Raw genomic sequence first — 57,671 nt, 5'->3', positions numbered from 1 at the left:
CCCACCGAACGGCGATCCATGCCGCCCGAGCCGCGACCTAAAATCCGCTCGTGATCGGATAACGGCGATCGCGACCGAACGCCCGGGTCGAGATTCGCACGCCGGGCGGGGCTTGCCGGCGCTTGTATTCGTTGCGATCGACCAACCGGGTGATCCGACGCACGATCTCGGCGGGATAACCGCGCGCGACGATCGCATCCACACCCTCGTCTTCTTCGATATAGAGCCGCAGGATCGGATCCAAAACCTCGTAGGGAGGAAGGCTGTCCTGATCGGTTTGGTCCGGACGCAGCTCCGCGGAGGGCGGGCGCGTCAGCACACGCTCGGGAATCACCGGCGAACAACGGTTGCGATAGCGCGCAAGTCGATACACCAAGAGCTTCGGCACGTCCTTGATGGGCGCGAAACCGCCGGCCATGTCGCCGTAGAGGGTGGCGTAACCCACCGCCATCTCGCTCTTGTTTCCGGTGGTCAGCAGTATACGTCCGGTCTTGTTGCTGATCGCCATCAGGATGATACCGCGGCAGCGCGCTTGAATGTTCTCCTCGGTGACGTCCGCGGCCAGACCCTCGAAGGCCGGCTCCAGCATCGACAGGAACGACCGGAAGGCCGGCTCGATCGAGATCAGCTGGGCCTTCACGCCGAGTGACTCGGCCTCCTCGAAGGCGTCCGCATTGCTCATCTGCGAGGTATAGCGCGACGGCATCAAGACGCCTTCGACCGCGTCGGCACCCAGCGCATCCACCGCAAGGGCGAGCGTCAGCGCGGAGTCGACACCGCCCGAGAGACCGAGCACCGCACCGCTGAAACCATTCTTGCGGACATAATCACGCACACCCAACACCAAGGCGCCGTAGACACTCGCCTCCTCGTCCATCGCATCGTCGCCGAACGTCTGCGTGCCTGGCTCGGGAGACGAGCCGACCGGGCGCCCCTCGTCGTCGAGGTCGAACGTGAGCAAATCTTCCTCGAAGACCGCCGCGCGATGCAGGATCCGACCCGCACCATCCGCGACAAACGAGGCACCGTCGAAGACCAGCTCATCCTGCCCGCCGACGAGATTTGCATAGACGACCGGGATGCCGTGCTCGCTCGCCCGACGCGCGACCAGTGTCTCGCGCTCCGCACGCTTGCCGACATGAAAGGGCGAGGCATTGATGTTGACCAGAATCCGGGCCCCGGCCTCGACCGCCTGCCGTGTCGGATCTTCCTGCCAGATGTCCTCGCAAACGCTCAAACCGATCTTCAAGCCCAGGTGATCGAGCACCAAGGGGGTCGCGCCGGCCTGGAAATAGCGCTTCTCGTCGAAGACGCTGTAGTTGGGTAAATGCTGCTTGGCGTACTCGCCGATCAACTCGCCGTCGCATATCACACCGGCCACATTGAACAGACCGCCGACGGCTCGAAGCGGATAGCCCAGCACCAGGGTGATCCCTCGACACTCGGCGCGGAGCCGCTCCAAGGCCGACTCGACGCGCTGCAGCAGCTCGGGGCGCAGCAATAGATCCTCCGGCGGATAGCCGGTGAGGGTCAGCTCGGGAAAGACCAACAGATCCACCCCGTCCGCGCGCGCGGAGGCCGCCTCGGCGATCACCCGATCGGCGTTGCCCACGACATCCCCGACGACGAGATTCAACTGCGCGATCCGGATACGACATCCCACGGCGGGATCCTCTTGATGTGATGAGAAGCTTGGTGTGGCCGCCAGCGGCAGGCCCCTGGCTATCAGCTATCAGCTATCAGAACTGCCCGCCTCGGCGGAAGGTGTGTCAGGGAGCGATCCGGTTCGGCTGACGGCTGACGGCCGCTAGTTGGCGGCTGGCCGCTGGCCGCCATCCTCACCCGCCGAGAAGCTCCGCCAGTCGACTTCCCATCTCCGCAGGCGAGCGCACCGTGACCGCACCTGCCTGCTCTAGGGCCGCGTACTTGCCTTCGGCCGTCCCGCGTCCGCCGGTGACGATCGCACCGGCATGCCCCATGCGTTTGCCCGCTGGCGCCGTCACCCCGGCGATGTAGGCGACCAGCGGCTTGGAGATCCGCTCGCGAATGACTTCCGCGGCCTCCTCCTCGCCACTGCCGCCGATCTCGCCGACCATGATGATCGCCTCGGTCTGCGGGTCCTGCTCGAACAGATCCAGACAAGCGACAAAGTCCAGACCCTGGATCGGATCCCCGCCGATCCCGATGCAGGTGCTCTGACCCAGACCCGCTTGGGTCGTCTGCCAGACCGCCTCGTAGGTTAGGGTGCCCGAGCGCGACACGATGCCGACCCGGCCCGGTGCGTGGATGTTCCCCGGCATAATGCCGATCTTGCAGGCCCCCGGCGTGATGATGCCGGGACAGTTGGGGCCGATCAGGACCGCCGGGCTGCCCGCGAGCGCGGCCTTCACCCGTACCATGTCCAGAACCGGGATCCCCTCGGTGATGCAGACGATGACCCGAATCCCGGCGTCCGCCGCCTCCAGGATCGCATCCGCGGCATAGGCCGCGGGCACATAGATCATGGTCGCATCCGCGCCCGTGTCGCGAACCGCTTGATGCACGGTATCGAAGACCGGACGATCGAGATGGCGCTGCCCGCCCTTGCCGGGCGTCACGCCGCCGACGAGGTTGGTACCGTAGGCGATCGCCTGCTCGCTGTGAAAGGTGCCCTGCTTGCCCGTGAAGCCCTGACAGATAACTCGTGTGCTGCTATCGACCAAAACGCTCATGTCAGACCCCTCCGGCGGCTGCCGGTCGACCGGCAGCCGCGTCCACGACCCGCCGGGCCGCCTCGCCCAGACCCGCCATCGTCTCGACCGCCAGCCCGCTGCGCGCGAGCATCTCCAGGCCCTGCGCGGCATTGGTCCCTTCCAGTCGCACCACCACGGGGACGCCGACCTTAACCTCTCGTACCGCCTCGATAATCCCCTCCGCGATCAGGTCGCACCGCACGATCCCGCCGAAGATATTGACCAACACGGCGCGGACGTTGGTATCGGAGAGGATCAGCTTGAACGCCTCGGCGACGCGCGCCGCGGTGGCGCCGCCCCCGACATCGAGAAAGTTTGCCGGCGCGCCGCCGTGCAGCTGCACCAGGTCCATGGTCGCCATGGCGAGCCCGGCCCCGTTCACCATGCATCCGATGTTGCCGCTGAGACTGATGTAGCTCAGCTCATGTCGCTTCGCGGCCAGCTCGCGCGGGTCCTCTTGACCCGGGTCGCGCAGCGCCTCCAGATCCGGGTGTCGATAAAGCGCGTTGTCGTCCAGGTTGATCTTGGCGTCCAATGCGATCAGCTCGCCGCGCTCGTCGACCACCAGCGGATTCACCTCCACCAGACTCGCGTCCTTCTCGACGAAGAGTCGATACAGTCCGTCCATGAGCAGCCCGAGCGACTTGATCTGAGCGGCCTCCAAGCCCAGCCCGAAACCCACGCGGCGAACTTGATAGGGTTGCAGCCCGACCGCCGGATGCACCCTCACCCGCAGCAAACGTTCGGGCGTCTCGGCCGCGACCCGCTCGATATCCATCCCGCCGGCCTCCGAGGCGACAAAGAGGACACGCTCGGTCTCTCGCTCCAAGAGCAGCCCGAGATACAGCTCGCGTGCGATCGCCATCGGCCGCTCGATCAGGAGCCTGTCGACCGGCAAGCCGTCCGACGCGCTCTGGCCGGTCACCAGACGCGTGCCGAGCAGACGTCGTGCGGCACTCTCGACGGCGGTCGGACTCTCGGCCATGACCACGCCCCCGGCCTTGCCGCGCCCGCCCGCATGGACCTGCGCCTTCACGACCCAGCGCTCGCCGCCGAGCGCACCGCAGGCCGCCACGGCCTCCTCGACCGTGCTCGCCGTGACGCCGTCCGGGATGCGGATCCGGTGCTCGTTGAACAGCCGTTTCGCCTGGTATTCGTGTAGATTCATGGTGTGCTCGCCGTCGCGGTGTGCCGAATCTCGAAGCGCCGCGACCACATGGCCGCGCCCCCGCCATTCTGGTCTAATCCGCGGCAGATTGGCAAAGGCGCATTCATCCTCCGCACGCAATCCGCCGCCCGAGGGCGTGTCCGAGCACGAGACCGGCTATATGACGATTCATCCCGACCGCGGGGCGGGCCACCCGAGCCCGGCAAGGCGCCCCATAAGCAAGCAACAACCCGGGCAGCCCGGCCATCCCCATCCGACCTGGCTTGCGCTGCGCTGGCTGTTTCTGTTTCGGCTCGTGGTGCTGATCGGACTCATCCTGCTGTTCTCGCCCTCCGCACTGGACCCGCTTATCACGCCCGCCAACGCCGCGCTGGCATGGAACGTACTCATTCTCTACGCCGTCCTGGTGCTGCTGAGCGGCCTGACCCTCTACGCGCGTAGGCCCGGGCGCGGGAGCCAGGTCCACCTCGCCATCTATATCGACATCATCGCCTTCACCCTCTTGATGTATGCCGCGGGCGGCGCCGCCAGCGGTATCGGTATCCTGATCGGCGTGTCCGTCGCGGCCGGAGCACTTCTGATGGAAGGGCGCCTGGCGCTTCTGTTCGCGTCCTTCGCCGCCCTCGCCGTGCTCACCGAGCAAATCTACTCGGACCTTTACGGTAGCATGGCGTCCGCCAGCTATACCCAGGCCGGCCTCCTCGGCGGCATCTTCTTCGCCGTGGCACTGCTGGCGCATGTGCTGTATCGCAGGGTGCGCGAGGCCGAAGCCATGGCGGCGCGACGCACGGTCGATATCGCCAATCTGACCAAGCTCAACGCCTTCATTATCGCCAACCTCGAGACGGGCATCCTCGCGGTCGACGGCGAGCGTCATCTGCGCCTGAAGAACAAGGCCGCCCTGGAGCTCCTCGACATCGATGCGATCAAGCCGGGCAGCTCGCTGGCGGACTTCTCCCCGGAGGTCGTCGAGTGGCTCGAAACCCAGGTCCAAAACCCAGCGCCCGAGGGCACCCTCATGCACGTCGGCGGCCGCGAGCTGCGTGCGACCCTCAAGCTGCTCGGCGATTATCGGGCCTCCGGCGCCTTAATCTATCTACGCGACAACCAGGAGTTCACCCGCGAGGCACAACAGATCAAGCTCGCCGCACTCGGCACCCTCACCGCCAGCATCGCCCACAACATCCGCAACCCTCTGAGCGCCATCACCCACGCGAGCCAGCTCTTCGCCGACGGCAAGGACCTGCCGGACGACGACCGCCACCTGCTCGACATCATCCGGCGCAACAGTGCGCGCATCGACGATACAGTGCGCAGCGTGCTCCAGCTCTCGCGCCGCGATCGGATGGATCCGGTGTCGCTCGATGCGGCACTCTGGATCGAGGAGTTTGCCGAGGAGTTTCGCGAGACCCACCGACTCGCGCCGGAACGTCTCAAGCTCGAGATCACCTTTTCGCCCGACCCGGTCGAGGTGGATCCGCGTCATCTGCATCAGATCCTCTCCAACCTTTGCGAGAACGCGCTGATTCACGGCGGATACGGGAACGAGCCGCCGCGGATCAAGATCCGCCTCGTTCCGACCGCCGAGACCGCCGGTCCACCCCTGATCGAGATCGCCGACGAGGGGCACGGAATCGACGTCAAAACCGCACGCGAGATCTTCAATCCCTTCTTCACCACGAAAACGAGCGGTACGGGACTCGGTCTCTATATCGCACGCGAATTGGCACAGACCAACGGCATCCATCTCACCTACGAGCCCGCCGAGCCGCACGGCAGCCGATTCAGACTCCATTTCGCCGGCTGAGGGGCACCCGGGGCCGATTCAACCCAGATCCGGCAGAAGCGATCAACTGCCGGATCCCGGTTCAAGGGGCCACACGGCTTCTGTCCGACCAATCCACGCGCTATGCTTGCAGAGCAAACGCAGCGCAAGAACACACGGGATAACGATGTCGTAATCACGCATGGAAGGCATCTTGGCAGCGAGCCCCGAACCCAACCACCTGGACCACACCGAGGGAGCTGGCCTAATGACGAAGGCTCAAGCGCTGGTCGTCGACGACGAGTCCGATATCCTCGACCTGCTGAAGATCACCCTCGGCCGAATGGATATTCGGGCACTGACCGCCATGACGGTCATCGATGCCAAGCATCAACTCGAACGCAATCGCTTCGACCTTTGCCTGACCGACATGAGCCTCCCGGACGGCAACGGCATCGACCTGATCCGTCACATCGCCGAGCACTATCCGGACTTGCCGGTCGCCATGATCACCGCGCACGGCAACATGGAATCGGCAGTCGCCGCCATGAAGGCCGGGGCCTTCGACTTTGTTCCCAAACCGGTGGACCTGCAGCTCCTACGCCAGCTCGTCGGCTCGGCGCTGCGGCTGCGCGAGACCGCGGCCGCCGGGGAAGACAGCCGCAGCACCGCCGGAGCAAGCCTGGTCGGGGAGTCGCGTGCGATGGATCAGATCCGCCAGATGATCGGCAAGCTCGCGCGCAACCAGGCCCCGGTCTTCATCACAGGCGAGAGCGGGACAGGCAAGGAGCTGGCCGCCCGACTCATCCACGGCCAAGGCCCGCGTGGCACGGGACCCTTCGTCGCCGTCAACTGCGGGGCCATTCCGCAGGACCTGGTCGAAAGCGAGCTGTTCGGTCACAAGAAGGGCAGCTTCACCGGCGCGGTGAGCGACAAGGAGGGGCTCTTCCAGGCCGCCTCGGGCGGTACCCTGTTTCTCGACGAGGTCGCCGATCTGCCGCTGCCCGCGCAGGTGAAGCTCTTGCGGGCCGTTCAAGAGAAGAGCGTGCGCCCGGTCGGCGCGCAGCAAGAGGTCGCGGTCGATGCGCGGATCATCAGCGCCAGTCATCGCGATCTCAACCTGGAGGTCGACAAGGGGCACTTCAGGCAGGATCTCTTCTATCGCATCAACGTCATCGAGCTGCGCATGCCCGCGCTGCGCGAGCGCCCTCGCGACATCCCCGCTCTGGCGGAACGGATGCTGCAGCGCATCGCCCGCCATCATAAGGGCCAGCCGCCCATGACCCTCTCGGCGGACGCCCTCGAGGCGTTGATGGACTACGGTTTTCCGGGCAACGTGCGCGAGCTCGAAAACATCCTCGAGCGTGCGACCGCACTCTGCGAAGGATCGGTCATCGAGGTCGGGGATCTCTATCTTCCGCAGGCCGACGGCCCGGCTCTCCCCGCCCGTGCACAGATCGACGACAGTATTCCGCTGGAGGACTATCTCGGCGAGATCGAAAAGAAGGCGATCCTGGATGCACTCGACGAGACGCGTTGGAACCGCACCGCCGCGGCAAAGAAACTGGGGATGACCCTGCGATCGCTGCGTTATCGTCTCGCCAAGCTCGGCATCGAATAGCCGACCGCATGCCGCGAGCCAACCGAATATGACACCATCCAACCCCGACCCGAACGACCCCGCACCACCCCGCGATCCCTTCGTCGACTGGGTGCGCCAGGCCACACCCTACATCCACGCGCACCGCGGACGCACCTTCGTGATCGTCTTCGGCGGAGAGGCGGTCGCGGATCCGCGCTTCCCGGATCTCGTCCACGATATCGCCCTGCTGCACGGACTCGGTATCCGACTCGTGCTGGTCCACGGCGCGCGCCCCCAGATCGAGGCCCGGCTCGCCGGTCGCGGTGCGCAGCTGCGCTATGTCAACGGGTTGCGCATCACGGATCAAACCGCGCTCGCCTGCGTCAAGGAGGCCGCCGGGGTGGTCCGGGTCGAGATCGAGGCCCTGCTCTCGCTCGGGCTCGCCAACTCGCCGATGGCCGGCGTGCGCATCCCGGTGGTCTCGGGCAACTTCGTCACGGCACGCCCCCTTGGCGTGATCGACGGGGTCGACTATGCCCACACCGGGGCGGTGCGGCGAATCGACCGTCAGACCCTGCGGGCGGTCCTCGATCAGGGCGCGGTCGCCTTGATGCCGCCGCTCGGGTATTCGCCGACCGGCGAGGTCTTCAATCTCAGCGCGGCCGACGTGGCGCGCGGCGCGGCGGTCGCGCTCGGTGCCGACAAGCTGATCTTTCTCACCGAAGACCCCGTCGCCAAGGCTCCCATCGGGGATGGGTCCCCGAACAGCGAGACCCGCGACCTGCCCCAGGATCTGCTGGGACCCAACCTCCTGGCCCGCGACATCGACGCCCTGCTCGCCGCCTCGAGCGGGATCCCCGAGGATGTCGCCCAGTGCCTGCGCGCCGGTGCCGATGCCTGCCGCAATGGGATCCGACGCGTGCACCTAGTGCAGCGCAGGCGCGGGGGCGCGCTGCTGCGCGAGCTCCTCACACCCGACGGGAGCGGCACCCTGATCTCCGCCGAGCCCTACGAGGAGCTGCGCCCGGCGCGCATCGACGACGTCACGGGAATCCTCGAGCTGCTGCGCCCGCTCGAGGATCGCGGTGTGCTGGTGAGGCGTTCGCGCGAGCGCCTGGAGACCGAGATCGACCGGTTCTTCCTGACCGAGCGCGACGGCTTGATCACGGCTTGCGCGGCACTTTACTCTTACCCGAGCGCGGGGATGGCGGAGTTGGCCTGCGTCGCAGTGCACCAGGATTATCGGGCGACCGGGCGGGGCGATCGACTGCTCGCCCACATGGAAGACATCGCCCGCGCCGCCGGCATCGAGCGCCTGTTCGTCCTCACCACCCAAACCGCGCATTGGTTTCGAGAACGCGGATTCGAGCCGGCGTCGCTCGGCGCCTTGCCGATGGAGCGACAAGCCCTGTACAACTTCCAGCGTAACTCGCAGGTCTACATCAAGGCCGTTTAAATCGCGTCCCGTGCGACATGCGCGGGTTTGGAATCGGCTCGGCATCGAGCGCGCTCTGATACGCTCAAGCGGACGCGATTTATGATTCTTAAGATAATCAATTATTTCCGACTTTAGCTGCGGAGCCGTCGCCTGATCAGGCAATGGCCGCGCCGTTTTTGCGACCCGATTATGATGATGTCGATCCCGATGATGACTACACCACCAGGAACATCCGGCGATTTGGAGCAACGGAGGTTGTTGCAGCCAATTGGGTTGATTCCGCTCCTCCTCGTTTTTTCGATGATGCTTGCGAGCGACGCGCTCGCGACCGAGCCGACGCCTGCCGGCTCGCCCCCGGCCTCGCCGGCGAGTAGCGACGGTCTTCCGTCGGTTGACCAGGTAGAGGCCAAGATCGCCGAGGTTGCGGCCGATACGGCACTCGACGAGGCCGGCAAGGCGGCCTTGACCGAGCAGTATCGGCGGACACTGGCGAACCTAGAGGCGACTCGAACCTTCGACACACAGAGCAAAGAGCTTGCCGAAGCGCTGACGACGGCACCCGCTGAGACCGCGGCAATCCAACAACGACTGGCGCAACGCGAGCCGCAAGCGGACAACGTCGTCGAGATCCCGACCGATCTGCCGACCGAGGAGATCACGCAGCGCCTGAGCATCGTCCTCGCCGACGCCGCCGTGGAGGAAACGCGCATCGGCGAGCTCGACAAGGCCATCGAGCGCAGCACGGGCCGCCCCGCCGCCATTCGCACACGCTTGTCCGAGGTCAAAGCCGCGCTCGGCGAGCTCGAAGTCGATCTGGGCCAACCCAAGGGCGAAGGCGCGGAAACCCCGGCGGGCGAAGCGCGCCGCTGGGCGCTCGAGACCCGTCGCGCATCGCTCTGGGCCGAAGGTCGGATGCTGGAACAGGAGCTGCTGAGCCTGTCGGTGCGCGAAGCGCTGCACCGCGCACAACGCGAAGAGGCGACCTTGGAGTGGGAGGGCCTCCGAGCCCGGCAGCGTCAGCTCGAGGAGCTGCAGAACCAGCGACGTCGCGACGAGGCCGAAGCTGCGCAGCGTGAATCCGAGCGCGCACGGATCGCGGCCGCCGACAAGCATACCCTGGTGCAGGAGGCGACGCGGGAGAACGCCGAGATCACCACATCCATGGGCGATCTGGCGCGTAGTCTCGAGGATCTCGACCTTGAGATCGAGGACCTCGAGGCCGAACGCAAAAGGGTGGAGCAGGATTTCAAGGCGGCAAAGCAACGCATCGAGGCAGCCGGGCTCAGCAAGGCGCTCGGTCAGGTCTTGGTCGAGCGGCGCGACGAAATCCCCGACCTGCGCCGGCTGCGCGGGGCGATCGAGGAGCGCGAAGACGAGATCGCCGAGGCCACGCTTAGACAGATCCTCTATCGCGAGGAGCAACGTCAACTTCGCGATCTCGACGCCTATCTCGACGAGCTCACCACACGTGATCCGACGGCGCAGGCCCCGGAGGTCCGCGAGCAGCTCGAGGCGACGCTCGAGCAAAGACGTCGTCTGATCACCCAAGCGCTCGTCGTCGAGGACGACTACATCCGCCAGCTCGGCGAGCTCAACTACGCCGCCGACCAGCTGATTCATACGGCCAAGGGCTACGACGGCTATCTCGCCGAAAGGCTGCTTTGGGTGCGCAGCACGCTCCCGGTCGGCCTCGAGACCCTCGTCACACTACCCTCGGCCATCGGCTGGCTCGTCGCACGGGAGCACTGGGTCGAGGTGACACGGGTATTGGCGCACGCCGGAGCGCACTCGCCGCTGGTCTGGGGCCTATCGCTTCTCATTGTTGCCCTCTTCTGGAAGCTCTCGTCGCTGCGACGCGCGATCCGCGCCACGGCCGAGCCGTTACGCAAGATTCGCACCGATCGCCTGAGCCACACCGGCAAGGCCATCGGCCTCAGCCTCTTGGCCGCACTGCCCATCCCGCTCCTGTTGTGGCTGATCGGACTACAGCTGTCGACATCCATCGAGGCCACCGGCTTTACGCGCGCGCTGGGGTCGGCCCTCATCGGCACATCCGTCGGTCTGTACTATCTGCGTGCGTTCCGAACACTCTGCATCACCGGAGGGGTCGCCGACCGACACTTTCGCTGGAGCCAAGGAACCCTCCAGCGGCTCAGACGCGAGTTTGATTGGTTCAGCATCTTCATCGTCCCGGTCGCCTTGACGGCCATGGTGCTCTACAACGACAGCGACCCGGCCTTCAGCGGGAGCCTCGGACGCCTGGCGATGGTCGCGACCATGGTAGGGTTCTCAGTCTTCTTCGCGCGCCTGTTGAGCCCGGCGACGGGTGTCCTGAAAGGAGCTCTCGCGGCAAACCCCAAGGGTTGGTTCAACCGCTTGCGTCACATATGGTTCTCGGTGATCGTCGGCGCGCCCCTAGGGCTGGCGGTACTCGCGTTGCTGGGCTACGTCTACACGGCCGGGGCGCTGTTCGAGTCGCTGGTACAACAGACCTGGCTTGCGCTTGCCTTGATCGTCCTGCATCAGGTGATCGTACGGTGGCTGATCGTCACGCGGCGGCGCTTGGCGCTGGCGGCAGCCGTGGAACGTGCGAGCGCGCGACGTGCGCAAAACGAGGCCGAACGTAAAGAGACCGCCCCGAGCGCCTCGGAGCTTCAGGTCGACGAGCCCGAGCCGGATCTCGCCGCGCTCGACGAGCAGACCCGACGCCTGATCAACGCCTCGGTGTTCTTCACCGCATTGCTGGGGGTGTGGCTGACCTGGTCGGATGTCTTGCCGGCCCTGTCCATGCTCGAGCGCATCCCGCTGTGGTATTACGACGGGATGGTCGACGGCGTCTCCCAGCCCGTCCCGGTAACGGCGGCCAACCTTGGCCTGGTGCTGGTGATCCTCTTCGTTGCAACCGCCGCCGCCAAGAACCTCCCGGCCCTGCTGGAGATCCTGCTGCTGCAGACCGAATCCGTTTCGGCGGGCGGGCGTTATGCGATCAAGACCTTGGTGAGCTACGCCATCACGGTCGCCGCTTTCCTGGTCGCATTCAGCACACTCGGGCTGAACTGGGGGCAGGTGCAATGGCTCGTGGCAGCGCTGGGCGTGGGTATCGGCTTCGGCCTTCAAGAGATCGTGGCGAACTTCATCAGCGGCATCATCATCCTGTTCGAACGCCCGGTGCGGGTCGGCGACATCGTCACCATCGGCGATACGACCGGCGTGGTCACCAACATCCAGATCCGCGCAACCACCATCCGCAACTGGGATAGACAGGAGCTCCTAGTGCCGAACAAGGAGTTCATCACGGGACGTTTGTTGAACTGGAGTCTGACCGATCAGCAGAACCGCATCACAATCCCGATCGGGATCGAATACGGAAGCGACACGCGCAAGGCATTGAGCATCCTCGCTCAAGTCGCCGAGCAGCACGAGCGGGTTCTCGACGACCCCGCCCCCTTGATCAGCTTCGAGGGGTTCGGAGACAACTCTTTGACCATCGTCCTGCGGTGTTATCTGAGCTCGCTCGACGGACGGATCGGTGTCGCCACCGAGCTGCATCAAGCGATCTACGATCGCTTCAAAGAGGAGGGGATCGGTATGGCGTTCCCGCAGCGCGATGTCCATCTGTCGCTGCGCGCGCCCTTGGATATTCGTTTGGATCCCGCCGCTCGCCACGCATTTCGGCCCGCGGAATCGGTCCCGCAAAGCGAGTGAGGCTTCGGGCGCGCTCCCCGAACGGACTCGGTCGGCAGATAGAGCCGCGCTCGACGGACTCAGCCCAGCTCGTCGAATTCGGGATCGTCGAGAAGCTCGCGAAGCCGTTTGATTTCGCGCATATGCTCGATCCGACGACGCACCGCCAGATTCGCCGCAGGGGCGCGTGAATCCGGGCCGGTCATCGACGGCACACGCTCGTTGGCTTCCTCGCCGTAACTGCTCTCGTTGTCCATCATCTCCGCTACCTCGGGTCACACAATCGCAAGGGAATATTGGCCGCTCTTTAATCGAAAAAAGACTCGCCGTCAAGGCCGGATTTGTTCTCGCCTCGCCCCCGGCGCATCATCCTCGGCGACTCGACTCGGGGCGGCGGCGCCGATCGAGTTGCCCCGCGCCATCGCGGGCCTCAAGATAAAGGGCTGACATCGAATCGATTCGGAGAAAAAGGAGCCCTGCCTTGAACGAGCGTGCGATCCTGATCTGGGACCTACCGACCCGCCTCTTTCATTGGCTACTCGCGTTGCTCGTCGCAGCAGCGTTCGTGACCGGCCTGCAAGGCGGGAATCTGATGGTTTGGCACGGCCGCATCGGGCTTGTGATCCTGGGACTGCTGGCGTTTCGCCTCGCCTGGGGCGTGCTTGGCTCGACCTATGCGCGATTCGGACACTTCGTGCGCGGACCGGGCGAGGTCATCGACTACTTGCGCGGTCGTTGGCAAGGGCTCGGACACAGCCCTTTGGCGGCCCTCTCCGTACTCGCCTTGCTCGGCTTGCTGCTGTTTCAATCGATCAGCGGCCTCATGGCCAACGACGATATCGCCTTCAGAGGCCCCCTCTACGACCTGGTCTCGAAGACCACAAGCAACTGGCTGACCGGCCTGCACCGACAAAACGTGTGGCTGATCGGCGCACTGATCGCCCTTCACCTCTGCGCGATCCTCTTCTATCGCTTCGTGCACAAGGACGATCTGGTCATGCCCATGATCCACGGGCATAAGCGGGTCTCTGGCACGGCGGCGAAACCGGCGACAGGCGGCAGCTGGCTCGCCTTCCTCGCGGCCTTGGCCGTTGCCTTTGCCGCCGTGTGGATCGCCGACGGCGGGCTTCTTCCGCCACCCCCGCCGCCTCCGCCTCCCGGCAGCATCCCGACTTGGTAACGCAGGTCGACACACAAACCCATGGCCGTCACCCGCAATTGAGTTGCCCGGCGGCCGATGTTCTGGTACTTAAGCGTGTTTTTCGCGGCAGGCCCATCAATCGGATCGGGCGCATGCCATCTACGACAAGAGCCTTCGGGAGTACATTCATGGCCGAAGCGAACGCCACTCAAGCCAGCACATCCGAGTTCGAGCCCTACCGTCAAGGCGCGGACGAGGATTACATGAGTCCCGAGCAAGAGGCGCATTTTCGCGAGATCCTCTTGGCCTGGAAGAAATCTCTCATGGAAGAGGTCGACCGTACCGTACACCACATGCAGGACGAGGCGACCAACTTCCCCGATCCCAACGATCGTGCCACGCAGGAATCCGAGTTCAGCCTGGAGCTGCGCACCCGCGATCGCGAGCGCAAGCTGATCAAGAAGATCGACGAGGCGCTCGGGCGGATCGACGACCATGAGTACGGCTATTGCGAGGCGTGCGGGGTCGAGATCGGCATCCGTCGTCTCGAGGCGCGGCCGACCGCCACACTCTGCATCGACTGCAAGACACTCGACGAGATCCGCGAACGGCAGCGCGGATGAGCGATCGCGCGGGACCCCGGTCTCGGTCTTGAGCCGATGCGCGGTCCCTCCGACCCCCGTCCGACCGGCGACCCCGGATGGGCCGCCTATCGCGGCCGCTTCGCCCCGTCGCCGACCGGTCCGCTCCATCTCGGCTCGCTCATCGCCGCCGTGGCCAGCTACGCGGACGCCCGCGCCAACCGGGGCATCTGGCTGGTGCGGATCGAAGACATCGACCGCCCGCGCGAGGTCCCGGGGGCGGCCGACCTCATCCTCCGCACCCTGAGCGCGTTCGGGTTCGAATGGGACGAGGACGTGGTCTATCAAAGCCGCCGAACCGACGCCTACCGAGACGCGCTCGACATGCTCGCAGCTCGTGGCCTGACCTACACCTGCGGGTGCACCCGTGCCGAGGTTGCCCGAGCCGGGCGCGCCGGCCCCGAAGGCCCCGTCTACCCCGGCACCTGCCGCCCCGGACTCACGCTCGGACGGCGCGCACGCACGGAGCGCTTCCGCACCCCGCCGGGCGCGTTCGCCTTCGAGGACCGAATCCAGGGGCCACAGGAGCAGATCGTCGACGCGGCGGTCGGCGACTTCGTGCTGCGGCGTGCCGACGGGCTCCACGCCTATCAGCTCGCCGTCGTCGTCGACGATGCCCTGCAAGGGATCACACAGGTGGTGCGCGGCGCTGACCTGCTGCTTTCGACGCCCCGCCAGATCCTGCTGCAAAGAGCGCTGGGGTTCGGCCAACCCGGCTACGCGCATGTCCCCTTGATCCTGGATACGGATGGCCGAAAGCTCAGCAAGTCGCTTGCTGCCGCACCGGTCGACGCACGCAATCCGCTGCACGCATTGCGCGCGGCCTGGACCATGCTGGGGCAAACCCCGTCGCCCGCGGATCTCACCCCGAAGGCCTTTTGGGATTGGGCGATCCCGCAGTGGTACGTCGCGCGCATCCCGGCCAAGACCTCGGTCGCATGCCCGAGCGCCTAATCACCGCGGGCGCCCCGCTCCTTCGCGCGCCCCTCGACCCCGAGCCCCCCCTGATGGCCCTGAAAGCGACCGTCTTCAAAGCGCAAGTCCAGATCAGCGACATGGACCGTCACTACTACGAGAGCCACACCCTGACCCTGGCCCGACACCCGTCCGAGACCGATGAGCGGATGATCGTCAGGCTCCTCGCCTTCTGCCTCTTTGCCGACCCGCAGCTCGCCTTCACCAAGGGATTGAGCGCGGACGACGAGCCCGACCTTTGGCAACGCAGCCTGAGCGGCGAAATCGAGCGCTGGATCGAGGTCGGACAACCCGACGAGCGGCGCCTGCGCAAGGCGAGCGGTCGCGCGCGCGAGGTGGTGGTGATCACCTACTCCGGGCGCGCGGCGGAGCTTTGGTGGCCACAGAACGGCGAGGCACTCGAGCGCCTGCGCAACCTTCGGGTTGTGGATCTGAGCAGCAGCGAGGTCCAGACCCTGACCGGTCTTGTCGAGCGCTCGATGGATCTGCAGTGCACCATCGACGGCGGCGAGGTTTGGATCGGCAATGCTCGGGAGACGGTCGCGCTGACCCCGCGTCTGCGCCAGGTCTGAGCGCACTGACGGTGTACAACCTTAAACGGGCGGAAGCCTAACCCGGCAGAGCCGGAACCGCGAACGCGGTCTAGGATTTTGCTCGTTGTCGCGCGAAGACTCGATTACGACAACGACAATGAAATTTCTTCGAAAGTGTGTTCAAGATTCGCGGGGTAAGGGACTAAACCGCGCCCAGCGCGGTATGCGATGTTTTTGGATGGGATCGGCCCCGGCCGACTTGACGACCGCCGGAGTCGGCGCGGTTTAAGATATTAAAAAATAAATCATTTTAAACCGCGTCCCCGCCAAGGGTTGTAGATGTACCAAACGTCGAGGTTACTCGAAAATAAGCATCTCGCTCTGGACGCGGTTTAAACAGGACGGGGCAGACCGGAGCACGCTGGCTCCGGGCATGACCCCGCCTACTCGGAGACGACACCCGGCTGCCGCCCCGTCGGCCGCTATTGTTGCCCGAAGGCGCGCAAATAGGCCGAGAAGCGCTCGCCGACCTCCGGGTGCGCCAAGCCGAACTCGACGTTGGCCTGAAGAAAGCCGAGCTTGCTTCCGCAATCGTAGCGCTTGCCCTGGAAGGGATAGGCAATCACCGGCTCGTCCTCCAGGAGCGCGGCGATGGCATCGGTCAACTGAATCTCCCCGCCCGCACCTTCCCGGGTCTGCTCGAGCTTCTCGAAGATCTTGGGTGTGAGTAGATAACGTCCGACGACCGCGAGATTCGACGGCGCATCCGCCGGTGCCGGCTTCTCGACGATCGAGACCACGCGCAGCTCCCCGTCCGGACCGGGCTCGACCTTCACGATGCCGTACTTGTTGGTCTCCTCGCGCGGGACCTCCTGAACGCTGAGCACGCTACAGCCGTAGCGCTCGTACACGTCGGACATCTGCTCGACCACGCCCTTTCCTTGAGTGCGGATCAAGTCGTCGGCCAGCAGCACGGCGAAAGGCTCGTCGCCCACGACCGACTTGGCGCAGAGCACGGCGTGCCCGAGACCGAGCGCCTCGGCTTGGCGCACATAGATACAGGTCACGCTCGGCGGCATCACGTTCTGAACAATGTTCAGGAGTTCTTGCTTGCCGGCACTCTTGAGCTCCGATTCGAGCTCGTAGGCCTTGTCGAAGTGGTCTTCGATCGAGCGCTTGTTGCGGCCCGTGATGAAGACCAGCTGGGTGACTCCGGCGGTCTCGGCCTCCTCGGCCGCATACTGGATCAAGGGCTTGTCGACGACCGACATCATCTCCTTGGGGCTCGCCTTGGTCGCGGGCAGGAATCGCGTCCCGAGTCCTGCAACGGGGAACACTGCCTTTCGAATCTTCGCCATCGACTTGACTCCTGAAAGATCGATCAAATTAAACGGGCACCTCGGCCGATTCGGCGAGATGCTCGGTTGAGACAGGCTGCGGTTCCGCCGGACTTAGGTCATGAGCGAATCCTCGATCGCCCGAAGCGCGGCAAGCGGATCATCGGCCTCCGTGATCGGGCGCCCGATCACCAAGTCGTCCGCACCGGCGGCAAGCGCATCGCGAGGGGTCATGACACGCACCTGATCACCGAGCGACGCACCGGCGGGCCTGACGCCCGGCGTGACCAGCCGAAAATCCGGGCCCTGCGCCGCGCGGACTGCCGCCGCCTCCAAGGGCGAGCAGACGACCCCGTCGAGACCCGCGGCATGCCCGAGCGCTGCGAGGGCAAGCACGCGCTCGCCAGGCTCGCCGGGACAGCCGACGGCGCTCAGATCCTCCCGATTCAGACTGGTGAGCAGCGTCACGCCGATCAGCAACGGCCGGCTGGACATGCGATCGAGCCGTGCGCGCGCGGCCTCGATCATCCGCGCCCCGCCCGAGATATGCAGGTTCACCATCCAGACCCCGAGATCCGCCGCAGCGGCGCAGGCACCGGCCACCGTGTTGGGAATGTCGTGAAACTTCAGATCGAGAAAGACCTCGAATCCGCAAGACTGCAACTTCTCGACGAACACCGGCCCGCATCGCGTAAACAGCTCTTTGCCGACCTTGACCCGGCAGCCTGTCGGATCGAGACGCTCGACCAAGGCAAGGGCCTCGGCCTCGGTCGCGAAGTCGAGCGCCACGATAATGCGTTTGGATGGCGTCACGTCCGGTCCTCGTATGCTTGATTAAGGGTTACGCGCCCGGTATCCCGGACCGCACGGCCGCGCACTGTCCGACGACCCTCGGCCGATCCCCGCCGCGCCGAGATGGCGAGCAGGGGCAGAGAAATCCTGTGCGAACCCATCTCAGGGTCAGGCGAGACGTCGCTCATGCAGCACCTCCTCGCCTATGATCGGCTCCGGCTGAACGGGAACGACGCTCCCCCAAGACCGGCAACTGGGACACTGCCAGTGCAGCGAGCGCGCCTCGAACCCGCAGTGCTCGCAGCGATAAACCGCCTGCCGCGCGAGCAAATGCCGCGTCACGTCCAAGGCGACACGCATACGCTCGCCGGTCAAACCCTGACCCTGAGACGGTCCCTCGACCTGAAGCTCGACCTGAAGCTCGAGGAGACGCTCGAGTGCGGCCAGATCCGCATGCCGAGACAGGTAGCGCGTCAGTAGATCCATCGCCGCCTCCTTGCCGCGGCTCTGGGCGAGGACATCGCCGAGACCGAGCGTCAGTGCCGGACTCGAATGCCGCTGTGCCAAGTCCTCCAGAACCGCGGGCACATCGTCGCGTCCGAGCTGCCGCAAGGCGTCGATCAGCTCGGGCAGGATCTCCGGAACATAAGATGCGCGCTGCTCGGCCATGTGCATGAAGAGCGCAAGCGCACGCTGCGGATCGCCGTCTTCCAGCGCGGCACGCCCCTCGAGCATGGTGGCACGGACACACTCGGGATCGGCCTCCCGAGCCAGGCTCAGTTGGGCCGTCGCTCGCGCCGCATCGCCGCAGCGCCGAGCATCCTCGGCCAGCTCGCAATGGTACTGGCCGATCGCGACCTTGATGGACGGATCGCTCGCCGGGTCGAGCAGCTCGGCGACCTCCAGGCAGCGTGCCCAGTCGCGCTCTTGCTCGTAGAGCTCGCGCAGACTCTGGAGCGCGCGCTGGCGGTGCAACCCGAGACCGACCAATTCCTGAAACAGGCACTCGGCGCGATCCAACAAGCCTGCGCGCATGTAGTCCTGGCCGAGCTCGAACAGGGCATCGCCGCGCTGCTCGGCGGCCAGATTCTTACGGGCGATCAGGTTCTGGTGGATGCGGATCGCGCGGTCGACCTCGCCGCGACGTCGAAACAGACTGCCGAGCGCGAGATGGGTTTCGACGGTCTCGCCGTCGACCTCGACGAGCTCCAGAAACATGTCGATGGCCTTGTCCGGCTGCTCCTCGACAAGGTAATTCAGACCCCGCAGAAATGCAGGGTGAGGCGGATGCCTGCGGTTGCGTCGAGCCGGCGCGCCGCGACGCGCGACCCACCAACCGGACGCCGCAGCGACGGGCAGGAGCAGAAACAGCAGCTCGATCAAGGGCACCACCCACCGCGCATGAGAACCGATGGGACGCCCGCGCCAAGGACGGCGCCACGAACGCTCTGATATGCTGGTTCGGGTAAACTGGTCACGCCCTAAATGATACAGGCAACCCGCCCGGCCCGCATGAAGAAGCCAAGCGGATCCGCGACCGACGAAGCGCACCCGGGTTGGGCATCCGGCCCGGGACCCCAACTTGCTGTCTGCAGGATTGAGTCGGGAGCGCAAAGCCGACGGGCGCATTGAACCGCCGGCACAGCAATCAGGAGTCACGAGCGTGCAGGAATTCACCGGGAAAACCGTTGTCGTCACCGGCGCCGCGGGAAATCTGGGCCGTGCCACGGCAGTGGCCTTCGCCCGCCGAGGCGCCCGACTGGCCCTGATCGACCTGGACCCCGATGCCTTACAGTCGGCGCAGAACGCCTTGCCCAAGGGATGCGAGTCGGCCATCTTCGCGACCGACCTACTCGACCCGGCCGCGGTGTCGACCATGATCGCCGGCGTGATGGACCGCTTCGGCGCCATTCATGTCCTGGCGAATATCGCCGGCGGCTTTGCGATGGGGCCGGCCATCCACGAGACCACAGATGCACAGTGGGATTCCTTGATGGATCTGAACCTGCGCACCGTCTTCAACTGCTGTCGGGCGGCAATACCCGAGATCCCTGAATGGAGCGGCGGGCGCATCGTCAACGTCTCCGCCCGGGCGGCCGTTCGGGGCGCCGGGCACATGGGTCCCTACTGCGCATCCAAGGCCGCCGTCATTACCCTGACCGAGAGTCTCGCGGATGAGCTGAAACATCGCGGGATCACCGTCAACTGTGTTCTGCCCGGAACCCTCGACACCCCTCAGAACCGCGCGGCCATGCCGGATGCGGATCACGACACCTGGGTCCCTCCGGATGCACTCGCCGAGGTCATCCTCTTTTTGGCCTCGGATGCAGCACGCTGCGTGACCGGCGCCGCAGTGCCGGTCTACGGAAGGAGCTAAGACGCGCCGTGCAGATTCAGACAAGACGGCGAAGCCGGAACCGCTACGACCGATCGGACGACGGATCGGGTCGACTCAACAACCGGAGACCCCCGCTTCGCCGTTGGATCCTTGCAGTGCTCCTCATGGCGGGCCTCGGCATCCAAAGCGTCGCTGCCTTGTCTCTGGACGAGGCGACCGAACAGCTTTTGATCGAAGCGGTCGAGGCCGCCTACGCAGTGGATCTCTATCACGCCCGCTGCCGCAGCGACGGCTCCAACCGTCGCACCGAGAACCTCAACAAGCTGCTCGCCAGCCGCATGCGCATGACCGTGCTACGGGTCCAGGACGACGTCTTCCCGGAGCGCAATTATCGCAAGGTCCAGGAACGCCTCCAGCGCGACTTCCTCGCCATGCTCGCCGAGCACGGCGGGTGCGCCGGGGTGAAGGACTCGGAGCTCCCCGCAGAGCTTCGAGCGCGTTACGACGAGAAGATCCGGGCCATCGAAGCGCTCCCCTAAGCACAGACGCCGAGTGCGCCCTGCCGCACTCGATCGATGCAGCGGCCGAGCCTCAATGTGCCTCTTCGGATGCGGGGCAGGCTTGCGGGGGCGAGCGATGGAGCGACTCCGCTTGAAGAATCTTCGACAGGGCCGATAAGCCCACCGCGGCCTCCTTGAGCCGTCTCACATCCCCCGCGGAAAGGGTTGTCGCGGATTGCGGGAGGTGCTCGACCAGGTCTCGGACTGAGTCGATGTTGTGCTCGATGCCGTCGCGAACCGCCAGGATGCACGCCAGTCGGGCGTCGACGGCCGAACGCAGCTCGGTTGCCGCGCGCGCACACTCGCTTGCCTCGCTCGCGGCATGAAGATCGCGCAGGGCGACCGCCTCGCGCATCGCGCTGCGCCACCAGCCGACAAAGGTCGACTTATGATCGGCCAGCACGTTGAGCGAGGCCGCCATGGCGTCGATCTCGTCGCGCGCACCGGGCACCGTCGGGATGCGCTCGCGGGGCGTCTCGGTCGTCATGCGATCGAGCAGCCCCGCGATCTTGCGCACCGGGCGGACGATCCTCGCGGTGATCATGACGGCGAAGACCGCCCCGAGCAGGGTCGCCCCGAGCGCGATCAAGAGGTTGATCCGCGCCCGCGCGGCCGCGTTCCGCGCGATCTCATCGGTCATCGTCGCCATCAGCCGACTGGCTTCGACAAGGTTCGCTTCGACCAGCGGCGTGATACGCCCGGCTGCGACTTCCATGGCGTCCGCGAGCCCTTCGATCCGGCGGTCCTGCTCGACCAGCGAATGAAAATCACGCCCGTAAGCGGCGAGTCGGTCGGTCAACGCCTCTCGCTCGCGCTCGGCGATCGGAGCCTGTGCAACGCGCTCGGCGGTCTCGGTCAGGATCTCGTCCACCATCGCGACATAGGTCTCGTCGCCGCGCAGCAGATAATCCTTCTCGCGTCGCCGCAGCTGGAGAATCGCAATCTCGAGCCCCGTCGCCTGCTCGCCCGATCCGGCCAACGCCTCGAGCTCATGCGCGGTCCGGCGAAACGCGCCCTGCAGTCCGCTGTTCTCGTCGAGCCCGTTGATCCGCCATGCCTCGACGACCTCCTCGAAGCTCGACAGATAATCGGCGACCAGCGTTCGAATCTCGGTCGCGGCGCGCTGCGAGGTCTCGTCAAGACGCGCGAGCCCGGCGGCCTCGACCTCCAAGGCACCCGCTTCGCGCCCCACCTCGGCAACCGCATCGAGATCTCGGGTCGCGAGAAACTCGGACTGAGCCGCGCGGATGGCGCCGAGCCGCCGCTCGATGCCGAAGGCATAAGACTGACGTGCGCCGTAGACGCCGTGCAGACGCTCGTAGTCCGCACTCAGGCGTGCCAACGCGAGCTGATCGTGAAGAATGACCCCGAGAAAGATCAGGATCACCAGACCGAATCCCAGCCCGACCTTCTCACCGATACGCAATCTGCTCGCGAGTCTGCTCACCCTGCCTCCCGGGCCCGACATGGCCGGTCGATCCCCCGTGTCTCAACCGATCGGACGCCAGCTTACCCTAACCCGGCAGAGCCGGAACCAAGAAACGCCGTGGAAAGCTCTGCTCATGGTCGTTGTCGTTGTCGTTGTCGTAATCGGATTCCGTACGAACACGACAACGACAACGACAACGACAACGACAACGACAACGAAAAATTCTGCGAAGGTTTGTTCAAGACTTGCAGCGCGAGGGACCCGTCCACGACACCTGCCGAGCGTTGCGCGGCCACCGCGCGGTTGATGCACATCGGCAGGAATGCGACGCTTGGGCCATCGAGCGGATCCTGCATCGCGCCTCAGACCCGGAGGGTCATTCAAACAGCCCATGTCGGACCCGAGCCACGCCAAGCGCAAAGGCTTCCTCAAACATTTTCGCGGTCTGATACGCGAGGCCGATCCCTGTGCCGACCTCGACCTTCGCGGCTCGCTCCGATTGGGCAAGTCGACGGTGAGGCTCCCGCCTCCCGCGCTGCCCCTGCAGATCCTCCTCGGCGGCGAGCACGGCTATCGGCTCCATCTCTATCCGGAGCCTGTGCTCGATGCGGAAGGCCGCTTCGAGCACCGCGGCAGCTATCTCCTGGTCGATCCCATGACCTATTTCTCCGATATCAGCGGATTCATCCGACTGAGCGAGGGCGAGACACTGAACGTGGGACGCGACGACCCGACGCAACGCCTGCTGCTGCGTTACCCGCGTGCCGTCGAGCCGCGGCACCTGCGTCTTAAGCTCTCGGCCGACGGACTGGCCATCAAGAACAAGTCCAGGGCGGCCGGCGTCTGTATCGCTCCCTTGGCCGCGACCGATCTCATGGAGCGCATGATGCGTTGGCGCCGCCTGGCGCTCGCGCGCCTGGCTCGGGTGCTCGGCGGACCGATCGAGCCCTTGGCGCGCGCGCCCGCCCTGGACCTGATCGAGCAGGTGATCGCGCTGATGGATCAGGAGCCCTATCGTGCGCTCAATCGTCTCGGCCAACCCGGCGGTCTCTTGATCCTGCCCGATCGCGCAACCCCCATCTTCGTCGGCGATCTGCGCGCCCGGATCGACAACCTGCTCGTCATCCTGACGCAGAACGCCTTTCTTCAGGCACTCGAAGAGGGCAGCGCCATCCTGATCATCCTAGGCAGCGCCGTTCATCCGGATCGACCCGAGCAGGCCGCCGAGATGGACAGCTCCATCCTGATGATGGATCTGATCTTTCGCCTCAAGCTGCGGTTTCCCGAACGGGTCTTCTATCTGCGGGGCCATCACGACAGCTTCTCCGAGGCAATCAGCTATGGCGGATTGCCGCAAGGATCCCTCTGGGAGGATGCACTGCATCAGACTCGGGGAGCGGTCTACCGGGATGCGATGCAGCGTTTCTATGCCCGCCTGCCCTTGGTGGCCGTCACCTCGCGCTACCTCGCCGCCCACGCCGCACCGCCGATCGAGGCCGAGGGATGGCAGACACTCGTGGATATCGACCGGCATCCGGAGCTGACCGACCGCGTTGCTCGGGTACGGCATCCCTCGGAGCCTGGCACGAGCAGCGCCTACGGGCGACGTGAGCTGAGCCGCATGTTCCGGCGGCTCGGCCTCGCGGAGAGCGCCGTCTGCGTGCTCGGGGGTCGCCCGGCGACTTCGGCCGGGCATCGCGCGCGAGACACCGAAGACCTCGAACGACATCGGCAGGTTTTCAGTGCCGATCCGCACTGGGTCGGCACCCTCACGCGCGCCCACAAGCGGCTGCTGCCGCTGTGCTATCCGGCCGAGCCCCTCCTGGAGGTCTACAACCGGCTTGTGCACAGCGCACGTGCGGGAAGCGCCCTGAGTCGCGGGCTCACGAGCCCCGTTGAGCCGACCCCGACTCAGCCGAAAGACGCCCCCGACGAGGTGCCGCGATGACCCCCGAGGTCACCGAGGCGATCACGCCGGCGATCCACTGGTGGGCGATGGCGATGAGTCTCTTCGGCGGTCTTGCACTCTTTCTCCACGGCATGGATCAGATGGCCGAGGCGCTCAAGGCGGTCGCCGGGGAGCGGATGAAGGACATCCTGGCCAAGCTGACCGCCAACCGCTTCATGGGCGCCCTCACCGGCGCGTTCGTGACGGCCGTCATCAACTCCTCTTCCGTGACGACGGTCTTGGTGGTGGGCTTCATCAGCGCCGGACTCATGACCCTGAGTCAATCTGTCGGCGTCATCATGGGCGCCAACATCGGCTCCACCATGACCGCGCAGCTGATCGCCTTTCAGATCACCGAGGCGGCCCTGCTGATGATCGGTATCGGCTTCCTGATGCAGTTTGCGTCCACGCAGGAGGCGATGTGCCAATACGGCGGCATCCTCATGGGTTTGGGTCTGGTGTTCTTCGGCATGAGCATCATGAGCGACGCGATGGTGCCGTTGCGGACCTACGAGCCCTTCCTGGACTTTGTCCGGAGGCTCGAGAATCCGGCGATCGGCATCCTGGTCGCCGCCGTCTTCACCGGCCTGATCCAATCCTCCGCCGCCACCATCGGCATCGCAATCGTCATGGCGAGCCAGGGTCTCATCAATCTCCCCACCGGGATCGCGCTCGCCCTCGGGGCCAATATCGGCACCTGCGTCACCGCGTTGCTGGCAGCCATCGGCAAACCGCGCGATGCGTTGCGAGCCGCCTTGGTGCACGTCATCTTCAACGTCTGCGGCGTGCTGATCTGGGTCGGCTTCATCGGACAACTTTCGGCCTTCACACAGCTGATTTCGCCCACCCATCCCGCCCTGACGGGTACCGCGCGACTCGCCGCCGAGGTCCCCCGGCAGATCGCCAATGCGCATACCTTGTTCAATGTCGCCAATACACTCCTCTTTATCGGCCTGACCACGCAGTTCGCGCGTCTCGTGCAGTGGCTGGTTCCGGACAAACCCCAGGGCGCAGAGGCACTCGTGGTGCGCGCAAAGTATCTGGACGAGGAGTTGATCTCCACGCCGTCGTTGGCGCTTGATCGTGTGCGCCTTGAGGTCCTCCACATGGGGGAGTGCGTCGACAAGATGATGTCGCGCATCATGCCGGCGATCCTCGGCGGCAACCGCCGCACGCTGCGCGAGATCGAGCTGATGGACAACGATGTCGACACCCTGCACGCCCAGATCATCACCTATCTGGGCAAGATCAGCCGTCTGTCGCTCACCGAGAAACAGACCGCGACCCTGATGCGCCTGATGGCGGCGGTGAACGATCTGGAGAATATCGGCGACGTCGTCGAAACCAACCTGATCGTCCTCGGCCGCGAGCGCATCGATGCGGGCGTCTCCATCAGTGTGCCGACCCGCCAGGTCCTCATGGGATTCCACCGGGTCGTGACACGCTCGGTCGCCGCCGCGGTCCAAGCCGTCGCACAGAACAACGAGCTGGCCGCGCGCACCGTGACCTCCATGAAACAGGAGATCCAACATATCGCCGACTCCGCGGCCATCCACCAAGCACAACGTCTCGTCGCGGAAGAACCGAATCGGATCCCCGCCTACACGATCGAGATCGACATCATCGAGAAGCTCAAGCGGATCTATTACTTTGCCAAACGGATGGCCAAGACGGTCGAAACGGACGAGGAGGAGAATGCGTCTTGACGGGAGCGGTTGCGTCTTGCCCGATGCCGACGTCGGCGGCGGGACCGCAGCCGAGCTGCACAGCGTAGGAGCTCAGCCGTTGCTCTTGCAACCTAATCACCACCATATCCCATTCCCCTTTTTTTGCGTGGGCTCCGCATTTTCCGAGGACCAGTGTGCTGTGCTGGAGGCCCTATTTCTGCAGACCAATGACTGGCAGCATCGGGACGGTGCGTTTTACCGGTGCTCTCTTTGCGACGTATCCGTGAAGATTCCGGTATCGTTTCAAGCCGAAATAGTCGCGAGAATGCGAGCGATGACCCGGCTGCCGCTCGTTGATCGTGTTGTTGTCACGGCTCAACGAATGCTGCCGGGACAAGTCATTGGCATACATAGTGACCGACCACTTTTGGGTTATGAGATTGCGCGACTGGTCGTGCAACTGAATAAAGAATGGCAACCTGATCACGGCGGCGTTCTGGAATTATTCGCATCGCCGGAGGGCAAAGCCGTTTTCACTGTTGATCCTGAATACAATACAGCCTTTGGCTTTGCGCTTCACGCGGAGTCATACCATGGGGTGACCGAGGTGACCCAGCCGCGCAAAACAGTGGTCTTCAATTTTTGGCATGTGGCGAACACGCCGGAGCTGGCTGCGTACGTCCAAGCCTTGTTTGCCGACCTTCATTTCTCGGAATTACCGGCGGCACTCGACCCTGTCGCCTCATCGGCAGAATCGACTCTGCCGGAGGAGACGACATTTCGTGCAGGCACAGCGGCGATTGCACTCCAGCGCTTGGGCTATGACGATGCAACCATCGTGACCGGGTACCGGCACAGCGCCGGGCTTGCTGTCTGCGATACGGGCGATGCAGAAACCGATGCAGCAGTCCTCCTCGCGGACTGGATGGCGTACTTGTATCGGGATTCGTTTGATCTGACTCGCTGGAACAGCTTGCGAAACAAACTTGATAGAGTGGAAGCGGTTTCGCGCCTCATGCCCGCATGGCAGCTTTGCCTGCCGGAATAAAGCGAGTCAACGGGTGCGTGGTCGGGTCATTTGATCGTGAGAATTTCATGAGGTACGCGACAACCGGTGCGATCGAGTGCGTTGTTCATCATCCCGGCCGGGGCGCGACCTCTCCATCACGGCAGCGCAAGCCGCAAGGCGGGCGGAGCCGGAACCGCAGTCGCAGCCGCATCCTGGAACTGAAGCGACGCCAGCCGCGCATAGAGCCCGTCCTCGGCCATCAGCTCTTCATGGCGCCCGCTCGCGACGATCCGACCCTGGTCCAGGACCAGGATGCGGTCGGCCGTGCGCACGGTCGCCAGCCGATGGGCGATGACGATACTGGTTCGACCCTGCATCAGGTGCTCCAAGGCCTCCTGCACCAGCCGCTCGCTCTCGGCATCCAAGGCGCTGGTCGCCTCGTCGAGCAACAGGAGGACCGGATTGCGCAGCACCGTGCGTGCGATGGCAATGCGCTGACGCTCACCGCCCGAGAGCCTGACCCCGCGCTCGCCCAGAAAGGTATCGAAGCCATGCGGTAGACGGTCGAGAAACTCGGCCGCGTGGGCGGCCTCGGCGGCACGGCGCACATCCGCATCGCTCGCGTCGGCGAGACCGTAACGGATGTTCTCCCAGGCGTTCGCGCCGAAGATGACCGGATCCTGCGGGACCAGCGACATGTGCCGGCGCAGCTCGGCGGGCGCCAGATCGCGCAGATCCACCCCGTCGAACCGCACCGCACCGGCGGCCGGATCGTAGAAGCGCAACAGCAGTTGAAAGAGGGTCGATTTTCCGGCGCCGGAGGGGCCGACCAGCGCCACCCGCTCGCCGGGCTCGATGACCAGGTCGAGGCGATCGAGTGCGGCCGTATCCGGGCGCGCCGGATAGACAAAGCGCACCGCATCGAACTCGACGCGCCCACGCGCCGGAGCCGGCAACGCCCTCGGCTCGGGCGGTGTGCGAATACTCGGCTCGGACTCCAACAACTCCATCAGGCGCTCGCTCGCACCCGCACCGCGCAGCAACTGGCCCATCAGCTCGCTCAGGGAGCCGACCGATCCGGCGACGACCACGGCGTAGAAGAGAAAGGCGGAGAGCTCGCCCCCGCTGATGGCGCCGGCCAGGACCTGCCGACCTCCGACCCAGAGCACGACCCCGATGGCGCCGAAGGTCAGGAGGGTCGACACCGCCGCCAGCAAGGCGCTGGTTTGGGAGCGCCGCGCCGCGACCTCGAAGGCGGATTCCACCTGCGTGCCGTAGCGCTCGCGGTCGATCGGCTCGTGACAGCAGGCCTGCACGGTGCGAATCCCGTGGATCACCTCGTCAACATAGGCCCCGACGTCTGCGATCCGGTCCTGGCTGTCGCGCGAGAGACGGCGCACCCGATGTCCCAAGAGCCAGGCCGGGAGGATCACGAAAGGCACGCCGAGCAGGACCAAGCCGGTCAGGGCCGGACTGGTGATCGCAAGCATGACGATGCCGCCGATCATCAGGAGGCCGGTGCGCAGCACCATCGCCAGGGTCGAGCCGACCACGACCTGCAGCAATGCGGTGTCGCTGGTCAGACGCGAGATCACCTCGCCGACGCGGGTCGTCTCGAAGAAGCCGACATCGAGCGACAACACCCGATCGAAGACGCTCTTGCGGATATCCGCGACCACCCGCTCGCCGATCCAATTGAGCAGATAGCTGCGCACCCCCACGGCGATGCCGGTCGCCAAGACCACGGTGAGAAACAGCATCAACGCCTGATCCAAGGCCTGCGCCGAGCCGCTGGTCAGGCCCGAATCCACCAGGGTACGAATCACCTGACCGAACGCGAGCACCGACCCGGCCGCGACGAAGAGGGCCACGAGCGCGCCCGCGAGCTGCCAGCCATAAGGCCGGGTGAAACCAAGCAGCCGCCGCAGCGCTCCAAGATTACGTGTACCGGGACGATCGTTCGGGGTGACGGCTTGCTCGCGCATAGGTCTGATCTCGTTGGGTCGGCAGCGGGGGATCCCCGCTCGATGTCAAAGGATTCGGCACCCGATCAGGCGCAGCCCGAGCGTTCGACTCGGCCACCGCATCTCCGATTCCGACTAGGCCCATCGGGTAGCCCTCTGCTAACCTCGGAGGAACCGAGTCGCGGTCGGCGACCGTGTCCGGACGGAGGCAGGGACCGCCGGCAACACAGCAGGAGTCGATTCCCCACCACCGAGGGAGCTCGAAGAGACGATGAAGACGATTCAACAACTACTCGGCGATAAAGGCTCGCAGGTTTGGTCGATCGGGCCCGATGCAAGCGTCTACGACGCGCTCGTGCTGATGGCGGAGAAGCAGATCGGCGCGCTCCTGGTCATGGACGACACCGGCATGATCGGTCTGATCTCGGAGCGCGACTACGCGCGCAGCGTCATCTTGAGGGGGCGCACATCCAAGGAGACGCACGTGTGCGACGTCATGACCAAGCGCGTGGTCTGCACCCAGCCGAATCAGAGCCTGGAAGAGGCGATGGCGCTGATGACGGAGAAGCGGGTTCGCCATCTCCCGGTCATCGTCGACGGCAAGGTCATCGGCCTCATTTCGATCGGCGATCTGATCAAATCCATCATCTCGGAGCACAAGTTCATCATCGAGCAGCTCGAGCACTATATCAGCAGCGGCTGATCCTTTCGTCGCACAACCCGTTGCCGAATCGCGTCTCGCACGCGCTTCGGCACTGAATCCGGAGTGCAGTGCCTGCGCAAGCCGACCTCTGCGCGCTAGCCGATTTGCCCGCAGATTGCCGCGGTGCTAGTGTCAGGGCGACTCCAACCCTGGTGCGGTGGCCTTACCTACTGCATGTCGACCGGACGCATCCAGCTTGCCGCACGACGAATGTCGAATGCGGCTGCGCGCGGAAGGCAAGGAGAAGCGCCGCGCCTGCATGGCCCGATGCCCTCATGAGAACGCGCGGCATAACGGCTCCGATTGTTCATGGAGGGACTGACCATGCGTCGATTCGCGACGATGTCCACTTCTGCACTGCTCGTCCTGGCGTGCTCCTTCGGCGTTTTAGCGAACGCATCGTCTGTGTCGGGCGGGCCCCTGACCTGGAACCTCTGCAGCGAGCCTGATTTCGAAGGCATTGAATGCGGAACCCTGATGGTTCCGAAGGACGATGAGGATCCCGGTGCCGGCACCTTCGACCTGGCTGTCGCACGCCTTCCGGCCACCGGCTCGCGAAGGGAGCGGGTTGGGTCACTGTTCTTCAATCCCGGGGGTCCGGGAGAGTCCGGAATCGATCTGATCGGCGAGATCGGTGGCGCGCTGGGCAGCGACCTGCGGCGGCACTTCGACTTGGTGGTCTGGGATCCGCGCGGCGTCGGGCGTTCGTCCGGGCTGTCCGAATGCGTCGGTGGCGAGTTTGCGCCGCCCGCGACCGGTCCGGTCAAATGGGCGGCAGTCCTGAACCAGATGCGACAGACGCAGGCGGCGGCAAATGCCGCGTGTGAAGCCATGTATCCGGACGTGGTGCCTTATATCAGCACCAACGCCACCGTCCGGGATCTCGAACGTCTCCGCGTCGCTGTCGGCGACAAAAAGCTCACCTACTGGGGAACGAGCTACGGCACGCGAATCGGCTATCTGTATGCGCATGCTTATCCCGAACGGGTCCGGGCGATGCTCTTGTCTTCGTCCGTCAACCCCAACGGTTCATGGCACAACTTCGTCGAAGGCGCCGGCACCTCGGCCGACTCTGCTCTGGGACTTCTGTTCGATGCCTACCCGGAATCAGCGGCTCACTATCGCTCGGCGTCGAGCAAACTGGTTGCACACACCCTGACCCTCCCTTCCGGTACTGTCTTCACGCAGTGGCATGCGCGTGCGATGTTGCTGGGATGGGCATCGAGCGAGAGCAACTATGCGACGGCTGCGTCATTCCTGGAGACGGTCGATGTCGCGGTGAACGGATCCGGTCGCGCACAAGCGGCAGCCGCCCTCGCCCTCGACAAGGTCATGGACTGGCCCACGCACTTTCCAATCCACGGGGGCGCGACGGCATTCATCGGCTGCCTGGACTACGCAGACCGAATCGACCCGATTGAGCAGGATCGAATCGCCCGACATCTGCGTGCAGAGGCGCCGATCACCGGCTGGTTCAACGCGCAGGCACTGTTCTACTGCCAAGGCATGACCGTGACACCGGACCCGGTGCCGGTCGACATCGGCAGCAACTGGCAAACGCCGATGCTCATCGTCGGCTCTACGAGAGACGCACTGACCCCTTATGGCTGGACCATCGACATGGCGCGGACCTTCCGCAACAGCCGCGTCGTCACCTACGTCGGGGCACAGCACACAGCATTCCTCGGCGCCGGCTCCCGGTGCGTCGACCAGTACGGGATCGACTACCTCGTCAGGCTCAAACGCCCGCAGATCGACGTGGCCTGCCCGAGTGTTCTCGCCGCGCCGAGGCGGCGGACGGCTCCCTGAGAGGACCGTCGCACGCTTGACAGAAAACAGGTTCTCATGCCGACATCCCAAGATTGAGCCGAATCAGACGCCGGGTTTCCAGGACCAGGGCGAATGAGGTGATGGCTCGGGAGGAACCACCCGGGATGATCGAGTCTCACCGCTACCGCTCCGACATCGACGGCCTGCCTGGGCTTGCGATCGCGCCGGTCGTCTTGTACCACGTGGGCATTCCGGGGTTCGGCGGCGGTTTCATCGGGGTCGATGTCTTCTTCGTGATCTCCGGCTATCTGATCACCTCGATCATCGAGCGCGAGATCCGCGAGGGTCGGTTCTCCCTGCAGGGATTCTACGAGCGGCGCATCCGGCGCATCCTACCGGCGTTGTTTGCGATGCTGTCGGTCTCCGCACTGGCGGCATACCTGATTCTCTACCCCGCCTAGGCCCAGAGGTTCGCGCGGTCCCTGATCGCAGCGACCCTGTTTGTCTCGAGCATCCTGTTTCAGCGCGAGGTCGGCTATTTCGACCAGGAGGCCGAGCTCAAGCCGATCCTGCATACCTGGTCGCTCTCGGTGGAGGAGATCTTCTACATCCTCTATCCGTTGGTTCTGTGGCTCGCCTGGCGCCGGTTTCGCGGTCGCCAGGCGGCGCTCGTCGCCGGGATTGCGGCGCTGTCCTTTGCCGCGACGGCCATCGCCTTGTGGATCGACAGGCAATCCACCGCGGCTTTTTTCCTGCCGCATTTTCGCGCTTGGGAGCTGCTGATCGGCGCACTCGTGGCACTGGGCCTTCTGCATCTGCCGAAGGGTCGTGCCTTCGCCGCCGTCATCTCGATCGTCGGTCTGTCGATGATCGTCGTACCCGTCTATGCCTATTCGCAGACCACGACCTTTCCGGGCGTCGTTGCGCCCGCTGTTTGCGCCGCTGCTCGATGTTTCGGAGCCGTAGGAGGAGCGACGCTAGCGGGCGAGCCCGGAGAGCGCCCGGATCGCGTCGCGATTGGTCCAGGAGCTCGCCAGAGCTTGGGCCGGCAAGGCCCGAAGCCAACGGTATTCGACATGCTCCCGCGGATTGAGCCGGATCAGGCGCCGGGTCTCCAGAACCAGTGCGAACCAGTATTCGCGATTGAAGCAGACGTTGGGGGCATAGCGTTTCCGCCAGGCGCGGATGATGGGGAAAAGTGCGGAATGATGCAGATCGATCAGCGCGCCGCCCGCAAGCAGACCGGTTTCCTCGTAAAGCTCGCGTGCCGCGGCATGGCGCGGCGTCTCGCCGGGGGCGAGGCTCCCGGTGACCGACTGCCAAAAGCCGGCCGGGCGGGTCCGCCTCAGGAGCAGGAATTCGCCGCCCCGGGTGCAGATGACCACGAGAACCGACTGAGGACGCTTGCGTGTTTCATCGGTCATGGACGCCTGCTCCGGAACCTCGTCACCGCCCTCGGAGCCCGACGGCCCGATCGGATCGGCCATTGACCGAGCCAAGGGACCGCCGCCCTGACCGTCCATCATCGCCGTAGACTCCACGGGCATCACGGGCTTTAGGCCCGCAGCCTGATCCGCAACGCAAGCTCCTTGAGCTGGTTCTCGTCCACGGGCGACGGGGCATCGGTGAGCAGACAGGCGGCACTCTGGGTCTTGGGGAAGGCCATGACGTCGCGGATCGAGGTCGCGCCGGTCATGAGCATCACCAGACGATCCAGACCGAAGGCGATGCCGCCGTGCGGCGGGCAACCGAAACGCAGCGCCTTGAGCAGGAAGCCGAAACGGTCCTCGGCCTGCTCGTCGGTGATGGCCAGCAGCTTGAAGACCTGCCGCTGGACCGCATCGCGATGGATACGGATAGAGCCGCCGCCGATCTCGGTGCCGTTCAGGACCATGTCGTAGGCGCGCGACAGACAGGCGCCCGGATCGCTTTGCAGCAGATCCAACTGCTCCTCCTTCGGCGCCGTGAAGGGATGGTGCAGGGCCACCCAGCGCTGATTGACGGCATCGCGCTCGAACATCGGAAAGTCCACAACCCAAACCGGATGCCAGCCCTCGGCGAGCAAGCCGCGGTCCTGACCGAGCCGCACCCGCAGCGCACCCATCGACTCGTTGACCACCGTGGTCTTGTCGGCGCCGAAGAAGATGAGATCCCCGTCGACGGCCTCGGTGCGGGCCATGATGGCGTCGACCGCACCGTCGGGCAGGAACTTGAGGATCGGCGACTGCAGGCCCTCGCGTCCCTTCTCCGCCCAGGCATTGACCTTGATGTAGGCTAGACCGCGCGCACCGTAGATGCCGACGAACTGGGTGTAGCCGTCGATCTCTTTACGCGAGAGCTCGCCGCCGCGCGGCAGACGCAGGGCAACCACGCGGCCCTCCGGGTCCTGTGCCGGCTCGGCGAAGACCTTGAAGTCGACCCCGGTCATCAGATCGCCGACATCGATCAGCTCCAGCGGCACGCGCAGGTCCGGGCGATCCGAGCCGAAGCGGCGCATCGCCTCGGCGTAGGTCAGACGCGGGAAGGGATCGGGCAGCTCGACACCCTGCACGTCGCGGAAGAGCGTGCGGATCATGGTCTCCATGATCGCCATCAACTCGTCCTCGGTCATGAAGGAGACCTCGATGTCGAGCTGGGTGAACTCGGGCTGGCGATCGGCGCGCAGATCCTCGTCCCGGAAGCAGCGAGCGATCTGATAGTAGCGATCCATGCCGGACATCATCAGCAGCTGCTTGAAGAGCTGCGGTGACTGGGGCAGCGCGAAGAACTCGCCCGGATGGGTGCGGCTGGGCACCAGATAGTCGCGCGCGCCCTCGGGCGTGGACTTGGTCAGGATCGGGGTTTCGATATCCAGAAAACCCTGCGCGTCGAGGAAGTAGCGCATCGCCTGTGTCACCCGACTGCGGGTGCGCAGCCGCGCCTGCATCTCGGGGCGGCGCAGATCCAGATAACGGTAGCGCAGACGCAGCTCCTCGGAGGCGTCGGCGCCGTGCTCGTCGAGCTGGATCGGCGGGGTCTCGGAGACGTTGAGGATCTCCAGATCCAGACCCAGCACCTCGATCTCGCCGGTCGGCAGATCCGGGTTGACGGTTCCCGCCGGACGCGCGCGCACCCGGCCCGTGACCTTGAGCACGTACTCGCTGCGGGCCTGCTCGGCGCGGGCGAAGATCTCGGGGCGATCCGGATCGAAGACGATCTGCACCAGACCTTCGCGGTCACGCAGATCGATGAAGATCACGCCGCCATGATCCCGACGCCGATGCACCCACCCGCACAACACGACCTCTTGGCCCTCGTGGCGGCTGTTCAGTTCTCCACAGTACTGCGTGCGCATCGTCGTCTCGCCTCGTGTCTTCGCGTCGTCAAATCCGGTATCGAGCGACGCAACAGCGCGTCGCTCGATGAGGTTTATTGCGTGATGGGGTGGGGAAAGGTCGGTCGCCGCGTCCGGCTCAAGCCGCGGGCTTTTTTTCGACCGGCTTCGGCTTGGGCTTCGGCGCGGCGCTCGCATCCGGCTTCGCCGTCGTGGTGCTGCCCTTGTCGCCAGAGCCGGACCCGGAAGCCGCACTGTCACCCGACTTAGCCTCCTTCTTCTCGCCGCTGTCGTGCAGATTCTTTTGGTTCGACTTCTTGAAGTCGGTCTCGTACCAACCGCCGCCCTTCAACCTGAAGGCAGCCGCGGAGATCTGTTTGCGCAGCGTCGGCTGGCCGCACGCGGGGCAGTCGACCAGGGGCGGATCGCTGATCTTCTGAATCTGCTCAAGCTCATGACCGCAGGCCTCGCAGCGGTACTCGTAGATCGGCATCGTTCGTTCCTCGACAAAAGCAAGCTGGCGCCAATTATCAGGCGTTTCAGAGAGAATGGATACCGCACGGCGCTGGCCGGCGCAGCGGCGACGACCGCCTCGCGGCCGTTCTCGTGCTAAATTAAACCCATCATGGCCGAGTCGACTCTAAATTGATGATGTCTCCCGGCAAGCGATCGATCCTCATGACGGGCTGCTCCAGCGGCATCGGGCTTACCTGCGCGCTCGGTCTGGCTCAACGCGACTGGCTGGTGATCGCATCCGCGCGAAAGTCCGAGGACGTGTCCCGTCTGAAGGAACAGGGTCTCACGGCGGTCCAACTCGACCTGGACGACCCCGAGAGTATCGCGAATGCCCTCGCGCAGACCCTGGACATCACCGGCGGACGACTCGACGCGCTCTTCAACAACGGCGCCTACGGACAACCGGGCGCGGTCGAGGATCTGACCCGAGAGGTGCTGCGCGCCCAGCTGGAGACGAACCTGCTGGGCTGGCACGACCTCACGTGCCGCGTCATCCCAGTCATGCGCAAGCAAGGGCATGGGCGAATCGTTCAAAACAGCTCGATCCTGGGATTGATCCCGCTCCCCTTTCGTGGCGCCTATGTCGCGAGCAAGTACGCGTTGGAAGGGCTCACGAATACCCTGCGTCTGGAGCTACGCGGCAGCGGCATCTCGGTCTCCCTGATCGAGCCCGGCCCCATCCTGAGTCGCTTTCGCGAGAATGCCTACGCCGCCTTGAAGGCGAACATCGACACCGAGCACAGTGTCCATCACGCAGCCTACGCGCGTGCGCAGCTGCGACTCACCAAGGCAGGCGCCGCTCAGCCCTTCACGCTCCCGCCCGAGGCCGTATTGAAGAAGCTCATCCATGCCCTGGAGAGCCCACGCCCGCGGATTCGCTATGCGGTCACCTTTCCCACTCACCTCTTCGGCGTGCTCACCCGGATCCTGCCCGACAGCGCTCTTGATTGGGTCATCGCGCGCATCTCACGCGGCGGCGCCGGGTAGGCACGACAGCCGCCGGCATGGCCCACGCCTGCGCACCGCCTAGAATGGTGAGTGCTTCACGCTGCGAGGGCCGTAGGTTGCGCCGAGCCGTGCGAGGCACAACCAACCATCGGTGGCTGTTGTGCTTCCTATCGTCAGCACAACCTCGGCCTATTCCCGGAAAAGAACGCCCGGCGGACCTCGCTTTCACGACCGGCCGAAGCGCGTTCAGCGCGGTTCCCGAGATCGTCGCGTTGAGCGCAACCCCGTCGGCCGTCAGGACGGTGGAAGAGGACGACTGCAAGTCGTCTATCCCGGGCACCGCTTCGCGACGCCTGGCTACTCCGGAAATCACCTCAGTGATATCCAAAAAACATCCGTTTAAACCGCGTCCCGCCGGCGAGGCAGAGATTAGCCGAAGCCAAACTCACCACCTACCATCGCACATCCCGCCGAACGCGGTTTAAACGTAACGCACCTCCAGAATCTCGAACTCCCGCACCCCGCCCGGCACCTGCACCGAGGTCACATCGCCCTCGCTCTTGCCGATCAGACAGCGGGCAATGGGCGAGCCGACCGAGATCTTGCCCTGCTTCAGATCCGCTTCGTCCTCGCCGACGATCTGAAAGGTATGCTCGACATCCTTATCCAGCTCAAGGACCTGCACGGTCGCGCCGAAGACGACCCGGCCGCTGGCGGCGAGCTGCGTCACGTCGATGATCTGGGCGTTCGCGAGCTTGCCCTCGATGTCCTGAATACGCCCTTCGACGAAACCCTGCTGCTCGCGCGCGGCATGGTACTCGGCGTTCTCCTTCAGATCGCCGTGTGCGCGCGCCTCGGCGATCGCCTCGATGATCCGGGGGCGCTCGATGCGCTTGAGCCGCTCGAGCTCTTCGCGCAATTTCTCAGCGCCTCCGACGGTCAGAGGGACCTGATTCATGGGTGATTTCCTCGTCTGGATGCACCGCCTTCGTCACGGTCGCGGATCGGGCCGGAGGCCCTCGGCGGGTCGGATCTTAGGGGTGTCGCATAGAAAAAATCGCGGGCGCCGAAGGGCGCCCGCGAGATCGGTCAGGACAAATCTTGTAACCGATTGACGCTCAGAATGTCCAGCTGTTTCAGTGCCAGACAGGTCGCCTCGGCGCCCGAGATGGTCGTGGTGTAGCTGACCTTGTGTTGGAGCGCGGAACGGCGGATCGCCGCGGAATCGGCGATGGCTTGTGAGCCCTCGGTCGTGTTGACGATGAAGCTGACGTCGTTGTTTTTGATCATGTCGACGACATGCGGGCGCCCTTCGGCGACCTTGTTGACGCCGATACAGTCGAGACCGGCGTCGCGCAAGGACTGAGCGGTTCCGTGGGTGCCGTAAAGGGTAAAGCCGAAGCCGACGAGGTCGCGCGCGACGCGAATCAGGCGCGCGCGGTCCGCCAAGCGAACGCTCAACAGCGCCGCTCCGCCGAGTCGCGGCAGGAGCGTTCCCGCCCCTTCCTGCGCCTTGGCATAGGCCTCGCCGAAGGACTCGCCGACACCCATGACCTCGCCGGTGGACTTCATCTCGGGGCCGAGCTGGGTGTCCACGCCCGGGAACTTGATGAAGGGGAAGACGGCTTCCTTCACGAAATAATGTTTGGGCATGCGCTCGCGACGCAGACCCTGCTCGGCGAGCGTCTTGCCGACCATGCAGCGCGCGGCCACCTTTGCGAGCGGCAGGCCGATCGCCTTGGAGACGAAGGGGACGGTGCGCGAGGCGCGCGGATTGACCTCGAGGATGTAGACATCCTCGCCCTTGACGGCGAACTGCGCATTCATCAAACCGACGACCTTGAGCGCGTGCGCCATCTGCGCCATCTGCTCGCGCATCCGGTCCTGGATCGACGGGGACAGGGTATAGGGCGGCAGCGAGCAGGCCGAATCGCCCGAGTGCACGCCGGCCTGCTCGATGTGCTCCATGATGCCGCCGATCAGCACGTCCTTGCCGTCGCAGATGGCATCGATGTCGACCTCGATCGCGTCGTCGAGGAAGCGATCGAGCAGGACCGGGGATTCGTTGGAGACCCGTACCGCTTCGCGCATATAGCGGTTCAGCTCGGACTCGTCGTAGACGATCTCCATCGCCCGCCCGCCAAGCACGTAGGAGGGACGCACCACCAGCGGATAGCCGATCCGGGCCGCCCGCTCGATCGCCTCGGCCTCGCTGCGCGCGGTTGCGTTCGGCGGCTGGCGAATCCCCAGCTCCTGGATCATCTGCTGGAAACGCTCGCGGTCCTCGGCCAGATCGATGCTGTCCGGACTGGTGCCGATGATGGGCACGCCGGCGGCTTCCAGATCGCGCGCGAGCTTCAAGGGAGTCTGACCGCCGTACTGGACGATGACGCCGAGCGGCTTCTCCTTGGCGACGATCTCGAGCACGTCCTCCAGGGTCAGCGGCTCGAAATAGAGCCGGTCGGAGGTGTCGTAATCGGTCGAGACGGTCTCGGGGTTGCAGTTGACCATGATGGTCTCGTAACCGTCGTCGCGCAGGGCGAAGGCGGCGTGGACACAGCAATAGTCGAACTCGATGCCCTGGCCGATGCGGTTCGGACCGCCGCCCAGGACCATGATCTTCTCCCGATCGCTCGGCTCGGCCTCGCACTCCTCCTCGTAGGTGGAATAGAGATAGGCCGTGCTGGAGGCGAACTCGGCCGCGCAGGTGTCCACGCGCTTGTAGACCGGCCGCAGACCCTGCCCGTGGCGCAGCGCCCGGATCTCATGCTCGGTGGTGCCGACCAGGTGGCCGATCCGCCGGTCCGAGAAACCCTTGCGCTTGAGCAGACGCAGAGACTCGCGGCCCAAGGCTTCGTGCCCGGCGGTGCGCACGTGCGCCTCGGTATGCACCAGATCCTCGACCTGGGCGAGAAACCAAGGGTCGATCTTGGACAGCTCGTGGATCTCCTCCAGGCTCATCCCCAGACGGAAGGCATCGGCGAGATAGAAGATCCTCTCGGCCCCGGTCTGGCGCAGCTCATGTCGGACGCGCTTGGCCGCATCCGGCTCACGCGGATCGACGATCTCCTCGAGACCGTAGCGGTCGATCTCGAGACCGCGCAGGGCCTTTTGAAGCGACTCCTGGAAGGTGCGGCCGATCGCCATCACCTCGCCGACCGACTTCATCTGGGTGGTCAAACGCGCGTCGGCCTGCGGGAACTTCTCGAAGGCGAAGCGCGGGATCTTGGTGACGACATAGTCGATGCTGGGCTCGAAAGAGGCCGGCGTCGTCCCGCCGGTGATCTCGTTGCGCAGCTCGTCGAGCGTGTAGCCGACCGCCAGCTTGGCCGCGACCTTGGCGATCGGAAAACCGGTCGCCTTGGAGGCGAGCGCCGAGGAGCGCGACACCCGCGGGTTCATCTCGATGATGATCATGCGACCGTCGGCCGGATTGATCGCGAACTGCACGTTCGACCCACCCGTATCCACCCCGATCTCGCGCAGCACCGCGATCGAGGCGTCGCGCATGATCTGGTATTCCTTGTCCGTCAGGGTCTGAGCCGGCGCGACCGTGATGGAGTCGCCGGTGTGCACGCCCATCGGGTCGAAATTCTCGATCGAGCAGATGATGATGCAGTTGTCCGCACGGTCGCGGACTACCTCCATCTCGAACTCCTTCCAGCCCAGCGCCGACTCCTCGATCAGCAGCTCCTTGGTCGGCGAGAGGTCGAGCCCGCGCCGGCAGATCTCCTCGAACTCCTCCTGGTTGTAGGCAATGCCGCCGCCGCTTCCGCCCATCGTGAAGGACGGGCGGATGATGGTCGGAAAGCCGATCGAGGCCTGGACCTGGATCGCCTCTTCCAGGCTGTGCGCAATCGCAGAGCGCGGCATGTCCAGCCCGATCTTGCGCATCGCCTTACGGAAAAGGTCGCGGTCCTCGGCCTTGTCGATCGCCTCGCGCGAGGCGCCGATCAACTCGACGCCGAAGCGCTCGAGCACGCCCTCGCGCACCAGATCGAGCGCGCAGTTGAGCGCCGTCTGCCCGCCCATGGTCGGCAGAAGCGCATCCGGGCGCTCGCGCTCGATGATGGCCGAGACCGCGCGCCAGGTGACCGGCTCGATGTAGGTCGCGTCCGCCATCTCGGGGTCGGTCATGATGGTGGCGGGATTGGAGTTCACCAGGATGACCCGGTAACCCTCCTCGCGCAGCGCCTTGCAGGCTTGCGCGCCGGAGTAGTCGAACTCGCACGCCTGACCGATCACGATTGGCCCGGAGCCGATGATCAGGATGCTGGAGATGTCGGTACGCTTAGGCATGGGGATTCATTCGCCGGTTAGGCCTTGCGGGCGCGCATGAGCTCGATGAAACGATCGAAGAGCGGTGCGAGATCATGGGGACCCGGACTGGCCTCGGGGTGACCCTGGAATCCGAATGCCGGGCGATCCCGATGCCGGATGCCCTGCAGACTGCCGTCGAACAAGGAGCGATGGGTGGCCTCGACCGTCGGGGGCAGACTGTCCTCGTCGACCGCGAAGCCGTGGTTCTGGCTGCTGATCATGACCTCGCCGGTGGCGAGATCCTGCACCGGGTGATTGGCGCCGTGATGGCCGAACTTCATCTTCAGCGTGCGCGCGCCGCAGGCGAGACCCAGCAGCTGGTGGCCGAGACAGATGCCGAAGAGCGGTATGTCGGTGTCCAGCAGCTCGCGGATCGCCTCGATCGCATAGTCGCAGGGCTCCGGATCGCCCGGGCCGTTGGACAGAAACACCCCGTCCGGCTTCAGACCCAGTACCGTGGTCGCCGGCATGTGCGCGGGGACGACCGTGACGTGACAGCCGCGCGAGGCGAGCATCCGCAGGATGTTGCGCTTGATACCGTAGTCGTAGGCGACCACATGGAAGGGCAGACGATCCCCGACCGGATGAATGGACTCGGGATGTCCTTCGCCCAGGACCCAGACGCCTTGGGTCCAGGAATAGGTCTCGGAGGTCGAGGCATGTTGAGCCAGATCCATCCCCTTGAGGCCCGGAAAACCCTGTGCGGCGCGCAGAGCCGCCGCCTCGTCGATCCCCTGGCCGGCCTGAAGACAGCCGTTCTGGGCGCCCTTCTCGCGCAGCAGACGGGTCAGACGCCGGGTGTCGATATCGGCGATGCCGACGATGCCCTGACGCCGCAGATAGGCGTCGAGACGCTCGGTCATGCGAAAGTTGCTGGGCAGGATCGGCAGGTCGCGGATGATGAGACCGGCGGCCTGAACGCGGTCGGACTCCTCGTCCTCCGGGTTGGTCCCGACATTGCCGATGTGGGGGTAGGTCAGGGTGACGAGCTGTCGCAGATACGAGGGATCGGTGAGGATCTCCTGATATCCGGACATGGCGGTGTTGAACACCACCTCGCCGACGCTCGATCCATCGGCGCCGATCGACGTTCCCCGGAAGACGGAGCCGTCCTCCAGCACGAGTACCGCGGGTTTGCTCAAGGGTTTCTCCGATCCGGGCGGGGGGCGTGCAACGGCCGCGACGCGAACGAGTGTAACGGCGCAATGACGCCTGGGCGGGCACACAGGCACCGCCCTGACCGGCTGGAATTCTAAAGAAGCGGCGCTCGAGTGTCCATGCGAAGCGCGATGGGCTAGCCGTCCGACAAGACGAGCCCGTCTCGGCCAGGCGTCGCCCAAGCTACATTGCCTGCCGCGCCCAGGCGATGATCCCGTTGGTGTCCATCGCCCCGGCCGTGCGTGCGACCTCCGCACCCCCGCGGAATAGCGCCAGGGTCGGAATGCTGCGGATGCCGAACCGCGCAGCCAGGGCCTGCGCCTCCTCGGTGTTGACCTTGATCAGACGCAGGTTCGGCTCAAGCCGACCGGCGGCGGCCTCGAAGGCCGGTGCCATCATCCGGCAGGGTCCGCACCAGGGCGCCCAGAAATCCACCAAGAGCGGCAGATCGCTGCGCGAGAGATGACGCGCAAAGCGGGACTCGTCCAACGCCAGCGGCTGGCCGAGGAACAGCGGACCGTGACACTTGCCACATTTCGCGGCGGCACCGAGACGCTCCCGAGGGACCCGGTTGACCGCATCGCAGGCGGGGCAGACAACGTGAAGCGATTCGGACATGGCGATGACTCCTTGCGGTTGTTTCCGGAGACCCGGCTCGATCGGCTTGAATCGACCTCATCCGACAGCTATGTTCGACGGTTAGATCCACGCCATCCGATCCGTCTTTAAGGAGTGTCCCGATCATGGCCGATTCACCATACATTGTGACCGTCACGGCGGAGAATTTTCAGTCGGTCGTCTTGGAGGGTTCGTTCGAGCGTCCCGTCCTGGTCGACTTCTGGGCCGACTGGTGCGCGCCCTGCCGCATGCTGATGCCCATCCTCGCCAATCTGGCCGCCGAGTATCGCGGGCGATTCATTCTGGCCAAGGTCAACACCGAAGAGCAACAGGCGCTGGCCGCCGAGTTCGGGATCCGCAGCCTCCCGACGGTGCAGCTGTTCAAGTCCGGGCGACCCGTGGATCAGTTCATGGGCGCCCTTCCCGAGAGTCAGATCCGCGAGTTCCTCGACCGGCACATCCCGCGTGCATCCGACGGGCTTTTGGCACAGGCGCAGGGGCTTCTGGTCGCGGGCGATCTCGCGGGTGCACGGGCCTTGATCGACCGGGCACGGGAGGCGGATCCGGAGAATGCCCGCCTTGCACTCGCCGAGCTTCAACTCTTGGCGGCGCAGGGCGAGATCGCCGAGGCGCAGGCGGCAATCGACAAGCTCCCGATCGAGCTCGCAGGGGAGCCCGAGGTCTTGGCGCTGCGCGGGCAGCTGCGGTTCGCGACGGCACTCGAAGACGCTCCACCAGAGCCGGATCTGATCGCGCGACTCTCGGACGATCCCAAGGACAGCCTGGCCCGCTACCAGCTCGCCGCACACCAGGTCTTGCGCGGTGATTATGCGTCGGCGCTCGAAAATCTCTTGACCCTCATGAAACGCGACCGCGCCTTTCAGGAAGACGCCGCGCGCAAAGGGATGCTGGCGATCTTCGATCTGCTCGGCGGCGGCGACCTGGTCGCGGGGTATCGCGCCAAGATGATGAATGCACTGTACTGAGTCGCGTCTCGAGCGATCCTCCTGGGTCCGAGGTGCTTTCCGGCCTCGCCCGTGACAACGGCCTTTGAGCGACGCGACTCAGGACTCTTAGTGAAGATAAGACGATTTCGGAAAATGGTGATCCCTGTAGGTCGGGCAAAGCGCAGCGTGCCCAACACACCGCCGGCGTCTCGGGCCACTTTGCGGCTCGGCATCACTGTTTCCGGACTTCAGCTTAGTGATGTCGGGCGCGGGGGCCATTCGGCTCGATGTCGAAATAGGGCGAGGCCTTCCCAAGGATGGCCGAGCCATTGCGGTCCCTCATGCGTGGCCGGGTCCTGGGACTCGTCGTGGCATCCGCACACACCGGCCACGGCGATCAGGATGTCGCCCGAAAACACCAAGGGGACGTAGGGACGCAGCCAGCGCGGGATGCCGGCTTCCTGAAAGAGGTTCTTGAGGGTACGCCGGCGGGACGTCGACCGCGACCGGCAGGTCAGCCCGGTCGAACCGAAACGCACCGTCGGAGCCGACTCCGAGCCGTCGCTCATATCCTCCCATTGCAGCCATCCGAGCCCGGCCGGAAGCTCAAGCACCGGCGGCATCCCGCTCGGCGCTTGACGGATCGTCAAAGCGCCGGGCGGTGGAGGCAAGGGAGCAAGGGCAAAGAGGTCGTCACGATAGCGACGCACCTCGCAGCCAAACCAGGCGACCAGCGGATCGGCATCGGCACGGGCCGGAATGACCTCGTCGAGGATGCGCGCGAGATGACGCCTATCGGGCAGCGCGAAACCGCGGCGACGCAGCCACAGTCGCAGGACGGCCTTGCGTCGCGAGCGCTCCAACGCACCGAGCGCCCCGATTCCGAGCGTACCCGGATGCGACCCGGCGCACGCCCCCATGAGCTCCGCCGCCAGGCCATCGACCAGCTGCGCCGCCTCGGCACAATGACCCGCACTGCGCGAGAGGGTCGCGGAGAGTCCCGGCCAGCGCGCCCTCAGCAAGGGTACGATGCTGTTGCGCAGATAATTGCGGTCCATCCGCAGCGATGTGTTGCTCGGGTCCTCGATCCACGACAGCCCGAAAGAGCGGACATACTGCTCCAGCGTCGCCCTCGGGACATCCAGCAGGGGCCGCACCAGACGCCCTCGCCCAAGCTCGGCCTCGCGCGGCATCGCCGCCAACCCGTGAACCCCGCTCCCGCGCAAGAGCGCGAGCAGCAGTGTTTCGGCCTGATCATCCTGATTGTGTGCCGTCAGCATGAGATCGCCGGGGCGCAGCACCTCGGCGAGTGCGCGATAGCGTGCCTCGCGGGCCGTCGCCTCGAGACTCTCTCCGGGGATGGGTGTGAGATTCAGACGGCGTACCGCGAGGGGCACACCGAGGGCGTCGCAGATGCGGCGACAGTGCTCGGCCCAACAGGGCGAGTCCGCGTGAAGACCGTGGTCTATGTGGATGGCCCGCAGTGTGCCGGACGCGTGAACAGGTCGGGTGGCGGCCGCGTGAAGCAACGCAGTCGAATCGGTTCCGCCGCTGAAGGCGACCCAGCAGTCGCCGAGCGGGCCCAGTCGGCGGAGTGCTGCGGCCAGGCACTCCGGGACGCCCCCGGTCATGGCCTCACCGCGGCGCCGGGCGTTCGTCCTTGAACTTGCCGTAGCCCATCAGGCGCTTGTAGCGCGCGGCGATCAGCACATCCGGATCGGTCCCGCACAGCTCGTCGAGACGGGCCACCAGGGCGGCCTTGATCGAGGCCGCGGTCGCCTCCGGGTTGCGGTGTGCGCCTCCGAGCGGCTCCTTGATGATCTGATCGATCAGACCCTGCTCGAGCAGCTTGTCCGAGGTGATGGCCATCGCCTCGGCGGCGAGCTGGGCCTTGTCGGCGCTCTTCCAGAGGATGGAGGCGCAGCCCTCGGGGGAGATCACCGAGTAGGTGCTGAACTGCAGCATGCCCAGCCAATCACCGACGCCGATCGCCAAGGCGCCGCCCGAGCCGCCCTCGCCGACGACCGTGCAGAGGATCGGGGTGCGCAGCCTGGACATCTCGCGCAGGTTGCGCGCGATCGCCTCGCTTTGGCCGCGCTCCTCGGCACCGACACCCGGATAGGCGCCGGGCGTGTCGATGAAGGTCAGGATCGGCAGACTGAAGCGCTCGGCCATCTCCATCAGGCGCAACGCCTTGCGATAGCCCTCGGGACGCGGCATCCCGAAGTTGCGCAGGATCTTCTCCTTGGTGTCGCGGCCCTTCTGATGACCGATCACCATCACAGGCCGACCCTCGATCCGCGCCAACCCGCCGACGATGGCGCGGTCGTCCGCAAAGGCGCGGTCGCCGTGCAGCTCATGGAACTCGTCGAAGATCCGCCGCACGTAGTCGAGCAGGTAGGGCCGCTGCGGATGCCGCGAAAGCTGCGAGATCTGCCAAGGGGTGAGCGCGGAGAAGATGGAGTCGGTCAGCGCGACACACTTGGTATGAAGCCGCTCGATCTCTTCTTGGATGTTCAGCTCGTTGTCGAAGCCGACCAGACGCAGCTCTTCGATCTTGGCCTCGAGCTCTGCGATGGGCTGTTCGAAGTCGAGAAAGTTCAGGTCCATAACCACAGGATCGTCGTTGGAAGCTGCGGGAGTCTGGCATTGCCGTCCCGCGAGTTCAAGCCGTCGTCGACGATCTTGGGGTTGCCGGCACGCAGCGCATCGGTGCGCAAGGCTGCGGGATGCGCGCAACCGAGCGATCGACCCGCACCGGATAAGCGATTAGGCCGAGTCCGGAGCGAGTTGCTGAGTTCCGGGTGAGTCCTACGGTGAGTGCACGCCTGAACCTCGGCCGATATGCGGTTTAAAGTTTTTGTTTTTCAGAATCCTAAACCGCGTCAGCTCGAACTTTCAAGGATCCGACGGAGGCAGCTCCAATCCAAAAACGACGCATGCCGCTCCGGACGCGGTTTAGATGCGGATGACACCGGCCTCGAGCAAACCCACGAGGATCAGGTAGATCCCGATGACATAGTTGAGGATGTTGGGCTTGACCAGGATGAGCACACCGGCAACCAGCGCGATGATGGGCTGCGCCTTCACCGCCTGCCCCTGATAGACCAGCAGGAGCCCGAGCGCCCCGACCGCGAGCAGATAGGTCGCAACGGCATAGTTGAGGACACGCGGAACGATCAGGATAATCAGGCCCGCCACGATCGCGAGCGCGGCCTGCAACGGCCACTGCACGAGGAAGCTCGGGATCTCCATCGGTGTGTCACCTCTGCTGGTTGAGTTGAAGCCCGAGGCGCAGCATCAATCCCCAGTGTAGCGGTGGAGAGATTCCGAGACCGTCGGAGATCATCTTCGTTGTCGTAATCGACCGTCGATTAGGACAACGACAACGACAACGAAAGGTCTCGAAACATCTGCCGTGCTGCACTAGGGGCCGCCGGGACTCGGGGCCATTTGGGAACAATCGAAAATCAGGGGCTCGCCGGTCCGACAAGATCGTCCAGGATTCGGCCCATCAGCCGATTGGCCTCGGCGTAGACGGCCGCATCGACCCCACGAATGGCCGCTTCGGTCTGAATCCAAGGCGCGGGCACCAGCTCGTCCCCGCAGTGATCGAGGATCGCCGCAGCGCTCTCCGCCGTAGCTTCCAGATGGAACTGGAGCCCGACCACCTGCCGGCCGATACGAAACGCCTGATTCTCGCAGGCCGCGCTGCGCGCCAAGCGCACGGCACCGGGCGGCAGATCGAAGGTCTCGCCGTGCCAATGGAAGACCAGGCTTTCGGCCGGAAACCGGCAGCAGGCATCACCCGGGACGGCATCCTCGGAAACCCCTTGAATCGTAAACCAGCCGATCTCCTTCTCGGCATTGGGATAGACGCGGGCACCGAGCGCGTCGGCGATCAGTTGTGCGCCGAGACAGACCCCGAGCACCCGCACCCCGTGCCCGATCGCCTCGCGTAGAAACTCCTTTTCGGCGTGCAGCCAGGGCAGCTGCGCCTCGTCGTTGACGCTCATCGGACCGCCCATCACGATGACCAAATCGAGGCCGGCGACCGGCGGGAGCAAGCCGTCGTCGTAGAAGCGCGTGTAGTCCGGGATCACGCCGCGTGCCGCCAACCAAGGCGCCATCGCGCCGATGTCCTCGAACGGGACGTGTTGCAGGACCTGAACCCTCATGGATTGCCTCTTTGGCCGGTGGTCATGTCGGTCGCGGCCCGCTTCGATGTCGGCTACGGGCGGAAGTCGGCCAATTTGAACCGCAAAGGCGCGAAGGACGCAAAGGGTTTTCGGGTGCCGCCTCGATATAGAATGGCGCCCGCTCATGACCGGATGTAGATCACCGATGCTGTCTATCGAAAACCTCTCGAAGCGTTTCGACGCCTCGCTCGATCACCCCCTCTTCGAGCAGGTCTCTTTGAACCTCTCGCCGGGCGAATCGGTCGCCGTGATGGGCGAGTCCGGCGTGGGCAAGTCGACCCTGCTCAACTGTATCGCGGGTCTGGAGACGGTCGACGGCGGCCGCATCCGATTGCGCGAGACCGAGGTGACTGCGCTAGACGAGGATGCCTGCTCGCGGCTGCGTCGGCGCGAGCTGGGGTTCGTGTTCCAGGCGTTCCATGTCCTGCCGCACCTGACCTTGGCCCAGAACGTCGCCCTGCCGCTGTGGCTGCTCGAGGAGAAGGAGACCGTCGCCGACCGGCGCGCGCGCGCCATGCTCGAGCGCGTCGGATTGGGTCGGCGCGGCGACGACTGGCCGCGTCATCTCTCGGGCGGCGAGCTTCAACGCGTCGCCATCGCGCGCGCACTGGTGCATGCGCCGGCGGTCGTGCTTTGCGACGAGCCGACCGGGAACCTGGACCCGGAGCGCGCGCAGGACGTGCTCGAGCTGCTGTTCGAGGGCATCCACAACGCCGGTGCAATCGGGATCCTGGTCACGCATTCGCACGCGGCGGCCGCCCATGCCGACCGCATCCTGCACCTGACCGCGAGCGGCCTTGTCGAGGATGCGGGATAGAACGATGGGCCTCCTCGGATCCGGCAACAGCGCTGCACTGCGGCATGTCTTTCTCGCCAGTCTTCGGCGGCGACGCCTCGCGACCGCGCTGTCTCTGCTCGCCATCGCGCTCGGCGTGGCGCTCGGGTTGGCGGTGCAGCTCATCCATACCGCCGCGCTCGACGAGCTCGATCGCGGGATGCGCCTGCTGAGTGGCGAGGCCGATCTTCAGGTTGTCGGTCCGCGCAGCGGCTTCGACGACGCGGTCTATGCGCGGATCGCCCTGCATCCGACGGTGGCCGCGGCGAGCCCGCTCCTGGAGATTCAAGCGCGTCTTCCGGGCCGCGACGAGACGCTGCAGGTGTTCGGGATCGATCTCTTTCGCGTTGCGCAGGTCACACCCTCGTTGCTGCCCATCGTCGAGACTGCCTCGGCGGGTGGCGACGATGCCCCCGACAGCTCCGACGCGGATCGCCCCGATCGACTGGCCGCACTCCAGCCCGACGCCCTCTTCTTAAGCCCTGCCGCGGGCACACGACTCGAGCTCGATGCCGGGGATGAGGTTGCGGTCCAGGTCGGGATCGGCGAGGCGCGTCTGCGGATTGCGGGCTCGGTGCCGGGCGCCGGCGTCGGGCAGGTGCTGGCGGTGATGGACATCGCGGGTGCCCAGCAGACCTTCGATCGAATCGGTCGCCTGACCCGGATCGATCTGCGCCTCGCGCCCGGGAGCGAGCGCGGGCCGGCGCAGGAGCAGCTGCGCGCCTTGCTTCCGCCGGGCGTCACACTCCTGACACCCGAGGAGACGGCGTCCGAGGTCACGGGCGTGTCGCGCGCCTATCGGGTCAATCTCACCATGCTGGCGGCCATCGCGCTCCTGACCGGCGGATTCCTGGTCTTCTCGACACAATGGCTCGCGGTCGTGCGACGGCGTCGCGAATTCGCCTTCCTGCGGGCGCTCGGGCTGGACCGCGGCAGCCTGCGGCGCGGGCTGCTCATGGAAGGCGCACTGCTGGGGCTGGTCGGCGGCTTGATCGGCGTGATCCTGGCCTATCTGCTGACCGCACTGGCATTCAGTCTGATCGGCGGCGATCTGGGCGCGGGTTTCTTCCGAGGCGTCGCCCCGCAATTGCGCGTCGAGCCGGTACTGACCCTGGCCTATCTCGCGCTCGGCGTGCTCGCGGGCGTGGCCGGCGCCTGGCTGCCGGCGCGCGAGGCCGCGCGGATGGTGCCCGCGCGCGGCCTGCGGGCGGGCGACGAGGCCGAGGTCTATCAGGCGCGTCCGCGCTGGGGTGCGGCACTGATCGCCCTGATGCTGGCCGGGCTGCTCTGTCTGCTGCCGCCGGTCGGCGGCGTTCCGGTGTCGGGCTATCTGGCTGTCGCACTCATCTTGGTCGGCGCCGTGCTCGCCATCCCCGGGGCTACGGTCGGGGCGATGCGGCTTCTGCCGGTGCGGGGCTCGCTCGTAACCCGACTGGCGCGGGCGCGGCTCGCCGCCGCTCCGGGGCAGGCGGTCGTGGCCGGTGTCGGGGTCGTCGCCAGCGTCGCCTTGGCGGTGTCGATGGCAATTATGGTCGACTCCTTCCGCGACTCGCTCGACGACTGGCTGACCCGGATGCTCCCCGCCGATCTCTATCTGCGCGCATCGGACTCGGGCGCGAGCGGCTATTTGGATCCGGATGCCGTGGCCCGCGTGGCCGCACTGCCGGGCGTGGCGGCGGTGCGCCCGGTGCGCTTCGAGAGCCTGCGCATCGATGCGGTCAGCGAGGCGATCGCGCTTATCGCCCGCCCGGTGCAGGACACCTCGGGTCTTCCGCTCGTCGCAGGCACGCTCGACCCGCCTGTCGGGCCGGGTACGGATACGCCGACCTGGATCTCGGAGGCGCTGGCCGATCGGCTGAGCCTGGGGATCGGGGATCCGCTAGCCCTGCCCATCGGCGAGCAGCTGCAAACCTTTCGCGTCGTCGGCATCTGGCGGGATTACGCACGCCAGCAAGGCGCGGCGGTGATCGAGCTGGAAACCTTCCGCACCTTGACCGGCGATCGGCGCACCAACGATCTGGGCCTGACCCTGACGCCCGGGACGGATCCAGTCGGGATGATGACCGCCATCCGCGCAACACTCGGCGATCGGGTCAGCGAGATGATCCTGCCCGGAGAGCTGCGCGGCATGATCCTCCAGGTCTTCGATCGCACCTTCCTGGCGACCTATCTGATGCTGGCTGTCGCGGTGACGATCGGTCTCTTCGGCATCGGGACCACCTTCGCCGCGCTCGCGACCAGCCGTCGCAAGGAGTTCGGGATCCTGCGCCATCTGGGTCTGCCGCGACGCCGGATCGGGACGCTTCTGGCCCTGGAAGCCGCACTGACCGCAGCGGTCGGTGTCGGCGTCGGATTTGTCGCAGGCGGGGCAATCGCCCTGGTGCTGATCCAGGTCATCAATCCCCAGAGCTTTCATTGGAGCATGGACATGCAGCTTCCGTTCGGCCTGCTGCTGATCTTCGGCTCGGCGATGATCCTGCTCGCCGCGCTCGCCGCCCGCCTTGCCGGTGGGCAGGCGACGCGCCAGGACGCGGTGCTCGCGGTGCGGGAGGATTGGTGATGCGCGCCTGGTGGCTTGCGCTGGTCCTCATGTTCTGCTGGCCGATCGCGTGCGTCTCGGCGAGCGACTTCGCCCCGGTGGTCGAAGGTCGGCCCTTGGTCTTTCCCGCGGACACGGGCGCACACCCGGATTTCCGCACCGAGTGGTGGTACATCACCGGCTGGCTGACCGACGAGACGGGCACCGAGCGTGGCTTCCAGGTCACCTTCTTCCGGGTCGGGACCGGTATCGGCGCGGACAACCCGAGCCGCTTCGCACCGCGCCAGCTCATCCTGGCCCATGCGGCGATCGCCGATCCGGCCACCGGAGCCCTGATCCATGCCGAGCGCGTCGAGCGTGCGCTCGATCCCTTGGCCGGTGCAGCCGTCGGGCGAACCCGCGCCTGGATCGGCGATTGGGAGCTGGTGCTGGATGAGGCCGGCACGCAGTATCGAACCCGAATCAGGTCCGACGCCTTCGACCTGGACCTTGCGCTGGTTCCGCCGGGACCGCCCGTCCTCAACGGCCGCGAAGGCTTCAGCCAAAAGACGCCGAACCCGAGCAACGCGAGCTACTACTACAGCCGCCCGCAGCTCGCCGTCGGCGGGCGTATCCGCATCGAGGGGGCAGACCTGAAGGTCAGCGGGCACGCCTGGCTCGACCATGAGTGGTCGAGCGAGATCATGCCGGCAGAGGCCCGAGGCTGGGATTGGATGGGCATCAACCTGCACGACGGCGGCTCGCTGATGGCGTTTCGGATGCGCAGGGACGACGGCTCGGCACTCTGGGCGGCCGCGACGCTGCGCGAGGGCACGGAGCCGGCGCAGATCCTCGCGCCCGAGCAGGTGCGCCTACTTCCTCGGCGGCGCTGGCAGTCGCCCCGCACGGGCGCCGAATATCCCGTGGAGTGGACCCTGGAGATCGACGGCCGGACGCTCCGACTGGAACCTTTTATCGACGACCAGGAGCTCGACGGCCGACGCTCGACCGGCATCGTCTATTGGGAAGGCGCGGTCAGGGTTTACGAGGGTGAGCAGGAGATCGGACGTGGTTATTTGGAGATGACGGGGTATGCGGATCGGCCCGACAACCTCTGAGAATAAACCGCGTCCGGCGTGACATGTGAGGATCGAGTGGGCGCTCGGGATCCCGGGTACGGGCGAGGTCAGCGTTGACGCGGTTTATGATTTTAATTCGGGAGGAGATGCCGTAGCTGTGCCGAGCCGTGCGAGGCACAGCCAACTGTCGTCGTGTAGGTGCGAATTTATTCGCACCTACAGCCCCGGGGGCTCGACGATGGCGGTTAATCGACCTTTCGCCAGCCGTGCCTTGATGCGTGTGCCGGGCGGAGCCTCCTCGGGTGCGCGGACGATCTCGCCATCCGGCAGGCGGGTGACGATGGCATAGCCGCGGGCGAGCGTCGCCAAGGGGCTGCGGGCCTCCAAGCCGGCGACGGCACGCATCAACCGCTCGCGCCGGGTCTCGGCGAGACGCGCGCGGGCGCGGGCAAGGCGCTCGGCGAGCGCATCGACGGCGATTCCGAGCCCCTCAAGACGTCGCCCCGGCGAGACGAACATCAGGCGCGCCGCAGCCGGGCGCAATCGAGACTGCGCCCGCGCCAGGCGATTCGTCAGGAGCGAGACCAAGCGCTGCTCGAGCTGGTCCAGACGCTGCGCACGCTGCTGCAGGCGCGCGGCCGGGTGGAGCAACGCCAAGTGACGCACGACGGCGTTCAGCCTTTGGCGAGCGGCGAGGCGATGACGCGCATGGACCGCGTCCAGACGCCTGGTCAAGGCGAGCAAGCGATGGCGAAGATGCTCGCCCGAGGGCGCCACCAGCTCGGCCGCGGCCGACGGGGTCGCGGCGCGCCGGTCGGCGACCAGGTCGGCGATGCTGATGTCGCTCTCGTGCCCGACGCCGGTGACGACCGGGATAGCGGAGGCGCGGATCGCGCATGCCAATGCCTCGTCGTTGAAAGCGTTGAGGTCTTCGAGCGAGCCACCGCCGCGGGCCAGGATGAGCACGTCGCACTCGGCGCGGGCATTGGCCGCCGCCAAGGCGGCGCGGAGCGACGCCGGTGCGGCCTCGCCTTGGACCTGCGCCGGATAGATGACCACGGGCAAGGCCGCGAACCGGCGCTTCAAGACCGCGAGCAGATCACGCACCGCCGCCCCGCTGGGCGAGGTGATCAGACCCACCTGTCGAGGAAAGGCCGCAATCGGCCGCTTGGCGGCCTCGTCGAATAACCCTTCCGCCGCCAGCTTGCGCTTCAAGCGCTCGAATTCGAGCCGGAGCGCACCTTCGCCACCCGGCTCCATGTAGCCGATCACCAACTGAAAATCGCCGCGCGGCTCGAAGAGCGTCACCCGACCGCGAACCAGCACCTCTTGACCGTTGGTCGGGCGGAAGTTCAGGAGCATCCGCTTGGGCCGAAACATGGCGCACCGGACCTGAGCCGCCGCATCTTTGAGGGTGAAGTAGATGTGACCGGACGCCGGCTGCGCCAGATTCGACAGCTCGCCTTGGACCCAAAGCACGGGGAAACTCCCGTCGAGCACCGCCCGCACCTCGCTCGCGAGGCGGGCTACGCTGTAGATATCGCGGTGATCGTCGAGGGCACGGGCAGGTCGTTCGAGCGGCATGGGCAGGATTCGCAATCAGAGGCTTCGATGAGGTCGGCGTCGGACGGAGTTTACCTTCGCCCGTTGAAATTCTATACTTTCGGGTTACTTTCCTGTTCTGGTCACTGATTGCGGAGCCTCCCCCATGCGCCTGATCCAGGAAGCACTCACCTTCGACGACGTCCTCCTTGTTCCGGCGCACTCGCGGGTGCTCCCGAACGAGGTCGATTTCCAGACCAAGCTGACCCGCGGAATCTCGCTCAAGATTCCTCTTGTCTCGGCCGCAATGGATACGGTCACGGAGGCGCGCCTGGCCATCGCAATGGCGCTGGAAGGCGGCATCGGGATCATCCACAAGAACATGAACGCCGAGCGCCAGGCCCGCGAGGTCATGGCGGTCAAACGTTACGAGAGCGGGATCATCCGCAACCCCATTACGGTCAGCCCCGGAACCAGCATCGGCGAGGTGCTGAAGCTGACCCACGCGCACAACATCTCGGGCGTGCCGGTCACGGAGAACGGGCTGCTGGTCGGCATCGTCACGGGGCGGGATCTACGTTTCGAGACCCGCATGTCCGAGCCGGTCTCGACCATCATGACCCCGCAGGAGCGCTTGGTGACGGTGCGTGAAGGCGCAAGCCGCGAGGACGTCGTGCGGCTCCTGCATGAGCATCGCATCGAGAAGGTCCTGGTGATCAATGATCGATTCGAGCTGCGCGGTCTCATCACGGTCAAGGACATCCAGAAGGCGAAGGACTTCCCGAAGGCGTCGCGCGATGCCCAGGAGCGGTTGCGGTGCGGCGCGGCCGTGAGCGTCGGCAAGGGAACGGACGAGCGCGTCGCCGCTTTGGTCGAGGCCGGGGTGGACGTGATCGTGGTCGATACGGCACACGGGCACTCGCAAGGCGTGCTGGATCGGGTCGAGTGGGTCAAGGTCCGCTATCCGGAGGTCCAGGTCATCGGCGGCAATATCGCCACGGCGGATGCCGCCCGTGCACTGGTCGACGCAGGCGCCGATGCGGTGAAGGTCGGGATCGGACCCGGCTCCATCTGCACCACCCGCATCGTCGCCGGTGTCGGCGTCCCGCAGATCACCGCGGTCGCCAACGTCAACGAGGCGTTGGATGGCACGGGTGTCCCCCTCATCGCCGACGGCGGTCTGCGGTTCTCCGGAGACGTCGCCAAGGTCATCGCCGCCGGCGCCAACAGCGTCATGATCGGCGGACTCTTCGCCGGTACGGACGAGGCACCGGGAGAGGTCGAGATCTATCAGGGACGCTCCTACAAGTCCTATCGCGGAATGGGCTCGCTTGGCGCCATGGGCTCGAACGAGGGGTCCAGCGATCGCTATTTCCAAGAAGATACCGAGAAAGAAAAGCTGGTCCCGGAGGGTATCGAAGGGCGCGTACCCTACAAGGGCAGTGTGCTGAACGTCATTCACCAACTCGTCGGCGGTCTGGGCTCGAGCATGGGCTACACCGGCTGTGCGACGATCGAGGAGATGCGTACCAAACCGCAGTTCGTGCGCGTGAGCTCGGCCGGGATGCGCGAGTCGCATGTCCATGACGTGCAGATCACGAAAGAAGCGCCCAACTACCGCATCGACAATTGATTTCTTGCGCCGGATTGTGCCCAAAGCACAATCCGGCGCAAGAAATCGAGACGCCTTTTTAAGGTTGTCCTGGCCTACTGTTAGGTGATTGCCGGGAATAGACCGACCGGCGTGTAGGTGCGAATTTATTCGCACGCCCAGCCATTCAGGTCTTTCCGGCATGCGCAGCCGGGATGCTGATTCTCGGAAATCACCTTAGAGATGCCGTTGCGGCCGATCACCGATTTCCTCTCTCTATCCCCGCCTCCCTTTCGGAACCATCACCCAACCATGACCAACATTCACGCCGACCGCATCCTGATCCTCGACTTCGGGTCTCAGTACACACAACTGATCGCGCGCCGCGTGCGCGAGGCGGGGGTTTATTGCGAGCTGCATCCGCATGACATGGGAGCGTCGGCGATCCGGGAGTTCGCACCAAGCGGCGTCATCCTGTCCGGCGGTCACCAATCCGTCCATCAGGATGCGACACCCCGCGCCGATCCGCTGGTGTTCGATCTGGGCGTTCCGGTGCTGGGCATCTGTTACGGCATGCAGACCATGGCCGCGCAGCTCGGCGGCAATGTCGCACCGGCGGCACATCGCGAGTACGGCTACGCGCAGGTGCGCGCGCGTGGGCATTCGCGCCTGCTGCGCGACATCGAGGATCACACCAGCCCGGAGGGTTACGGCCTGCTGGATGTCTGGATGAGCCACGGCGATCGGGTCGAGGCCCTGCCGGCGGGCTTCCAGGTCATCGCCGAAACCGCCAATGCGCCGCTGGCCGGCATTGCGGACGAGGAGCGCCGCTTCTACGGCGTGCAGTTCCATCCGGAGGTCACACACACCCGCCAAGGCCAACGGATCATCGAGCGCTTCATCCACGAGATCTGCGGCTGCGGACGTCTCTGGACCCCCGGCAACATCATCGAGGACAGCATCGCCAAGGTGCGCGACCAGGTCGGCAGCGACGCCGTCCTGCTCGGACTCTCGGGCGGCGTGGATTCCAGCGTCGTCGCCGCCCTGCTGCATCGCGCCATCGGCAGCCAGCTGACCTGCGTCTTCGTCGACAACGGCCTGCTGCGGCTCGGCGAGGGCGATCAGGTCATGAGCACCTTCGCGCGGCACATGGGCGTGCGGGTGATCCGGGTCGATGCCGAAGACCGTTTCCTCGGCCGTCTCAAGGGCGTGACCGACCCGGAGCAGAAGCGCAAGATCATCGGCAACACCTTCATCGAGGTGTTCGACGACGAGGCGAGCAAGCTCGCCAACGTTCAGTGGCTCGCACAAGGCACCATCTACCCGGACGTGATCGAATCCGCCGGGGCCAAGTCCGGCAAGGCCACCGTCATCAAGTCACACCACAACGTGGGCGGCCTGCCGGAGGAGATGAACCTCAAGCTCGTCGAGCCCCTGCGCGAGCTCTTCAAGGACGAGGTCCGCAAGATCGGTGTCGAGCTCGGCCTGCCCTCCGAGATGGTCTATCGTCACCCCTTCCCCGGACCCGGCCTCGGCGTACGCATCCTGGGCGAGGTCCACAAGGAAGATGCGATCACCCTGCGCAAGGCCGACCACATCTTCATCGAAGAGCTGCGCCGCGCCGACCTCTACGATCAGGTCTCCCAAGCCTTCGCCGTCTTCCTGCCGATCCGCTCCGTCGGCGTCGTCGGCGACAACCGCCAGTACGCGCATGTCATCGCGTTGCGTGCGGTGGAAACACTCGACTTCATGACCGCGCGCTGGGCCCACCTCCCCTACGACTTCCTGGATCTGGTGTGCCGGCGCATCGTCAACGAGGTCCCCGGCGTGTCGCGCGTCGTCTACGACATCACCGGCAAACCGCCGGGGACGATCGAGTGGGAGTGACCGCGCGACATAGAAGGCCGTAACCAAACGAGAGCACCCGGCGTAGGATGGGTAGAGCGCAGCGAAACCCATCATCCCCGCGCAAAGGGGCCCAAGCAATGCGCGAAGTAAGGGACTCGTGACACCCGCTCCGCGGCGTCACGCATGCCCCCTGGCGCTCCGCGCCCCGCGCCGATTCCATCACAACCCTAAACCAGGGCTGCGATGTCGCTGTCCTGAATCTCGCGCAAGCCTCCGCCGAGGCGTACGGCTCGGCGGCGGAGAACGGGAGTCCGGCCGAATGCTCCGGAAACCGCACGGATCGACTCATCGATGGATCCTTCGAAAGAGACCGACGACCACTGGATGCAATTGGCCCTGACCCTCGCCGACCGCGCCGCGGCGGAGGGCGAGGTTCCGGTCGGCGCGGTCCTGGTCCTGAACGACGAGGCCATCGGGAAGGGCTGGAACCGACCGATCGGGACTCACGACGCAACCGCCCATGCCGAGATCCAGGCCCTACGCGACGCGGGACTTCGCATGGGCAACTACCGCCTCCCCGGCACGACCCTCTACGTCACCCTCGAGCCCTGCGTCATGTGTGCCGGCGCCATCATCCATGCGCGCATCGGCGAAGTGGTCTTCGGCGCATCGGACCCAAAGGCAGGCGCCTGCGGAAGCCTCTTCGACATCCTGCCGTCGGACGAGCGTTTCAATCACCGCACCGGATGTCGCGGAGGCATCCTCGCCGAGGCGTGCGGCGAAACACTGCGTGCCTTCTTCCAAGCCAGGCGCCGACGACAGACGATCCCGATGATAGACAAGTAAGGCTCCTCGACTTACACTTACGCGCTTGTCGAAAGCGAGCAACTCGCAACGACAGACAATCTCGGAGAGGTGCCGGAGTGGCCGAACGGGCTTGACTCGAAATCAAGAGAAGGCGCAAGCCTTCCGTGGGTTCGAATCCCACCCTCTCCGCCATATGGATTTACAACACGCTGTAAAAATTCACGTTTCTTCGGCCGATAGGCAATGCTCCCCACAC

The 57,671-nt window shown here is 65.4% G+C and carries 44 protein-coding genes, 1 tRNA gene and 2 pseudogenes; 25 read left to right on the top strand and 22 right to left on the bottom strand.

Annotated features, from left to right (window positions below; translation table 11 throughout):
- Positions 1-37 precede the first annotated feature (37 nt).
- The 3 genes from BLV04_RS12785 to sucC form a co-directional block, all read right to left on the bottom strand.
- Complete coding sequence (locus BLV04_RS12785; RefSeq protein WP_093032530.1) at positions 38-1,663, bottom strand: NAD+ synthase; 1,626 nt, start codon at positions 1,661-1,663, stop codon at positions 38-40.
- Between the two features lie 175 nt (positions 1,664-1,838).
- On the bottom strand, positions 1,839-2,711 hold the full coding sequence (sucD, locus tag BLV04_RS12780) for a succinate--CoA ligase subunit alpha (RefSeq protein WP_093032528.1): 873 nt from the start codon (positions 2,709-2,711) through the stop codon (positions 1,839-1,841).
- A 1-nt stretch (position 2,712) separates the two neighbouring features.
- Positions 2,713-3,900: an ADP-forming succinate--CoA ligase subunit beta gene (sucC, locus tag BLV04_RS12775; protein ID WP_093032525.1), complete on the bottom strand. Its 1,188-nt coding sequence runs from the start codon at positions 3,898-3,900 to the stop codon at positions 2,713-2,715.
- A gap of 160 nt (positions 3,901-4,060) precedes the next feature.
- Here sucC and BLV04_RS12770 point away from each other — a divergent pair, with 160 nt between their 5' ends.
- The 4 genes from BLV04_RS12770 (at position 4,061) to BLV04_RS12755 (ending at position 12,390) form a co-directional block, all read left to right on the top strand.
- Positions 4,061-5,707, top strand: coding sequence for a sensor histidine kinase (locus tag BLV04_RS12770; RefSeq protein ID WP_093032523.1), 1,647 nt, complete (start codon positions 4,061-4,063; stop codon positions 5,705-5,707).
- A gap of 226 nt (positions 5,708-5,933) precedes the next feature.
- Positions 5,934-7,286: a sigma-54-dependent transcriptional regulator gene (locus BLV04_RS12765; RefSeq protein WP_093032520.1), complete on the top strand. Its 1,353-nt coding sequence runs from the start codon at positions 5,934-5,936 to the stop codon at positions 7,284-7,286.
- A 28-nt stretch (positions 7,287-7,314) separates the two neighbouring features.
- Positions 7,315-8,703: an amino-acid N-acetyltransferase gene (gene argA, locus BLV04_RS12760; RefSeq protein WP_093032518.1), complete on the top strand. Its 1,389-nt coding sequence runs from the start codon at positions 7,315-7,317 to the stop codon at positions 8,701-8,703.
- Between the two features lie 282 nt (positions 8,704-8,985).
- The gene (locus BLV04_RS12755; RefSeq protein ID WP_245731869.1) at positions 8,986-12,390 is read left to right on the top strand and encodes a mechanosensitive ion channel domain-containing protein; all 3,405 of its coding nucleotides are present in this window, start codon (positions 8,986-8,988) and stop codon (positions 12,388-12,390) included.
- 59 nt (positions 12,391-12,449) lie between these two features.
- Here BLV04_RS12755 and BLV04_RS12750 read toward each other — a convergent pair whose 3' ends face one another.
- Entirely contained in the window at positions 12,450-12,629 is a 180-nt protein-coding gene (locus BLV04_RS12750; protein WP_007192069.1) for a PA3496 family putative envelope integrity protein, read from the bottom strand.
- 221 nt (positions 12,630-12,850) lie between these two features.
- Here BLV04_RS12750 and BLV04_RS12745 point away from each other — a divergent pair, with 221 nt between their 5' ends.
- The 4 genes from BLV04_RS12745 to BLV04_RS12730 all read left to right on the top strand — a co-directional run bounded on the left by BLV04_RS12745 (position 12,851) and on the right by BLV04_RS12730 (position 15,698).
- Positions 12,851-13,549 (top strand): cytochrome b/b6 domain-containing protein, encoded by a 699-nt coding sequence (locus BLV04_RS12745; RefSeq protein WP_093032510.1) that lies wholly within the window; start codon positions 12,851-12,853, stop codon positions 13,547-13,549.
- Positions 13,550-13,698: 149 nt separating this feature from the next.
- Positions 13,699-14,133, top strand: a complete 435-nt coding sequence (gene dksA, locus BLV04_RS12740) for an RNA polymerase-binding protein DksA (protein ID WP_093032508.1) — start codon at positions 13,699-13,701, stop codon at positions 14,131-14,133.
- Positions 14,134-14,169: 36 nt separating this feature from the next.
- Positions 14,170-15,105 (top strand): tRNA glutamyl-Q(34) synthetase GluQRS, encoded by a 936-nt coding sequence (gluQRS, locus tag BLV04_RS12735; RefSeq protein ID WP_093032506.1) that lies wholly within the window; start codon positions 14,170-14,172, stop codon positions 15,103-15,105.
- A 53-nt stretch (positions 15,106-15,158) separates the two neighbouring features.
- The gene (locus BLV04_RS12730; RefSeq protein WP_093032751.1) at positions 15,159-15,698 is read left to right on the top strand and encodes a YaeQ family protein; all 540 of its coding nucleotides are present in this window, start codon (positions 15,159-15,161) and stop codon (positions 15,696-15,698) included.
- Positions 15,699-16,141: 443 nt separating this feature from the next.
- Here the strand turns inward: BLV04_RS12730 and galU are convergent, their stop codons facing one another.
- From galU to lapB, 3 genes are all read right to left on the bottom strand, one after another.
- Positions 16,142-17,017 carry a UTP--glucose-1-phosphate uridylyltransferase GalU gene (gene galU / locus BLV04_RS12725; protein ID WP_093032505.1) on the bottom strand — a complete coding sequence of 292 codons (876 nt, stop codon included), beginning with the start codon at positions 17,015-17,017 and terminating at the stop codon, positions 16,142-16,144.
- A gap of 93 nt (positions 17,018-17,110) precedes the next feature.
- Positions 17,111-17,809: an orotidine-5'-phosphate decarboxylase gene (pyrF, locus tag BLV04_RS12720; RefSeq protein ID WP_093032504.1), complete on the bottom strand. Its 699-nt coding sequence runs from the start codon at positions 17,807-17,809 to the stop codon at positions 17,111-17,113.
- 147 nt (positions 17,810-17,956) lie between these two features.
- Entirely contained in the window at positions 17,957-19,171 is a 1,215-nt protein-coding gene (lapB, locus tag BLV04_RS12715; protein ID WP_093032748.1) for a lipopolysaccharide assembly protein LapB, read from the bottom strand.
- A 280-nt stretch (positions 19,172-19,451) separates the two neighbouring features.
- On the opposite strand from lapB, the gene BLV04_RS12710 reads away from it, so the two are divergent.
- Both BLV04_RS12710 and BLV04_RS12705 read left to right on the top strand, forming a co-directional pair.
- On the top strand, positions 19,452-20,165 hold the full coding sequence (locus BLV04_RS12710; RefSeq protein ID WP_093032503.1) for an SDR family oxidoreductase: 714 nt from the start codon (positions 19,452-19,454) through the stop codon (positions 20,163-20,165).
- Between the two features lie 125 nt (positions 20,166-20,290).
- Entirely contained in the window at positions 20,291-20,665 is a 375-nt protein-coding gene (locus BLV04_RS12705; RefSeq protein ID WP_093032745.1) for a hypothetical protein, read from the top strand.
- Positions 20,666-20,717: 52 nt separating this feature from the next.
- Here BLV04_RS12705 and BLV04_RS12700 read toward each other — a convergent pair whose 3' ends face one another.
- The gene (locus BLV04_RS12700; RefSeq protein ID WP_175534616.1) at positions 20,718-22,133 is read right to left on the bottom strand and encodes a methyl-accepting chemotaxis protein; all 1,416 of its coding nucleotides are present in this window, start codon (positions 22,131-22,133) and stop codon (positions 20,718-20,720) included.
- A 373-nt stretch (positions 22,134-22,506) separates the two neighbouring features.
- On the opposite strand from BLV04_RS12700, the gene BLV04_RS12695 reads away from it, so the two are divergent.
- From BLV04_RS12695 to BLV04_RS12685, 3 genes are read left to right on the top strand one after another with little or no spacing between them, the layout of a single operon-like run.
- The gene (locus BLV04_RS12695; protein WP_093032499.1) at positions 22,507-24,063 is read left to right on the top strand and encodes a metallophosphoesterase family protein; all 1,557 of its coding nucleotides are present in this window, start codon (positions 22,507-22,509) and stop codon (positions 24,061-24,063) included.
- The gene (locus BLV04_RS12690) at positions 24,060-25,769 is read left to right on the top strand and encodes a Na/Pi cotransporter family protein (RefSeq protein ID WP_093032497.1); all 1,710 of its coding nucleotides are present in this window, start codon (positions 24,060-24,062) and stop codon (positions 25,767-25,769) included. The genes BLV04_RS12695 and BLV04_RS12690 overlap by 4 nt, the downstream gene beginning before the upstream one ends.
- Positions 25,770-25,785: 16 nt before the next feature.
- Positions 25,786-26,778, top strand: a complete 993-nt coding sequence (locus BLV04_RS12685; protein ID WP_245731868.1) for a 2OG-Fe(II) oxygenase — start codon at positions 25,786-25,788, stop codon at positions 26,776-26,778.
- 116 nt (positions 26,779-26,894) lie between these two features.
- On the opposite strand, the gene BLV04_RS12680 is transcribed toward BLV04_RS12685, so the two are convergent.
- Entirely contained in the window at positions 26,895-28,724 is a 1,830-nt protein-coding gene (locus BLV04_RS12680) for an ABC transporter transmembrane domain-containing protein (RefSeq protein ID WP_093032489.1), read from the bottom strand.
- A gap of 250 nt (positions 28,725-28,974) precedes the next feature.
- Between BLV04_RS12680 and BLV04_RS12675 the strand changes: the two genes are divergently transcribed.
- From BLV04_RS12675 to BLV04_RS25990, 3 genes and pseudogenes are all read left to right on the top strand, one after another.
- The gene (locus tag BLV04_RS12675) at positions 28,975-29,406 is read left to right on the top strand and encodes a CBS domain-containing protein (protein ID WP_093032485.1); all 432 of its coding nucleotides are present in this window, start codon (positions 28,975-28,977) and stop codon (positions 29,404-29,406) included.
- 342 nt (positions 29,407-29,748) lie between these two features.
- The gene (locus BLV04_RS12670) at positions 29,749-31,215 is read left to right on the top strand and encodes an alpha/beta hydrolase (RefSeq protein WP_175534615.1); all 1,467 of its coding nucleotides are present in this window, start codon (positions 29,749-29,751) and stop codon (positions 31,213-31,215) included.
- 101 nt (positions 31,216-31,316) lie between these two features.
- Positions 31,317-32,096, top strand: a pseudogene (locus BLV04_RS25990) (acyltransferase family protein); the annotation flags it as partial.
- 57 nt (positions 32,097-32,153) lie between these two features.
- Here BLV04_RS25990 and nudB read toward each other — a convergent pair.
- The 3 genes from nudB to BLV04_RS12650 form a co-directional block, all read right to left on the bottom strand.
- Positions 32,154-32,600 (bottom strand): dihydroneopterin triphosphate diphosphatase, encoded by a 447-nt coding sequence (gene nudB, locus BLV04_RS12660; protein ID WP_093032739.1) that lies wholly within the window; start codon positions 32,598-32,600, stop codon positions 32,154-32,156.
- Positions 32,601-32,731: 131 nt separating this feature from the next.
- Positions 32,732-34,510: an aspartate--tRNA ligase gene (gene aspS, locus BLV04_RS12655; RefSeq protein WP_093032468.1), complete on the bottom strand. Its 1,779-nt coding sequence runs from the start codon at positions 34,508-34,510 to the stop codon at positions 32,732-32,734.
- A gap of 118 nt (positions 34,511-34,628) precedes the next feature.
- The gene (locus BLV04_RS12650; RefSeq protein WP_093032467.1) at positions 34,629-34,982 is read right to left on the bottom strand and encodes an FmdB family zinc ribbon protein; all 354 of its coding nucleotides are present in this window, start codon (positions 34,980-34,982) and stop codon (positions 34,629-34,631) included.
- A gap of 155 nt (positions 34,983-35,137) precedes the next feature.
- Between BLV04_RS12650 and BLV04_RS12645 the strand changes: the two genes are divergently transcribed.
- On the top strand, positions 35,138-35,992 hold the full coding sequence (locus BLV04_RS12645) for an SDR family oxidoreductase (protein WP_093032466.1): 855 nt from the start codon (positions 35,138-35,140) through the stop codon (positions 35,990-35,992).
- Between the two features lie 442 nt (positions 35,993-36,434).
- On the opposite strand, the gene greA is transcribed toward BLV04_RS12645, so the two are convergent.
- The 4 genes from greA to trxC form a co-directional block, all read right to left on the bottom strand.
- The gene (gene greA / locus BLV04_RS12640; RefSeq protein WP_093032465.1) at positions 36,435-36,911 is read right to left on the bottom strand and encodes a transcription elongation factor GreA; all 477 of its coding nucleotides are present in this window, start codon (positions 36,909-36,911) and stop codon (positions 36,435-36,437) included.
- A gap of 131 nt (positions 36,912-37,042) precedes the next feature.
- Positions 37,043-40,252, bottom strand: a complete 3,210-nt coding sequence (gene carB / locus BLV04_RS12635) for a carbamoyl-phosphate synthase large subunit (RefSeq protein ID WP_093032464.1) — start codon at positions 40,250-40,252, stop codon at positions 37,043-37,045.
- A 17-nt stretch (positions 40,253-40,269) separates the two neighbouring features.
- Positions 40,270-41,415: a glutamine-hydrolyzing carbamoyl-phosphate synthase small subunit gene (gene carA, locus BLV04_RS12630; protein WP_093032461.1), complete on the bottom strand. Its 1,146-nt coding sequence runs from the start codon at positions 41,413-41,415 to the stop codon at positions 40,270-40,272.
- 199 nt (positions 41,416-41,614) lie between these two features.
- Positions 41,615-42,049, bottom strand: coding sequence for a thioredoxin TrxC (trxC, locus tag BLV04_RS12625; RefSeq protein ID WP_093032459.1), 435 nt, complete (start codon positions 42,047-42,049; stop codon positions 41,615-41,617).
- A gap of 125 nt (positions 42,050-42,174) precedes the next feature.
- On the opposite strand from trxC, the gene trxA reads away from it, so the two are divergent.
- Positions 42,175-43,035: a thioredoxin gene (trxA, locus tag BLV04_RS12620; RefSeq protein ID WP_093032457.1), complete on the top strand. Its 861-nt coding sequence runs from the start codon at positions 42,175-42,177 to the stop codon at positions 43,033-43,035.
- Between the two features lie 209 nt (positions 43,036-43,244).
- Here the strand turns inward: trxA and tilS are convergent, their stop codons facing one another.
- The 5 genes and pseudogenes from tilS to BLV04_RS12600 form a co-directional block, all read right to left on the bottom strand.
- Positions 43,245-44,627 carry a tRNA lysidine(34) synthetase TilS gene (tilS, locus tag BLV04_RS12615; protein ID WP_093032446.1) on the bottom strand — a complete coding sequence of 461 codons (1,383 nt, stop codon included), beginning with the start codon at positions 44,625-44,627 and terminating at the stop codon, positions 43,245-43,247.
- Positions 44,628-44,631: 4 nt separating this feature from the next.
- Positions 44,632-45,606 carry an acetyl-CoA carboxylase carboxyl transferase subunit alpha gene (accA, locus tag BLV04_RS12610; RefSeq protein ID WP_093032444.1) on the bottom strand — a complete coding sequence of 325 codons (975 nt, stop codon included), beginning with the start codon at positions 45,604-45,606 and terminating at the stop codon, positions 44,632-44,634.
- 348 nt (positions 45,607-45,954) lie between these two features.
- Complete coding sequence (locus tag BLV04_RS25665; protein WP_245731873.1) at positions 45,955-46,107, bottom strand: DUF3096 domain-containing protein; 153 nt, start codon at positions 46,105-46,107, stop codon at positions 45,955-45,957.
- 12 nt (positions 46,108-46,119) lie between these two features.
- Positions 46,120-46,251 (bottom strand): annotated as a pseudogene (locus BLV04_RS25660) (DUF3096 domain-containing protein); the annotation flags it as partial.
- Between the two features lie 215 nt (positions 46,252-46,466).
- The gene (locus BLV04_RS12600) at positions 46,467-47,174 is read right to left on the bottom strand and encodes a type 1 glutamine amidotransferase (RefSeq protein ID WP_093032440.1); all 708 of its coding nucleotides are present in this window, start codon (positions 47,172-47,174) and stop codon (positions 46,467-46,469) included.
- A 166-nt stretch (positions 47,175-47,340) separates the two neighbouring features.
- Between BLV04_RS12600 and BLV04_RS12595 the strand changes: the two genes are divergently transcribed.
- Genes BLV04_RS12595 through BLV04_RS12585 form a run of 3 tightly spaced genes read left to right on the top strand, consistent with a single transcriptional unit; the run spans position 47,341 to position 51,666 of the window.
- The gene (locus tag BLV04_RS12595) at positions 47,341-48,012 is read left to right on the top strand and encodes an ABC transporter ATP-binding protein (protein WP_093032438.1); all 672 of its coding nucleotides are present in this window, start codon (positions 47,341-47,343) and stop codon (positions 48,010-48,012) included.
- A gap of 4 nt (positions 48,013-48,016) precedes the next feature.
- Positions 48,017-50,590: an ABC transporter permease gene (locus BLV04_RS12590; RefSeq protein WP_093032435.1), complete on the top strand. Its 2,574-nt coding sequence runs from the start codon at positions 48,017-48,019 to the stop codon at positions 50,588-50,590.
- Positions 50,590-51,666, top strand: coding sequence for a lipocalin-like domain-containing protein (locus tag BLV04_RS12585; protein WP_093032432.1), 1,077 nt, complete (start codon positions 50,590-50,592; stop codon positions 51,664-51,666). The genes BLV04_RS12590 and BLV04_RS12585 overlap by 1 nt, the downstream gene beginning before the upstream one ends.
- Positions 51,667-51,843: 177 nt before the next feature.
- Here BLV04_RS12585 and xseA read toward each other — a convergent pair whose 3' ends face one another.
- On the bottom strand, positions 51,844-53,211 hold the full coding sequence (gene xseA, locus BLV04_RS12580; RefSeq protein WP_093032429.1) for an exodeoxyribonuclease VII large subunit: 1,368 nt from the start codon (positions 53,209-53,211) through the stop codon (positions 51,844-51,846).
- A 124-nt stretch (positions 53,212-53,335) separates the two neighbouring features.
- On the opposite strand from xseA, the gene guaB reads away from it, so the two are divergent.
- The 4 genes from guaB to BLV04_RS12560 all read left to right on the top strand — a co-directional run bounded on the left by guaB (position 53,336) and on the right by BLV04_RS12560 (position 57,607).
- On the top strand, positions 53,336-54,802 hold the full coding sequence (guaB, locus tag BLV04_RS12575) for an IMP dehydrogenase (RefSeq protein WP_093032426.1): 1,467 nt from the start codon (positions 53,336-53,338) through the stop codon (positions 54,800-54,802).
- 270 nt (positions 54,803-55,072) lie between these two features.
- On the top strand, positions 55,073-56,647 hold the full coding sequence (gene guaA / locus BLV04_RS12570; RefSeq protein ID WP_093032423.1) for a glutamine-hydrolyzing GMP synthase: 1,575 nt from the start codon (positions 55,073-55,075) through the stop codon (positions 56,645-56,647).
- 312 nt (positions 56,648-56,959) lie between these two features.
- Positions 56,960-57,454, top strand: coding sequence for a tRNA adenosine(34) deaminase TadA (gene tadA / locus BLV04_RS12565; protein WP_093032420.1), 495 nt, complete (start codon positions 56,960-56,962; stop codon positions 57,452-57,454).
- 63 nt (positions 57,455-57,517) lie between these two features.
- Positions 57,518-57,607: transfer RNA gene (locus BLV04_RS12560), tRNA-Ser, on the top strand.
- The last annotated feature ends 64 nt before the right edge of the window (positions 57,608-57,671 follow it).

The sequence above is a fragment of the Thiocapsa roseopersicina genome (assembly GCF_900106925.1).
Lineage (GTDB): Bacteria > Pseudomonadota > Gammaproteobacteria > Chromatiales > Chromatiaceae > Thiocapsa > Thiocapsa roseopersicina.
This window is presented reverse-complemented; position numbering and strand designations above follow the sequence as displayed.

Excerpts from the sequence above, each read along its gene's own strand:
- sucD (WP_093032528.1), bottom strand. The coding sequence starts at position 2,711 with ATGAGCGTTTTGGTCGATAGCAGCACACGAGTTATCTGTCAGGGCTTC.
- sucC (WP_093032525.1), bottom strand. The coding sequence starts at position 3,900 with ATGAATCTACACGAATACCAGGCGAAACGGCTGTTCAACGAGCACCGG.
- BLV04_RS12770 (WP_093032523.1), top strand. The coding sequence starts at position 4,061 with ATGACGATTCATCCCGACCGCGGGGCGGGCCACCCGAGCCCGGCAAGG.
- BLV04_RS12765 (WP_093032520.1), top strand. The coding sequence starts at position 5,934 with ATGACGAAGGCTCAAGCGCTGGTCGTCGACGACGAGTCCGATATCCTC.
- argA (WP_093032518.1), top strand. The coding sequence starts at position 7,315 with ATGACACCATCCAACCCCGACCCGAACGACCCCGCACCACCCCGCGAT.
- BLV04_RS12755 (WP_245731869.1), top strand. The coding sequence starts at position 8,986 with ATGATGCTTGCGAGCGACGCGCTCGCGACCGAGCCGACGCCTGCCGGC.
- BLV04_RS12750 (WP_007192069.1), bottom strand. The coding sequence starts at position 12,629 with ATGATGGACAACGAGAGCAGTTACGGCGAGGAAGCCAACGAGCGTGTG.
- dksA (WP_093032508.1), top strand. The coding sequence starts at position 13,699 with ATGGCCGAAGCGAACGCCACTCAAGCCAGCACATCCGAGTTCGAGCCC.
- gluQRS (WP_093032506.1), top strand. The coding sequence starts at position 14,170 with ATGCGCGGTCCCTCCGACCCCCGTCCGACCGGCGACCCCGGATGGGCC.
- BLV04_RS12730 (WP_093032751.1), top strand. The coding sequence starts at position 15,159 with ATGGCCCTGAAAGCGACCGTCTTCAAAGCGCAAGTCCAGATCAGCGAC.
- galU (WP_093032505.1), bottom strand. The coding sequence starts at position 17,017 with ATGGCGAAGATTCGAAAGGCAGTGTTCCCCGTTGCAGGACTCGGGACG.
- BLV04_RS12705 (WP_093032745.1), top strand. The coding sequence starts at position 20,291 with ATGGCGGGCCTCGGCATCCAAAGCGTCGCTGCCTTGTCTCTGGACGAG.
- BLV04_RS12695 (WP_093032499.1), top strand. The coding sequence starts at position 22,507 with ATGTCGGACCCGAGCCACGCCAAGCGCAAAGGCTTCCTCAAACATTTT.
- BLV04_RS12690 (WP_093032497.1), top strand. The coding sequence starts at position 24,060 with ATGACCCCCGAGGTCACCGAGGCGATCACGCCGGCGATCCACTGGTGG.
- BLV04_RS12680 (WP_093032489.1), bottom strand. The coding sequence starts at position 28,724 with ATGCGCGAGCAAGCCGTCACCCCGAACGATCGTCCCGGTACACGTAAT.
- BLV04_RS12675 (WP_093032485.1), top strand. The coding sequence starts at position 28,975 with ATGAAGACGATTCAACAACTACTCGGCGATAAAGGCTCGCAGGTTTGG.
- BLV04_RS12670 (WP_175534615.1), top strand. The coding sequence starts at position 29,749 with ATGTCCACTTCTGCACTGCTCGTCCTGGCGTGCTCCTTCGGCGTTTTA.
- nudB (WP_093032739.1), bottom strand. The coding sequence starts at position 32,600 with ATGACCGATGAAACACGCAAGCGTCCTCAGTCGGTTCTCGTGGTCATC.
- aspS (WP_093032468.1), bottom strand. The coding sequence starts at position 34,510 with ATGCGCACGCAGTACTGTGGAGAACTGAACAGCCGCCACGAGGGCCAA.
- BLV04_RS12650 (WP_093032467.1), bottom strand. The coding sequence starts at position 34,982 with ATGCCGATCTACGAGTACCGCTGCGAGGCCTGCGGTCATGAGCTTGAG.
- BLV04_RS12645 (WP_093032466.1), top strand. The coding sequence starts at position 35,138 with ATGATGTCTCCCGGCAAGCGATCGATCCTCATGACGGGCTGCTCCAGC.
- greA (WP_093032465.1), bottom strand. The coding sequence starts at position 36,911 with ATGAATCAGGTCCCTCTGACCGTCGGAGGCGCTGAGAAATTGCGCGAA.
- carB (WP_093032464.1), bottom strand. The coding sequence starts at position 40,252 with ATGCCTAAGCGTACCGACATCTCCAGCATCCTGATCATCGGCTCCGGG.
- trxC (WP_093032459.1), bottom strand. The coding sequence starts at position 42,049 with ATGTCCGAATCGCTTCACGTTGTCTGCCCCGCCTGCGATGCGGTCAAC.
- trxA (WP_093032457.1), top strand. The coding sequence starts at position 42,175 with ATGGCCGATTCACCATACATTGTGACCGTCACGGCGGAGAATTTTCAG.
- tilS (WP_093032446.1), bottom strand. The coding sequence starts at position 44,627 with ATGACCGGGGGCGTCCCGGAGTGCCTGGCCGCAGCACTCCGCCGACTG.
- accA (WP_093032444.1), bottom strand. The coding sequence starts at position 45,606 with ATGGACCTGAACTTTCTCGACTTCGAACAGCCCATCGCAGAGCTCGAG.
- BLV04_RS12600 (WP_093032440.1), bottom strand. The coding sequence starts at position 47,174 with ATGAGGGTTCAGGTCCTGCAACACGTCCCGTTCGAGGACATCGGCGCG.
- BLV04_RS12595 (WP_093032438.1), top strand. The coding sequence starts at position 47,341 with ATGCTGTCTATCGAAAACCTCTCGAAGCGTTTCGACGCCTCGCTCGAT.
- BLV04_RS12590 (WP_093032435.1), top strand. The coding sequence starts at position 48,017 with ATGGGCCTCCTCGGATCCGGCAACAGCGCTGCACTGCGGCATGTCTTT.
- BLV04_RS12585 (WP_093032432.1), top strand. The coding sequence starts at position 50,590 with ATGCGCGCCTGGTGGCTTGCGCTGGTCCTCATGTTCTGCTGGCCGATC.
- xseA (WP_093032429.1), bottom strand. The coding sequence starts at position 53,211 with ATGCCGCTCGAACGACCTGCCCGTGCCCTCGACGATCACCGCGATATC.
- guaB (WP_093032426.1), top strand. The coding sequence starts at position 53,336 with ATGCGCCTGATCCAGGAAGCACTCACCTTCGACGACGTCCTCCTTGTT.
- guaA (WP_093032423.1), top strand. The coding sequence starts at position 55,073 with ATGACCAACATTCACGCCGACCGCATCCTGATCCTCGACTTCGGGTCT.
- tadA (WP_093032420.1), top strand. The coding sequence starts at position 56,960 with ATGGATCCTTCGAAAGAGACCGACGACCACTGGATGCAATTGGCCCTG.